At 56.7% G+C, this 57,671-nt stretch carries 47 protein-coding genes, 1 pseudogene and 1 riboswitch (1 of these 49 running past the window's edge); of the genes and pseudogenes, 39 read left to right on the plus strand and 9 right to left on the minus strand.

Annotated elements, in window-relative coordinates; genetic code table 11:
• Nucleotides 1-288 precede the first annotated feature (288 nt).
• From AQ1_RS04895 to AQ1_RS04965, 15 genes and pseudogenes are all read left to right on the plus strand, one after another.
• Entirely contained in the window at nucleotides 289-705 is a 417-nt protein-coding gene (locus tag AQ1_RS04895; protein ID WP_042084857.1) for a hypothetical protein, read from the plus strand.
• Nucleotides 706-889: 184 nt separating this feature from the next.
• Entirely contained in the window at nucleotides 890-2,533 is a 1,644-nt protein-coding gene (gene ccoN, locus AQ1_RS04900; protein ID WP_042084859.1) for a cytochrome-c oxidase, cbb3-type subunit I, read from the plus strand.
• Between the two features lie 11 nt (nucleotides 2,534-2,544).
• Nucleotides 2,545-3,282, plus strand: coding sequence for a cytochrome-c oxidase, cbb3-type subunit II (gene ccoO, locus AQ1_RS04905; RefSeq protein WP_081837090.1), 738 nt, complete (start codon nucleotides 2,545-2,547; stop codon nucleotides 3,280-3,282).
• A 5-nt stretch (nucleotides 3,283-3,287) separates the two neighbouring features.
• Nucleotides 3,288-3,503, plus strand: a complete 216-nt coding sequence (locus AQ1_RS04910; RefSeq protein ID WP_042084863.1) for a cbb3-type cytochrome c oxidase subunit 3 — start codon at nucleotides 3,288-3,290, stop codon at nucleotides 3,501-3,503.
• Complete coding sequence (ccoP, locus tag AQ1_RS04915) at nucleotides 3,500-4,393, plus strand: cytochrome-c oxidase, cbb3-type subunit III (protein ID WP_042084865.1); 894 nt, start codon at nucleotides 3,500-3,502, stop codon at nucleotides 4,391-4,393. The genes AQ1_RS04910 and ccoP overlap by 4 nt, the downstream gene beginning before the upstream one ends.
• Nucleotides 4,394-4,403: 10 nt before the next feature.
• Nucleotides 4,404-5,939: an RdxA/RdxB/FixG family protein gene (ccoG, locus tag AQ1_RS04920; RefSeq protein WP_462687066.1), complete on the plus strand. Its 1,536-nt coding sequence runs from the start codon at nucleotides 4,404-4,406 to the stop codon at nucleotides 5,937-5,939.
• 31 nt (nucleotides 5,940-5,970) lie between these two features.
• Nucleotides 5,971-6,477 carry a FixH family protein gene (locus AQ1_RS14415; RefSeq protein ID WP_052370970.1) on the plus strand — a complete coding sequence of 169 codons (507 nt, stop codon included), beginning with the start codon at nucleotides 5,971-5,973 and terminating at the stop codon, nucleotides 6,475-6,477.
• On the plus strand, nucleotides 6,474-8,786 hold the full coding sequence (locus tag AQ1_RS04930; RefSeq protein ID WP_052370972.1) for a heavy metal translocating P-type ATPase: 2,313 nt from the start codon (nucleotides 6,474-6,476) through the stop codon (nucleotides 8,784-8,786). The genes AQ1_RS14415 and AQ1_RS04930 overlap by 4 nt, the downstream gene beginning before the upstream one ends.
• Nucleotides 8,783-8,920, plus strand: a pseudogene (ccoS, locus tag AQ1_RS15420) (cbb3-type cytochrome oxidase assembly protein CcoS); the annotation flags it as partial. The gene AQ1_RS04930 and the pseudogene ccoS, both read left to right, overlap by 4 nt.
• Before the next feature lie 131 nt (nucleotides 8,921-9,051).
• Nucleotides 9,052-9,248, plus strand: a riboswitch (cobalamin riboswitch).
• Nucleotides 9,249-9,392: 144 nt separating this feature from the next.
• The gene (locus tag AQ1_RS04940) at nucleotides 9,393-11,345 is read left to right on the plus strand and encodes a TonB-dependent receptor plug domain-containing protein (RefSeq protein ID WP_152550389.1); all 1,953 of its coding nucleotides are present in this window, start codon (nucleotides 9,393-9,395) and stop codon (nucleotides 11,343-11,345) included.
• A gap of 9 nt (nucleotides 11,346-11,354) precedes the next feature.
• A complete protein-coding gene (locus tag AQ1_RS04945; RefSeq protein ID WP_161760427.1) occupies nucleotides 11,355-12,296 on the plus strand; it encodes an ABC transporter substrate-binding protein in 942 nt (313 codons plus the stop codon).
• Between the two features lie 2 nt (nucleotides 12,297-12,298).
• Complete coding sequence (locus AQ1_RS04950; RefSeq protein WP_042084870.1) at nucleotides 12,299-13,303, plus strand: FecCD family ABC transporter permease; 1,005 nt, start codon at nucleotides 12,299-12,301, stop codon at nucleotides 13,301-13,303.
• Nucleotides 13,300-14,061 (plus strand): ABC transporter ATP-binding protein, encoded by a 762-nt coding sequence (locus AQ1_RS04955; RefSeq protein WP_042084871.1) that lies wholly within the window; start codon nucleotides 13,300-13,302, stop codon nucleotides 14,059-14,061. The genes AQ1_RS04950 and AQ1_RS04955 overlap by 4 nt, the downstream gene beginning before the upstream one ends.
• A gap of 70 nt (nucleotides 14,062-14,131) precedes the next feature.
• The gene (locus tag AQ1_RS04960; protein WP_042084873.1) at nucleotides 14,132-14,575 is read left to right on the plus strand and encodes a VOC family protein; all 444 of its coding nucleotides are present in this window, start codon (nucleotides 14,132-14,134) and stop codon (nucleotides 14,573-14,575) included.
• Entirely contained in the window at nucleotides 14,559-15,317 is a 759-nt protein-coding gene (locus tag AQ1_RS04965; RefSeq protein WP_462687075.1) for an SDR family NAD(P)-dependent oxidoreductase, read from the plus strand. Before AQ1_RS04960 ends, AQ1_RS04965 begins: the two co-directional genes overlap by 17 nt.
• Before the next feature lie 6 nt (nucleotides 15,318-15,323).
• Here the strand turns inward: AQ1_RS04965 and serB are convergent, their stop codons facing one another.
• On the minus strand, nucleotides 15,324-16,259 hold the full coding sequence (gene serB / locus AQ1_RS04970; protein WP_042084877.1) for a phosphoserine phosphatase SerB: 936 nt from the start codon (nucleotides 16,257-16,259) through the stop codon (nucleotides 15,324-15,326).
• Nucleotides 16,260-16,277: 18 nt separating this feature from the next.
• Between serB and miaA the strand changes: the two genes are divergently transcribed.
• From miaA to AQ1_RS14420, 8 genes are all read left to right on the plus strand, one after another.
• Entirely contained in the window at nucleotides 16,278-17,249 is a 972-nt protein-coding gene (gene miaA / locus AQ1_RS04975) for a tRNA (adenosine(37)-N6)-dimethylallyltransferase MiaA (protein WP_042084878.1), read from the plus strand.
• A gap of 17 nt (nucleotides 17,250-17,266) precedes the next feature.
• Nucleotides 17,267-18,262 carry a ketol-acid reductoisomerase gene (gene ilvC / locus AQ1_RS04980; protein WP_042085034.1) on the plus strand — a complete coding sequence of 332 codons (996 nt, stop codon included), beginning with the start codon at nucleotides 17,267-17,269 and terminating at the stop codon, nucleotides 18,260-18,262.
• A gap of 239 nt (nucleotides 18,263-18,501) precedes the next feature.
• Nucleotides 18,502-19,536, plus strand: a complete 1,035-nt coding sequence (locus tag AQ1_RS04985) for a rod shape-determining protein (RefSeq protein ID WP_042084879.1) — start codon at nucleotides 18,502-18,504, stop codon at nucleotides 19,534-19,536.
• 75 nt (nucleotides 19,537-19,611) lie between these two features.
• Entirely contained in the window at nucleotides 19,612-20,484 is an 873-nt protein-coding gene (gene mreC, locus AQ1_RS04990) for a rod shape-determining protein MreC (protein ID WP_150007306.1), read from the plus strand.
• Nucleotides 20,481-20,996, plus strand: coding sequence for a rod shape-determining protein MreD (gene mreD, locus AQ1_RS04995; protein ID WP_042084881.1), 516 nt, complete (start codon nucleotides 20,481-20,483; stop codon nucleotides 20,994-20,996). Before mreC ends, mreD begins: the two co-directional genes overlap by 4 nt.
• A gap of 9 nt (nucleotides 20,997-21,005) precedes the next feature.
• Nucleotides 21,006-22,910 carry a penicillin-binding protein 2 gene (gene mrdA, locus AQ1_RS05000; protein WP_042084882.1) on the plus strand — a complete coding sequence of 635 codons (1,905 nt, stop codon included), beginning with the start codon at nucleotides 21,006-21,008 and terminating at the stop codon, nucleotides 22,908-22,910.
• Entirely contained in the window at nucleotides 22,911-24,053 is a 1,143-nt protein-coding gene (gene rodA, locus AQ1_RS05005) for a rod shape-determining protein RodA (protein WP_042084884.1), read from the plus strand.
• A gap of 166 nt (nucleotides 24,054-24,219) precedes the next feature.
• Entirely contained in the window at nucleotides 24,220-24,672 is a 453-nt protein-coding gene (locus tag AQ1_RS14420; protein ID WP_052370976.1) for a DUF2147 domain-containing protein, read from the plus strand.
• Between the two features lie 61 nt (nucleotides 24,673-24,733).
• Here the strand turns inward: AQ1_RS14420 and putA are convergent, their stop codons facing one another.
• The gene (gene putA, locus AQ1_RS05015) at nucleotides 24,734-27,892 is read right to left on the minus strand and encodes a bifunctional proline dehydrogenase/L-glutamate gamma-semialdehyde dehydrogenase PutA (protein ID WP_042085040.1); all 3,159 of its coding nucleotides are present in this window, start codon (nucleotides 27,890-27,892) and stop codon (nucleotides 24,734-24,736) included.
• A 237-nt stretch (nucleotides 27,893-28,129) separates the two neighbouring features.
• Here putA and AQ1_RS05020 point away from each other — a divergent pair, with 237 nt between their 5' ends.
• Nucleotides 28,130-30,700, plus strand: a complete 2,571-nt coding sequence (locus AQ1_RS05020) for a TonB-dependent receptor plug domain-containing protein (protein WP_052370979.1) — start codon at nucleotides 28,130-28,132, stop codon at nucleotides 30,698-30,700.
• Nucleotides 30,701-30,874: 174 nt separating this feature from the next.
• On the opposite strand, the gene AQ1_RS05025 is transcribed toward AQ1_RS05020, so the two are convergent.
• The 5 genes from AQ1_RS05025 to phoU all read right to left on the minus strand — a co-directional run bounded on the left by AQ1_RS05025 (nucleotide 30,875) and on the right by phoU (nucleotide 35,493).
• Entirely contained in the window at nucleotides 30,875-31,498 is a 624-nt protein-coding gene (locus AQ1_RS05025; RefSeq protein ID WP_161760429.1) for a VOC family protein, read from the minus strand.
• Nucleotides 31,499-31,544: 46 nt separating this feature from the next.
• On the minus strand, nucleotides 31,545-32,402 hold the full coding sequence (locus AQ1_RS05030) for a pirin family protein (protein ID WP_042084887.1): 858 nt from the start codon (nucleotides 32,400-32,402) through the stop codon (nucleotides 31,545-31,547).
• Between the two features lie 49 nt (nucleotides 32,403-32,451).
• The gene (locus AQ1_RS05035) at nucleotides 32,452-33,621 is read right to left on the minus strand and encodes a CaiB/BaiF CoA transferase family protein (RefSeq protein ID WP_042084888.1); all 1,170 of its coding nucleotides are present in this window, start codon (nucleotides 33,619-33,621) and stop codon (nucleotides 32,452-32,454) included.
• 10 nt (nucleotides 33,622-33,631) lie between these two features.
• Nucleotides 33,632-34,432 (minus strand): citryl-CoA lyase, encoded by an 801-nt coding sequence (locus AQ1_RS05040; protein WP_042084890.1) that lies wholly within the window; start codon nucleotides 34,430-34,432, stop codon nucleotides 33,632-33,634.
• A gap of 341 nt (nucleotides 34,433-34,773) precedes the next feature.
• Entirely contained in the window at nucleotides 34,774-35,493 is a 720-nt protein-coding gene (gene phoU, locus AQ1_RS05045) for a phosphate signaling complex protein PhoU (protein ID WP_152550390.1), read from the minus strand.
• Nucleotides 35,494-35,811: 318 nt separating this feature from the next.
• Between phoU and AQ1_RS05050 the strand changes: the two genes are divergently transcribed.
• From AQ1_RS05050 to AQ1_RS05075, 6 genes are all read left to right on the plus strand, one after another.
• Nucleotides 35,812-36,810: a PstS family phosphate ABC transporter substrate-binding protein gene (locus tag AQ1_RS05050; protein ID WP_042084892.1), complete on the plus strand. Its 999-nt coding sequence runs from the start codon at nucleotides 35,812-35,814 to the stop codon at nucleotides 36,808-36,810.
• A gap of 102 nt (nucleotides 36,811-36,912) precedes the next feature.
• Complete coding sequence (gene pstC, locus AQ1_RS05055; protein WP_081837094.1) at nucleotides 36,913-37,875, plus strand: phosphate ABC transporter permease subunit PstC; 963 nt, start codon at nucleotides 36,913-36,915, stop codon at nucleotides 37,873-37,875.
• An 84-nt stretch (nucleotides 37,876-37,959) separates the two neighbouring features.
• The gene (pstA, locus tag AQ1_RS05060) at nucleotides 37,960-38,862 is read left to right on the plus strand and encodes a phosphate ABC transporter permease PstA (RefSeq protein ID WP_042084893.1); all 903 of its coding nucleotides are present in this window, start codon (nucleotides 37,960-37,962) and stop codon (nucleotides 38,860-38,862) included.
• 99 nt (nucleotides 38,863-38,961) lie between these two features.
• The gene (gene pstB / locus AQ1_RS05065; RefSeq protein ID WP_462687103.1) at nucleotides 38,962-39,819 is read left to right on the plus strand and encodes a phosphate ABC transporter ATP-binding protein PstB; all 858 of its coding nucleotides are present in this window, start codon (nucleotides 38,962-38,964) and stop codon (nucleotides 39,817-39,819) included.
• 175 nt (nucleotides 39,820-39,994) lie between these two features.
• Nucleotides 39,995-42,682 carry a pyruvate, phosphate dikinase gene (gene ppdK, locus AQ1_RS05070; protein ID WP_042085057.1) on the plus strand — a complete coding sequence of 896 codons (2,688 nt, stop codon included), beginning with the start codon at nucleotides 39,995-39,997 and terminating at the stop codon, nucleotides 42,680-42,682.
• Between the two features lie 10 nt (nucleotides 42,683-42,692).
• Nucleotides 42,693-43,727, plus strand: coding sequence for an ArgK/MeaB family GTPase (locus tag AQ1_RS05075; protein ID WP_161760432.1), 1,035 nt, complete (start codon nucleotides 42,693-42,695; stop codon nucleotides 43,725-43,727).
• A 156-nt stretch (nucleotides 43,728-43,883) separates the two neighbouring features.
• On the opposite strand, the gene ygfZ is transcribed toward AQ1_RS05075, so the two are convergent.
• The gene (gene ygfZ / locus AQ1_RS05080) at nucleotides 43,884-44,792 is read right to left on the minus strand and encodes a CAF17-like 4Fe-4S cluster assembly/insertion protein YgfZ (protein ID WP_042084895.1); all 909 of its coding nucleotides are present in this window, start codon (nucleotides 44,790-44,792) and stop codon (nucleotides 43,884-43,886) included.
• Nucleotides 44,793-44,902: 110 nt separating this feature from the next.
• Between ygfZ and AQ1_RS05085 the strand changes: the two genes are divergently transcribed.
• Nucleotides 44,903-46,240, plus strand: coding sequence for a dihydroorotase (locus tag AQ1_RS05085; RefSeq protein ID WP_042084897.1), 1,338 nt, complete (start codon nucleotides 44,903-44,905; stop codon nucleotides 46,238-46,240).
• Nucleotides 46,241-46,255: 15 nt separating this feature from the next.
• On the opposite strand, the gene cysQ is transcribed toward AQ1_RS05085, so the two are convergent.
• Nucleotides 46,256-47,023, minus strand: coding sequence for a 3'(2'),5'-bisphosphate nucleotidase CysQ (gene cysQ / locus AQ1_RS05090; protein WP_042085063.1), 768 nt, complete (start codon nucleotides 47,021-47,023; stop codon nucleotides 46,256-46,258).
• A gap of 216 nt (nucleotides 47,024-47,239) precedes the next feature.
• Here cysQ and AQ1_RS05095 point away from each other — a divergent pair, with 216 nt between their 5' ends.
• From AQ1_RS05095 to AQ1_RS05130, 8 genes are all read left to right on the plus strand, one after another.
• A complete protein-coding gene (locus AQ1_RS05095) occupies nucleotides 47,240-47,866 on the plus strand; it encodes a histidine phosphotransferase family protein (RefSeq protein WP_042085067.1) in 627 nt (208 codons plus the stop codon).
• Nucleotides 47,867-48,091: 225 nt separating this feature from the next.
• Nucleotides 48,092-51,256 (plus strand): chemotaxis protein CheW, encoded by a 3,165-nt coding sequence (locus tag AQ1_RS05100; RefSeq protein ID WP_042084898.1) that lies wholly within the window; start codon nucleotides 48,092-48,094, stop codon nucleotides 51,254-51,256.
• A 30-nt stretch (nucleotides 51,257-51,286) separates the two neighbouring features.
• A complete protein-coding gene (locus AQ1_RS05105; RefSeq protein ID WP_042084899.1) occupies nucleotides 51,287-51,739 on the plus strand; it encodes a chemotaxis protein CheW in 453 nt (150 codons plus the stop codon).
• Between the two features lie 40 nt (nucleotides 51,740-51,779).
• Entirely contained in the window at nucleotides 51,780-52,145 is a 366-nt protein-coding gene (locus AQ1_RS05110; protein WP_042084901.1) for a response regulator, read from the plus strand.
• A gap of 87 nt (nucleotides 52,146-52,232) precedes the next feature.
• The gene (locus tag AQ1_RS05115) at nucleotides 52,233-53,456 is read left to right on the plus strand and encodes a protein-glutamate methylesterase/protein-glutamine glutaminase (protein WP_042085070.1); all 1,224 of its coding nucleotides are present in this window, start codon (nucleotides 52,233-52,235) and stop codon (nucleotides 53,454-53,456) included.
• A complete protein-coding gene (locus AQ1_RS05120; RefSeq protein ID WP_042084903.1) occupies nucleotides 53,453-54,298 on the plus strand; it encodes a CheR family methyltransferase in 846 nt (281 codons plus the stop codon). The genes AQ1_RS05115 and AQ1_RS05120 overlap by 4 nt, the downstream gene beginning before the upstream one ends.
• Before the next feature lie 335 nt (nucleotides 54,299-54,633).
• Nucleotides 54,634-57,513: a hypothetical protein gene (locus tag AQ1_RS05125; RefSeq protein WP_152550391.1), complete on the plus strand. Its 2,880-nt coding sequence runs from the start codon at nucleotides 54,634-54,636 to the stop codon at nucleotides 57,511-57,513.
• A gap of 107 nt (nucleotides 57,514-57,620) precedes the next feature.
• Nucleotides 57,621-57,671 carry the start of a TonB-dependent receptor domain-containing protein gene (locus tag AQ1_RS05130; protein ID WP_042084905.1) on the plus strand. 2,601 nt of this gene lie beyond the right edge of the window, so 51 of the gene's 2,652 nt are visible here — the first part of the coding sequence; its start codon is at nucleotides 57,621-57,623; the stop codon falls past the right edge of the window.

Here is a 57,671-nt window from a genome sequence, read left to right on the forward strand (position 1 = left end):
ACGATCTCCCGCCCGCACCCATCATATCACAGCTCCAACACACAGGGATCCATCTTTCCCAAGCTCCGCCCTTCACGAGTTGGACCCCGGCTCGGGGGCCGGGGTGACGCAATTTAAACAGCCCGGGTTGATGAAAGAGGGTGTCTGCGCCCGGCGCGATGAAAAGACCTGCGACATAGGGTCGGGGAGGGGGTTGGGGGATCAACTTTGATTTGCATCAAAGCGGAAAGGCTGCCAGCCTTCTAAGTGTCTTGCTTCATCGGGTGAGAGACTTGAGGAGGGCGGAGGATGGGGAGCGCTAAGGCCTATCCCAAGGGATGCCTGATCCGGATCAGGCAAGAGGGTGGCATGGCAGGGCTGGTGATTGCGGGCTGGTTCCTGCTTTCAGGCCTGGCCGTGATATTGGCCCCGGCTTTGGCGGCATCATCGGCACAAGACTCGGCACAAGCTAATGAACCCTCTTTCTTGGGCCTGCCCCAAAGCCTTTTGTGCCTGTCGGTCATCCCCGATGGCCGCGATCATCCGGCGTCCTTTTCCGGCCCGTGCCATGCTGCGATGGCGGTATCCGGTGTTCTTTCTTTTCATCGACAACCGCAAACATCCGCGCGGGCCTTAAAGCCGTTCATCAGGCTTGCGGTGGGGGCATATGGGGTGGGGCCAATCCCGGTTTTATCGGCTTTTGCCCATGATCCTGCCCCGCCATGAGGGGGCAGGCGATAGCGCGTGGCGAAATTTTCATTGGGTGCGGCTGATTTGATCTGGATCAAACCGCAGCCGAGCCGCTAAAGGCAAACAGAACCATAGATCAGGCGTGGTCATCAAAAAAACGATCCGCCGATTGCGATGGCCGGATCATCGGATTTAAGAAGCAGGGAAAGGAACAGGCCCCATGTCAGCCACGAAACCAGCTTTGCCGGGGGGGCTTCCCCTTCTTGCCTGGGGCGTGATCATCGCTTTGGGCGCGGGCGCGCTTTTGTGGATTTTCATTGCCATGTATGCCCTCGATACCCCGATGCGGGTGCATGCCCTGCTGTTTGCTGCGGCCTTTATTGCCGGGATCGCCCTTATTGGGGATCGGGCCGGGCGATCTGCCGGGCCGCCGGTGGGCTATAATGATGTGATCGTCAAATATGGCGTCGTGGCCTCGATCTTTTGGGGTGTTGTGGGCTTTCTGGTGGGGGTGGTGATCGCCTTTCAGCTTGCATTCCCGGCGCTCAATTTCGATACCAGCTTCCTCAATTTCGGGCGGATGCGGCCTTTGCACACATCGGCGGTGATTTTTGCCTTTGGCGGCAATGTGCTGATCGCCACAAGCTTTTGGGTGGTCCAGCGCACCAGCCGGGCGCGGCTGGCCGGGGATATTGCGCCCTGGTTCGTTTTCTGGGGCTATCAGCTTTTCATTGTGATCGCGGCCACCGGTTATCTGATGGGGGTGACCCAATCCAAGGAATATGCCGAGCCCGAATGGTATGCCGATATCTGGCTGACCATCGTTTGGGTGACCTATCTGCTGGTTTTCCTCGCAACTTTGGCCAAACGCCAGGAGCCGCATATCTATGTGGCCAATTGGTTTTATCTGGCCTTTATCGTGACCATTGCGATGCTGCATCTGGGCAATAATATCTCGATTCCCATATCGCTTTTCTCGTCGAAATCGGTGCAGCTTTTTTCCGGCACGCAAGATGCCCTGATCCAATGGTGGTATGGCCATAATGCCGTGGGCTTTTTCCTCACCGCCGGGTTTTTGGGGATCATGTATTATTTCATCCCCAAAAGGGCCGAACGTCCGGTTTTTTCCTATCGCTTGTCGATCATCCATTTCTGGGCGCTGATCTTTCTTTATATCTGGGCCGGGCCGCATCATCTGCACTACACCGCCTTGCCCTTATGGGCGCAAACCCTGGGGGCCACCTTTTCGATCATGTTGTGGATGCCAAGCTGGGGTGGGATGCTGAATGGCCTGCTCACCTTGAAAGGCGCATGGGATAAGCTGCGCACCGATCCGGTGATCCGGATGCTGGTGGTTTCCGTTGCCTTTTACGGGATGAGCACCTTTGAAGGGCCGGTGATGTCGATGCACTGGGTGAACGGTCTTTCGCACTATACCGATTGGACCATCGGCCATGTGCATTCCGGCGCTTTGGGCTGGGTGGGCTTTGTTTCCTTTGGGGCGATTTACTGCATGGCCCCTGCCGTGTTCGGGGTGCGGCAGCTTTATTCGCTGGTTTTGGTGGAATGGCATTTCTGGGTCGCCACCTTTGGCATCCTTTTATACATCACCGCCATGTGGGTTTCGGGGATCATGCAGGGTCTGATGTGGCGGGCTTATGATGATCTGGGCTTCTTGCAATTTTCCTTCGTCCAAACCGTTGAGGCCATGCACCCCTATTATATTATCCGCGGTATGGGGGGCGTGTTGTTCCTCATCGGTGCGCTGATCATGGCCTATAATGTGTATATGACGGCAAAAGGCCGGGTGCGCGGCAATGAAGCCATCGAGCCAGAGCGTGCTTTGGCGCAACCGGCGGAATGAGGACAGGGATCATGGCAAAATTCACACATAAAACCATCGAGAAGAATTCGATCCTGCTGCTGGTGCTGACCCTTGTCGTCGTGTCGATTGGCGGGCTGGTTGAAATCGTGCCGTTGTTCTGGATCAAAAGCACGATTGAAAAGGTCGAGGGCATCAGGCCCTATACCCCTTTGGAACTGGCGGGGCGGAATATCTATATCCGCGAAGGCTGCTATAATTGCCATAGCCAGATGATCCGGTCTTTGCGCTCGGAAGTGGATCGCTATGGCCATTATTCGCTGGCCGCCGAAAGCATGTATGATCATCCGTTTCAATGGGGATCCAAGCGCACCGGCCCCGATCTGGCTCGGCTGGGGAATAAATATTCTGATGAATGGCATCAATTGCACATGGCCGATCCGCGTTCGGTGGTGCCGGAATCGGTGATGCCCGGCTATCCCTTTCTCGCGCGCACGCCCCTTGATGTGGAGATTATCGAAGCCGTGCTCGAAACCCATGCTCTGGTGGGGGTGCCCTATGATGCTCAGATGATCGCCCATGCCAAGGCCGATCTGGTGGCACAATTGCAGCCCTTTGGCGATCTGGATGGGCTTTATGAACGTTATGGCGAAGGGATTGCGGTGCGCGATTTCGATGGCAATCCGCGCCTGATTTCCGAGCTTGATGCCCTCATTGCCTATATGCAGATGCTGGGAACATTGGTGGATTTCAATGTTTATAAGGCGCAAGAGGCTGATAATGAAAGATAAGTGCGATGTATGAAGCCTTATCGAATATTGCAGGCACCTGGGGGCTTTTGTTCCTGCTCGTGCTGTTCATTGCGGTGCTGGGCTATGCCTTATGGCCCCGCAACAAGGATAAATTCGATCATGCCAGCCGCCTGCCGCTTAGCGATGAGCCGCCCGAAGATTTTGGCACAGGCAAGAAGGCACCCGGCGCGCGCCCGACAGACAAGGATCAAAGATCATGAGCAAGGCACCGGACAAAGATGAACTCACCGGGATCGATACCACCGGCCATGATTGGGATGGGATCACCGAGCTTGATAATCCCCTGCCGCGCTGGTGGCTTTATATGTTTTATGCCTCGATCGTCATCGCCATTTTGGGCTGGATCTGGTATCCATCCTGGCCCATTTGGGTGGGAGAATGGACCTACAGCAAGGGCATTGCCGGCTTTTCCAAGCGTGCCGAGGTGACCGCCGAATTGCAAAGGGTGGCCGAGGGCCGCGAGGTTTATTATCAGCAGATCCGCGAACAGCCGCTTGAGGCGGTGATCAACGATCCCCAATTGCTGCGGATCAGCATGGCCGGGGGGGCGGCGGCCTTTGGCGATAATTGTGCGGCTTGTCATGGTTCGGGTGCGCAGGGCTTTGTGGGCTTTCCCAATCTGAATGATGATGCCTGGCTGTGGGGCGGCACTTTGTCCGATATCTATCAAACCCTGCAGCATGGTATCCGCTGGGAAGCCGATTATGAAACCCGCCTGTCGGTCATGCAGGGTTATCTGGCGGATCAGATCCTGACGCGGAACGAGGTGTCGGATGTGGTGGATTATGTTTTGTCATTTCATGATCAGGCCGAGGATGAAGCGGCGGTGGCGCGCGGGCAGGTGACGTTCGAGCAGATCTGTTCGGCCTGCCATGGCGCGGATGCCAAGGGGATGAAGGAATTGGGCGCGCCCAATTTAACCGATGCCATCTGGCTTTATGGCGGTGATCGGGCCACGATCTATGAAACCGTGGCCAATGGCCGGGCGGGGGTAATGCCCGCCTGGGCCGGGCGGCTTGACGATGCCACCATCAAACAGCTTGCGATTTATGTGCATAGCCTTGGCGGTGGTCAGGATGAGGCGAATTGAACCATAAGCGGTGATTAGATTGACTGATGAGGCAGGCGCGGCGCATCCCATGGCCGGGGCGGCGGGAACACCGCTCCCCCCACAGCCGAACAAGGCTGCGCCGCTTTATCAAAAAAGGATCAAGATTTACCCCAAAAGGGTGAGCGGCTTGTTTCGCAATGTGAAATGGGTGGTGATGCTGATCACTTTGGGGATTTATTATATCACCCCATGGCTTCGTTGGGATCGCGGGCCATCGGCACCTGATCAGGCGGTTCTGCTCGATCTGCCCAATCGGCGCTTTTATATCTTCTTCATCGAAATCTGGCCGCAGGAGATTTATTATCTCACCGGTCTTTTGATCCTGTCGGCGCTGGCTTTGTTTCTTGTCACGTCGCTTTTCGGGCGGGTCTGGTGCGGCTATGCCTGCCCGCAAACGGTATGGACCGATCTTTTCATCTGGGTTGAACGATTGGTACAAGGTGATCGCAATAAGCGGATGCGCCTTGATAAAGCCCCATGGCGGCTGGAGAAGATCGCCAAAAAATCCATCACCCATGGCATCTGGCTGGTGATTTCCGTGGCCACCGGCGGGGCATGGGTTTTTTATTTTGCCGATGCTCCCACCCTTTTAAGCGATTTATTGCAGGGCGATGCCCCGATGGCCGCATATATCGCCATTGCGGCCTTAAGCTTTACCACCTACAGCCTGGGCGGATTGATGCGCGAGCAGGTGTGCACCTATATGTGCCCCTGGCCGCGCATTCAGGGCGCGATGTTTGATGCCGATACCTATCTGGTTTCCTACAAGGCGGACCGGGGTGAGCCGCGCGGCCCGCATAAACAGGGCGAAAGCTGGGAGGGACGCGGCGATTGCATTGATTGCAAGGCCTGTGTGACCGTTTGCCCGGTGGGCATCGATATTCGCGATGGGCCGCAGCTTGAATGTATTCAGTGCGCGCTTTGTGTGGATGCCTGCAATGAAATCATGGATCGGGTGGACCGTCCGCGCGGGTTGATTGATTATGAAACACTGGCCATGCCCCAGGCCCGTGCGGAAGGGCGAGAAACGCGGCCAAAATTATTGCGGGGCCGGACCATCATCTATGGCCTGTCCATCCTGCTGACCATGGCGATCATGGCCTATGGATTGCTCACCCGCAGTGATCTTGATCTTTCGGTCCAGCAGGATCGCAATCCATTATATGTTTTGCTTTCGGATGGCGGCGTGCGCAATGGCTATCAGCTCAAAATCATCAATAAAGCCCATGAAGAACGCAATTTCATCATCGCTATCAAGGGGCTGGATGGCTATGAATTGAGCCGCCCCAATCATCAGGGACCTGTGGATGTGGTTTCGGTGGGGCCGGATGCCCAAAAAACCATCCGGCTTTATGTAGCTCTGCCTAAAGAAGGGCTGAACGCATCCCGCTTTCGGGATGGCGAGGCGCAGATCAGGATCATGCTGCGACAAGAGGATGATCAGGCTTCGGGAGATTTGGGAGATTCGGCGCGTCCCGTGCTGGCATCCCAAAATATTGGCTTTCGTACGCCGCCCCAAAGATGAAGGGCGCCAAAAGATGAAGGACAAGAGAATCATGGCTGTGGCAAGAGCATTTGAAAAGCCGCTCACCGGGCGCAAGGTTCTGCTGATATTTTGCGGGTTTTTCGGGCTCATCCTAGGCGCCAATATCATCATGATGGTGTTTGCCGCCATGAGCTATGATGGGGTGCAGGAAGAGGATGCCTATCGCAAGGGCCGGGATTATAATGATGTGCTGGCCGCTGCTGCAGCGCAAAATGCCTTAGGCTGGCAGGTTGAATTTGACCAGAAAATGGGCGGCATGGTTTTGCAAAGGCAGGTTTTTGCCCGCTTTTTGGATGATCGCGGCCAGCCTTTGGATGATCTTGATGTGAGGGCGACCTTCTTTTCCCCAATCGAGGAAGAACATGATACCGGCCTTGGCCTCGCCAATCTGGGGGCGGGCCGCTATGAGGGGATGATCACCGTGCCCCGCGCGGGGCGCTGGGAATTGCGGATCAGTGCTGTGCGCGGGGATGCGCAGATATTCCATCAGCGCAAAGAGGTGTTCATCGCCCCATGACCCTTTCATCAGCCAAAAACCCGATCGGGGATCAAGCCGTGTTCCCGCAGCCATCTGCCGAAAAGCAGGGTGGGGGGCAGGGGGGTGCGCGGCATCTGGAAAGCGGTGATCACGAGATGGATTTTCTGGTGCCCGGCATGCATTGCGCGGGCTGCATCCGCAAGCTGGAGCAGGGGCTTTCCAAGCTGGAGGGGGTAGAGGCGGCGCGCGCCAATCTCACCACCCGACGGGTGCGCTTGCGCTATCGGCCCGGCCTTCAGGATGCCGATCTTTTGCGCCAAAGCATTGAAGCACTGGGCTTTGATGCGGCGCCCTTTGATGCGCGTCTGGCAGGCGAAGAAGATGAAGCCCGCGCCCGGGGGCTTTTGCGGGCGATGGCGGTTTCGGGATTTGCGGCGGCCAATGTGATGCTGCTGTCGGTATCCGTTTGGGCGGGTTTGGTGTCGGATATGGATACCGAAACCCGCGCCCTGTTTCATTGGCTTTCGGCGCTCATTGCCTTGCCCGCCGTGGCCTATGCCGGGATGCCCTTTTATCGTTCGGCGGCAGCGGCCTTGCGCCATGGCCGGATGAATATGGATGTGCCCATTTCCCTTGGGGTCATTTTAGCGTCGGCGGCCAGCCTTGCCCAAACCCTTCGCGGTGCCGAGCATGTGTATTTTGATGCCAGCATCAGCCTTGTGTTTTTTTTGCTGATCGGTCGTACTCTTGATCATTCCATGCGCCACCGCGCGGGTGAGGCGGCGCGCAATCTGCTGGCCATCCGCGCCATTGCCGCCACTAAAATTGCCCCGGATGGCCAGCGTTATTCAGTTCCGGTGGAAAGCCTTGTGCCGGGGGATCGGGTATTTGTGGCGGCGGGGATGCGGGTGCCGGGGGATGGGAAGATCATCGAGGGGCGCAGCGATATCGATCTCAGCCTTCTGACCGGGGAAAGCCTGCCGCTGCCGGCGCAGGTGGGGATGGATGTGTTTGCCGGAACCCTGAATCAAACCGGGCCATTGATCATCGAAATCATGGCGGCGGGCGAAGATACGGTGCTGGCCGATATGGCCCGCCTGATGGAATGCGCTGAACAGGGGCGGGCCGGTTTTGTGCGGCTGGCGGATCGGATCGCCCGCTTTTATGCTCCCCTTGTGCATCTTCTGGCGGCGGGCAGCTTCATCGGCTGGATGCTGGCGGGGGCGGATTGGTATCAATCCCTGATGATTTCCGTGGCGGTGCTGATCATCACCTGCCCCTGTGCTTTGGGATTGGCGGTGCCGGTGGTGCAGGTGGTGGCATCGGGGATGCTGTTGCGTTTGGGGGTTTTGGTGAAATCCCCCGATGGGCTGGAACGCTTGGCGGGCATCGATCTGGTGGTTTTCGATAAAACCGGCACCCTAAGCCACGGCCATGCCGCGCTGATCGGGCCGCTTTCGGCAAAGGGCGATGATCGCTTTGCTGCCGCTTTGGCTCGGCAATCCCAGCATCCCCTTTCAAAAGCCCTGTTCGCGGCGTGGGGGGCGCAGCATCCTGATGTGCTCTTGCCCCGCCCCGATGATGTGCATGAAGAACCCGGCTGTGGGCTATCGGCCCGCTTTGGGGATGATCTGTGGCGGCTGGGCAGCCGCGATTGGGTTCAGGGCATCAGCCGCCAGCCCGACCATGATCCCAATGATGGCCCTGCTGATGACGCGATTGAGACGGCACCCGGTGGGCCGGTTTTATGGTGCGCCCGGGCGGGTGGGATGGCCCGGCCTTTTGCTTTTCATGATCGCCTGCGCCCCGATGCGGCGGCGGTGGTGGCCGGGCTGAAGGCGGCATCCATCAAGGTGCATCTGCTTTCGGGGGATCAGCCGGCGGCGGTGGCGGCGATGGCGGCCCGGCTGGGGATTGATCATTATAAAGCGGCGGCCAAACCGGCGGATAAAATCGCGATCCTCGCCGATCTGGCGGCGTCGGGGCATAAGGTTCTGATGGTGGGGGATGGGCTGAATGATGCCCCGGCCTTGCGGGCGGCCCATGTTTCGATGTCGCCCGCCAGCGCTGCCGATATCACCCAAACGGCGGCAGATTTCATTTTCCAAAGTGATAGCCTGCTGCCGCTTTTGCACGCCCTTCATATCGCCCGCCGTGCCCGTGCCCATGTGATTGAAAATTTTGCCATGGCTTTGGGCTATAATCTTTTGGCTGTGCCTTTGGCCGTGGCGGGCTATGTCACCCCTTTGATTGCCGCTTTGGCGATGTCGTCTTCCTCGCTGATCGTCACCCTCAATGCCCTGCGTCTGCGCCTGTCAAAAACCAGCCCTGGCCGGGACGCGCGATGAGCGTTCTTTTATTTTTGATCCCCATCGCGCTGTTTTTGGGGGGGCTGGGCCTTGCCGCCTTTTTATGGTCTTTGCGCTCGGGGCAATATGATGATCTCGATGGGGCGGCGGCGCGCATTCTGCTCGATGATGATGGCCCAGATTCCGACAGAGATTCCGACAGAGATTCCGCCAGAGATTCCGCCAGTGATTCCGCCAGAGAAACCGACCCTGATGAGGCAGCCAAAAAGCCTGATGATAGCCCTTGCTGATCGGATGCTTTGTGCTTATGGTCAGCTATGGTGGTGCCTTCGAGTGATCGGAGGCCAAAAGGGAACGCGGTTCAAAACCGCGGCTGTGCCCGCAACTGTAAGCGGAAAGGTCCGCGCATCATAAGCCACTGAAGCGTCATCGCTTCGGGAAGGCAGCGCATCAGACCAATGACCCGCAAGCCAGGAGACCTGCCACCCCGTCGTCTTCCTTGGGCCGGGACCAGCCATAAGGAGCGGACTTCCGCAGCGGCGACATCATGGGTGCTGGTGTGGATCAACGCGGGATGTTCCTTCTATTCCAATATTGATCTTGGCCGGTGGCCCGTTTTGCAATGACGTGAACGGGAGTTTCGCCGTGAGAAGACTGTTGAAGGGTGCCTTTGCATCCTGTGTTTTATGCTGTGTTCTGGCCTCTAAACCGCTTTTGGCTCAGGAATCCCTATCGATTGAGGGGCGTGATCCGATGATGGCCCAGCCTGATGAACCAAAGGCTGCTCTTGAGGAACTGATCATCACCGGCACCCGCGAGCCGGTTGCAAAAAATCTGCTTGGGGCTTCGGTTTCGGTGATTGATGGGGCGCGGATCGAGGCCCGACAGGTTCCATTATTGTCGGATATTTTGCGCGATGTGCCGGGGGTGTCTGTCAGCCCCACCGGGCCATTGGGCAGCCAGACCCAGATCCGCATCCGTGGGGCCGAGGGAAACCAGACCCTGGTGCTGATCGATGGGATCGAAGCCACCGATCCGGTGGGCAATTTCGAGCTTGATTTCGCCGATGTGCTGACCACGGGGATCGAGCGGATCGAAGTGATCAAGGGGGCGCAAAGCGCGCTTTATGGCTCGGAAGCCATTGGCGGGGTGATCAGCATCCTGACCAAAGAGCCGGTTGAAGGGTTCGATATGGAAGCCCTGGCCGAAGGGGGATCCTTTGGCACGGCGCGCCTTGGCACCACCTTTGCGGGGGGTACCAAGCGGCTGGGGGCCACGGTTTCGGTGGGCTATCTCAATACGGATGGTGTGTCGGCCAGCCCATCGGGGGATGAACGCGACGGCTATGAAAATCTCACCCTTTCGGCCAAGATCAAGGCTCAACCCACCGATCAGTTGCGCTTGGGGCTGGTTTTACGCCGGGTGTCGGCGGATAGTGAATTCGATCAGCAGGATTTTGCCACCGGCCAGATCGTCGATGCCGATCTCGACCGCTCGTTTGATGCTTTTTACGGGCAGGCGGATGCCCGGCTCGATCTGTTTGACGAGCGCTGGCGGCAAAGGGTTTGGGCGGCGCTCACCGATACCGACAGCGATAATTTTACCCAAAGCCAGTTCACCAATTCCTTTGAAGGCCAGCGGCTGAAATTTGGCTATCAAAGCAGCTTTGCCCTGCCTTCCACCGATGTCACCTTGGCGGTCGAGCATGAAGAGCTGGATTTCAAATCGATCAATGCCGATCTCGATGATCCATCCAATCAGGATCAGAAAGATGATCAAAGCTCGTTCATCGGGGAAATGCGCAGTGATGTTTGGCCGGGGCTTTATTTCACCCTTGGTGTGCGCCATGATCTGAATGGTGATTTCAAGGATGCGACCACCTGGCGCTCCACCGCTTCATGGCAATTGCCTGCCGCTATCCGGCTTCATGGCAGCTTTGGCACAGGGGTATCGGACCCCACATTTTTTGATCGCTTCGGCTTTTTTCCGGGGCAGTTTATCGGCAATGAAAATCTCAGCCCGGAAAAGGCGAAAGGCTGGGATCTGGGGCTGGAAAAATCATGGCTCGATGAAAAGCTGGTTTTCGATCTCACATGGTTTTCTTCCACCCTGCGCGATGAAATCGTCAGCGTTTTTGATGCCACCAGTTTTTTATCATCGGTGGAAAACCAGATCGGCAAAAGCGATCGCCGGGGCGTGGAGCTGAGCCTGCGCTATCAACCCCATGATAATCTGGAAATTTTTGGCAGCTATACATGGCTTGATGCCGAAGAACCCGATCAAAGCCGCGAGGTGCGGCGGGCCCGCCATCAGGCAAGCCTTTCAGGCACATGGCGGTTTTTATCCCAGCGCGGCAGCCTCACCGCTTCGGCACAATATAATGGCGATCAGGATGACCTTGATTTTTCAGTCTTTCCCGCACAGCGTGTAGTGCTCGATGATTTCGTGCTGATGACCTTGGCCGCGCGCTATCGTTTGTTTGATGGGGTGGATGCGGTGGCGCGCCTTGAAAATGCGCTGGATCAATCTTTCCAGACCGTTTTGGGCTTCAACACCCCCGGGCTAGGAGCCTTTGCCGGTATCAGGGCGGCGTTTTAGGGGATGGGGATGGCGCATAAAATAACCGCCCGGATGATGCTGATCTGGCTGATTTTGCTGGCTTCCTTGCCGCTCCGGGCGGAGCCTGTGCCATCCCGTATCATCAGCCTTGATTATTGTGCGGATGCCTATCTGCTGGCCTTGGCGGCGCCTGAGGATATTCTGGCGCTGAGCCCCGATGCCCGGGCCCCCTATGCCTGGGGACGGGATCGGATGGCGGGCATCCCCCAACATCGGGGCGAGGCCGAGGAAATTCTGGCACTTCGCCCTGATCTGGTGATCCATTCCGGACTTGGTCATCTAAAATCACTGGAAATGATTGAAAGTTTCGGTATCGAAACGATTGATATCGGCTATTCAGAAAGCCTGACCCATGGGCTTGAAGCTTTGAAAATCACGGCGGCGGCTTTGGGCCGCGAAGCCCGCGCGGAAACGCTTTTGGCGGAGATCGAACGGCGCCTTGATAGGGCATTGAAGCTCCGCGCCCGGCTCGATGGCCCGGGGCCACGGCCACAGGCGCTATATATCACCCCATCGGGCATCACCGCAGGCAAAGGCACCTATATCGATGAGGTTATGCGCCTTGCGGGATTGGATAATCACCTTGATCAACAAGGGGTTTCGGGCTGGTCGGATTTATCTATCGAGGCTTTGGCCCTGTCGCCGCCGGATGTGGTGATCAGCTCGTTTTTTAATGAACGTCGCGGCTGGCAAGCGGCCTGGCGCTTTTCCCATCATCCCCTGACCGAAAAGCTGATGCACGAGGCCCGGCATTATGAAGTGCCCGCACAGGATTGGGGCTGCGGCGGATTTTTTCTGGTGGATGCGGTGGAGCGCCTCCTGGATCTGCGCCAACAACAGGCCATCCAATCCGATCAGCTTGCGGCTGACCTTTCGGCGCAAAAGGACCAGCAGCCCCAGCAGCCCCAGCAGCCAATGGGGGGGCAATGATGATGAGAGCTGCCCCCGCTCGCCTGCATCATGGGGCTTTAGGGCTGTTTTTGAGCCTATTGGTTTTGGTGCTGTTCGTCCTTTCCTTGTTTTTGGGGCCTGCGGATCTGGGATTACCGGATCTGTTCAAAGCCATTGATGGGGATGACGGGATTTTGCAGGCGATTTTCTGGCAGATCCGTTTGCCGCGCGCTTTGCTGGCGGTTTTGGTGGGGGGATCGCTGGGCCTGTCGGGGGCGGCTTTGCAGGGTTTATTGCGCAATCCTCTGGCCGAACCGGGGGTGATCGGGGTTTCGGCCAGTGCCGGGTTCGGGGCGGTTTTGGCGCTGTATTTTTCGGCGGCGGGCTTGTCCTTGTCGGTGCCCTTGGCGGCGATGACCGGGGCTTTTCTCGCCACCGCTTTGCTTTTGGTTTTGGCGCGCCGGGATGCCAGTGTGCTGAGCCTGATTTTGGCGGGGGTGGCGATCAATGCCCTGGCCGGGGCGCTCACGGCGCTGGCGCTTAATCTGTCGCCCAATCCTTTTGCCCTGGCGGATATGGTGCATTGGTTGATGGGCAGCTTTGCCGATCGCAGCCATCGCGATGTGATGATGGCCGCACCGTTCATCATTATGGGCATGGCACTTTTGCTGCTGTCGGGTCGGGGCTTGCGCGGTCTTGTTCTGGGCGAGGAAACGGCGCAATCTTTGGGCATCAACCCTGCGCGCCTGCGCCTTCTGGTCACTTTGGGAGCGGCCTTGTGCGTGGGGGCGGGGGTGGCGGTGGCGGGGGCCATCGGCTTTGTGGGGCTGGTGGTGCCGCATATCCTGCGGCCCTGGGTGGGTTATGATCCGGCGCGGCTTTTATGGCCCAGTGCGCTGGGGGGGGCGGCCCTGCTTTTGGGGGCGGATAGCCTTGTGCGGCTGTTGCCCGGCGGGCAGGAATTAAAGCTGGGGGTGGTCACCGCCCTCATCGGGGCGCCGGTGTTCCTCCATCTCATCTGGTCCACCAGAAGGCTGATGCGATGACCCTGGCCGTGCGCGATATCAGCATCAGCCTCGATGGGCAAAAGATCGTTAAGGGGGCGTCTCTGGCCGTTTCATCGGGGGAACTGGTGGCCCTGATCGGCCCCAATGGGGCGGGGAAATCCACCTTGTTAAAGGCCCTGGCCGGGCTTTTGCCCTATCGTGAAGGGGCGCAAAATGTGCCGGTCAGCGCCTCAACAACATCGATCCGCAAAGCGGCGCGGCTGCGGGCGTGGCTGGGGCAGGATGCGGTGATCCATTGGCCGGTAACGGTGGAACGGCTGGTGGCTTTGGGCCGCTTGCCGCATCTGGATGCTTTTCAAGCCGCCCCCCATGCGGATCGGGAGGCCATTCATCAGGCGTTATCCAGAACCGGCTGCCTCCATCTGGCGGATCGCCCGGCCACGCATTTATCGGCGGGCGAACGCGCCCGGGTTTTGCTGGCGCGGGCCCTGGCCACGGGGGCACCTTTTCTGCTTGCCGATGAGCCGGTGGCGGCCCTTGATCCGGCCCATGCCTTTCACATGATGGATTTATTGGCCGAAGAAGCCAAAGCCGGTTGCGGGGTTCTGGTGGTTTTGCATGATCTCAATCTGGCAGCGCGCTATGCGGATCGGCTGGTTTTGATGCACGAGGGGCAAATTATTGCCGAAGGTGCGGCGGATCATGTGCTTGATGATCATAATCTGGCGCGCAGCTATGGGATCAGGGTGGCGCGCGGCCCGCATTGGCTGGTGCCGGTGGGGCGCAGCGAGCCCTGAAGATCGGCCCTTTTGGGGCTGCTCTTTGTGTGGATTGCACTGGATGAAAAGGTCTGGCACATTGCAGCGCATGACACAGCACATCCCCTTTCATCTGGCCTTTCCAGTGCATGATCTGGCACAGGCCGAAGACTTTTATGCCGGCCTTTTGGGCTGCCTCATTGGCAGGCGATCATCCCATTGGATCGATTTCGATTTTTTTGGCCATCAGATCACCGCCCATCTGCGACCAGAAGAGTGTGGCGAGGTTCGGAGCAATGGCGTGGATGGCGATGCCGTGCCGGTGCGCCATTTCGGGGCCGTTTTGCCATGGGATGATTGGCAGGCTTTGGGCCGCAGGTTGGGCGATGCGGGGGTGGATTTTCTGCTGGCACCGCGCATCCGTTTTCAGGGGAAGCCCGGCGAGCAGGGCACGTTCTTTTTGCGCGATCCATCGGGCAATGCCCTTGAATTCAAAAGCTTTGCCGATCCATCCCGGCTTTTTGCCAAAGGGGCTGATGATGATCACGCTTGAGGGAAAAACCTATCTCATCACCGGGGCATCGAAAGGGATCGGGGCGGCTTCGGCGCGGGTTTTGCTGGAAGCCGGGGCAAGGCTGGTTTTGCACTATCATCATGATAAGGCAAAAGCCGCCGATCTTTTGGCGGATTATGGCCCTGAGCGGGTGCATATGCTGGGGGCCGATCTGGGCGATCAGGATGCCGTGCGGGCCTTGTTTGCCGATGCGGTGGCATGGGCGGGGGCGCTGGATGGGATCGTGAATAATGCCGCCGCCATGCCCTATAGCGGGCCCGAAGATGCGATAGCGGCATGGGATGCCGATTGGGATCTGGTGTGGCGGGTGAATGTGCGGGCGGTGGCCGATCTGTGCCGCGCGGCGGTTTTGCATTTCAAGTCGGAAGGGCGGCCGGGGATGATCATCAATATCGCCAGCCGGGCGGCCTTTCGCGGCGATCTGCCCGATGCCATGCATTATGCCGCATCGAAAGGTGCTGTGGTGGCGCTCACCCGTTCTTTGGCCAAGGGCTATGCGAAGGATGGCATCCGCGCTTATTGCATCGCGCCGGGCTGGGTTCTCACCGAACGGGTGGCCCCGCGCATTGAAAGCACCCCCACGGCTTTGGCGGAAATCCCCATGGGCGAAGCGGCACCGCCTGCTGAAATCGGCAATATCATTGCTTTTTTATTCGCGGGGCTGGCCCATCATGCCACCGGGGCGACCATTGATATCAATGGGGCCAGCTATTTCCATTAAGGGCTTTTAGGCGCGATAAAAATCGCTGTCGCGATAGCCCTGAATATAAAGCAGGGCGCTCAGATCATTATGATGGATGGCCAGATCAGCGGCGGCAGCGGTTTTGGGCTTGGCATGATAGGCAATGCCCAATCCGGCGGCCTTGATCATGGGAATATCATTGGCCCCATCCCCCACCGCCATGATCTGGGATGGGTGCAGCTTGCGGTTTTTGGCCGTTTCTTCTAAAGCGGTTAATTTGCTGTTGGCATCGATGATCGGTTGGCGCACCCGCCCGGTCAGCCGTCCGCCTTCAATGTCCAGCACATTGGCGCGATGGTCGTCAAAGCCCAGATGCTGGGCGATCCGGCTGGTGAAAAAAGTAAAGCCGCCGGATACCAGCAGGCAATAGGCCCCATGGGCGCGCATGGTTTTCACCAGTGTTTCGGCACCACTCATGGGGGTTACCCGCTCTTCATAGCAGCGCAAAAGGGTGGCTTCATCAAGGCCCGACAGCAAAGCCACCCGTTCATGAAGGGCGGCTTCAAAATCAAGCTCGCCGCGCATCGCCGCTTCGGTGATCAGGGCGATTTTGTCTTTGATGCCGGCGAAATCCGCCAGTTCATCGATACATTCTACGGTGATCATGGTGGAATCCATATCGGCGATTAAAAGCGATTTGCGCCGATTATGGGCGTCTTGCACGGCGATATCGGTGGCGAGATCAGGATGATCGGCAAAGGCCTGATCAAGGTTTTTGCGGATGGCTGCCAGAGCCTGATGCCGGGGATCATAGCGAAAGGCGATATCAAGGGCCCTATGTTCGGCCAGCAGGCTTTCATCAAGGGGGGTGGCCAGATCAGAAAGGCAGCTTCGGGCCAGATCGCGAGCCATTGCAAGCTTGCCTTGGCGGGGCTTTGCGATCAGGGTAAGAATAGCGGCGTTCGCTTTCGTTTCGGGCATCAAAAGGGGACTCCATCGGTGAGCGTGACGGCGATCCTTATCGCAGGGCCAACGGCCAGCGGCAAGTCGGCTTTGGCCGCCGCTTTGGCACAGCGCCATGGCGGCGTGGTGATCAATGCCGATTCCATGCAGATTTATCGCGATCTGCCGGTGCTGAGCGCGCAGCCTCATCTGGATGCCGATGGTTATGATCCGGCCCATGTTCCCCATCGTTTATATGGCGTGCTGGATGGGGCCGAGCTTTGCTCGGCGGCGCGCTGGCATGCCTTGGCGGCATTGGAAGTCACCCGGGCCCGGGATTTGGGTTTGCTGCCTATTTTTGTTGGCGGCACCGGGCTTTATCTGCGGACATTGATCGAAGGGCTGGCCCCGGTGCCGGATATTCCCCAGGCCATCAGGGATGAGGTGCGGGCGGAAATGGCCGCCTGTGGCCCCGAAGCCATGCATCGCGCCCTTGATGCGATTGATCCGGCGATGGCGCAAAAGCTGGAAACGGCGGATAGCCAGCGGATTGCCCGGGCTTTTGAGGTGATCAGGGCCACCGGGCAATCCCTGCTCGCCTTTCAATCGCGGCGGTTGCCGGGATGCCTTAGCGCAGATCATGAACAGCAGACTTTGGCTTTGGCAGCACTGGATTTGCCGCGCGATGTGCTTTATGCGCGCTGCGATATGCGCTTTCACGACATGCTGGATCAGGGGGCTTTGGATGAGGTGCAGGCCCTGATGGCCCGGCGCCTTGATCCCGCCTTGCCGGTGATGAAAGCTTTGGGCGTGCCCCCTTTGGGCGATTATCTTGCGGAAACAATCGATCTACCCGAGGCCATCGCCCTTGCCCAGAAACAAACGCGCCATTATGCCAAACGCCAGCAAACATGGATCAGAACACAATTTTCCCATTGGCCGATGATTGATGCCGGCCAGCCCGAAGCCGCCCTAGAAAGCCTTGAGGCCCGGATGGCCCAAATGGCGAAAACCCCTTTGAATGAGTGACGAGACGCCCTATGCCGATGACTGTTTATACCGACATGGATTGCGATCCGGCGGCCCTTCAAGGCAAGAAGATTGCCATATTGGGCTATGGCAATCAGGGCCATGCCCATGCCCTTAATCTGCGCGATAGCGGCTTTGATGTGATCATCGGCGCGCGCGATCCCGGGCAATCGAGCGGGGCCAAAGCCCGGGATGCGGGCTTTATGGTGCTGCCCTTTGCCGAGGCCGTGACAATCGCCGATATTGTGATGATGACCCTGCCCGATGAGGTGATCCCCGCCATTTATGAAAGCGCTGTGGCGCCTTTTTTGCGGCCCGGATCGGCTTTGGGCTTTGCCCATGGTTTGGCCGTTCATTTTGGCGCGATCAGGCCTGCTGAGGATGTGGATCTGTTTTTGATTGGGCCCAAGGGGGCGGGGCGCTGGTTGCGCGCTGAATATCTGGCAGGCCGTGGCCTTGCCTGTTTGATCGCGGTGGGCCACGATGCCACCGGCGCGACCATGCAGATCGCCCTTGGCTATGCCTCAGGCCTTGGTTGCGGCCGGGCGGGCATGGTGGAAACCAGCTTTCGCGAAGAATGTGAAACCGATCTTTTTGGTGAACAGGCGGTTTTATGTGGGGGCATTCCGGCTTTGATCGCCGCCGGCTATGATACCCTGATTGAAGCGGGCTATGCGCCGGAGGTGGCCTATTTTGAATGTGTGCATGAAGCCAAGCTGGTGGTTGATCTGATGTTTGAGGCCGGGCCGGAAAAAATGCGGCAGGCCATTTCCAATACCGCAGAATATGGTGGCTATCTGGCGGGCGAGGCGCTGGTGGATGATCGCATGCGCCAGACAATGAAGACTATTTTGACGGAGATTCAATCTGGCGCATTTGCACAGCGGCTTTTTGACGATACAAGAAAAGGAAGCCCTGATCTCATGCGGTTTCGGGCGCATCGTCATGATGGACTCGAAGCCGCCGGAGAACGGGTGCGTGCCTTGATGCCATGGCTGGTCGAAAAAGGCTGAAAGCCAAGCCAAGCCAATAAAAATAAAAGGGATGCCATAATCGTGCATGATCTTCATTTCGCCAGCGAAATTTTAACGAATGCACGGCAATATGGCTTTCGCGATCGGGATCGGCGCCTGTGCTCTTGCGGTGCTGTCTTAACTATGCTCAAACGCCAATAATCCTGCATGTTGATGACTGGCCCCTATTCCGGGAGCCAAAAAAATGCGGGCGATCAATCGAAAAGGTTCGGGTCAGAATGTTCTCAAAAATTCTTGGTATGTTTTCATCGGATATGGCCATCGATCTGGGAACCGCGAATACGCTGGTTTATGTGAAGGGTCGGGGCATCGTTTTAAATGAACCTTCGGTTGTGGCGATGAAAATGACATCGGGACGGCGGCAGGTGCTGGCGGTGGGCAATGAAGCCAAGATGATGCTGGGGCGCACGCCCGGTAATATCGAAGCGATCCGCCCCTTGCGCGATGGGGTGATCGCCGATTTTGAAATCGCCCAGCATATGATCCGGCATTTCATCAAAAAAGTGCATAATCGTTCTTTTGCCAGCCCACAGGTTGTGATCTGCGTGCCATCGGGCTCCACTGCCGTTGAACGGCGGGCGATCCGCGAAGCGGCGGAAGAAGCGGGGGCATCGAAGGTTTATCTGATCGAGGAACCCATGGCGGCGGCCATCGGAGCGGGCCTGCCTGTCACCGAGCCGCAGGGCTCGATGGTGGTGGATATCGGCGGCGGCACCACGGAAGTTGCGGTGCTCTCCTTAGGCGGAATCGTTTTCGCCACCAGTGTGCGGGTGGGCGGCGACAAAATGGATGAGGCGATCATCGCCTATATCCGCCGCAATCATAATCTGCTGATTGGCGAAAGCACTGCCGAGCGCATTAAAAAAGAGATCGGCACCGCCATGGAACCTCAGGATGGGGTGGGTTTGTCCCTTGAAATCAAGGGCCGTGATCTGATGAATGGCGTGCCAAAGGAAATCACCATCAATCAGCTTCAAATTGCCGAAGCTTTGGCCGAGCCGGTGGGATCGATCATTGAAGGGGTGAAGGTGGCCCTGGAGCAAACGGCCCCGGAATTGGCCGCCGATATCGTTGATCAGGGGATCGTTCTGACCGGGGGTGGGGCGCTGCTTGCCGATCTGGAAAAGGTTCTGCGCGAAGCCACTGGGTTGCCGGTTTCCGTTGCCGATGAACCTTTGACCTGTGTGGCGCTGGGCACTGGCCGCTCTTTGGAAGAAGAGGTTCTCAAGCATGTTCTTCTTACCGACGATTGAAAGCGTTCTTTGCCGTCATGATGGCGGGGGACTTTGCCCTTGAAAGCGCCCCTTGCCAAAACATCAAGGGGCCTTTTGGCCAGCCGGACGGGTCGGCGGTTGTTTGCGGGCTTGTTGTTTGTGGCGTTTACCCTGCTTTTGCTGGGCCGGATCGATCATCCGCTGATCGATAGAATGCGCGGGGTGGCAGGGGATTTTGCCCGGCCTTTGCTGCAGGTTTTGTCGCGGCCGGTGGAGCGGGCTGATGCGGCCATCGAATGGGCCGGATCGCTGACCTCTTTGCTGGCGGAAAACCGGCGCTTGAAAGCCGAAAATGAGCGGCTGTTGCAATGGCAGGCGGCGGCCCGGGCGCTGGAGCGGGAAAATGCCCGCCTGCGGGTTTTTCTTAATGCCCCTCAATTGCACAATACCCCTATCGCGACCCCACGGATCGTGGGGGTGGCCGGCGGGCCCTTTGTCCGCAGCGTGATCATCAATGCCGGGCGGGCTGATGGGGTGAGGGATAATCAGCCCGTGGTCGATGAATTGGGGCTTGTGGGGCGGGTTTTTGCCGCCGGTGAGCAGGCGGCGCGGGTTTTGCTGATTACCGATCTGAACAGCCGGGTGCCGGTGCGGCTGCAAAGAACCGGCGATCCGGCCATTGCCCGGGGCCGCAATGGGCTGCTTTTGGAATTGGTCTTTTTGCCCCCCGGTGTGGATCCCATGCCCGGTGATGCGGTGGTCACGACCGGCGATGGCGGCATTTTCCCCCCCGATATTTTGTTGGGCCATGTGGTGGCCGATGCCTCGAAAGAGGTGCTGATCAAACCGGTGGCTTTGCTCGATAGATTGGAATTCGTGCAGGTTTTAAAGCCGGTTTTGCGCGATCTGGATATGGAGCCGACGCCTCAGGATACCCCCGTTGATGCGCCAAATCATGAGGGCACGGCCAGGGCGATCGAGCCATGAGCGAGCGGGCAGGCAGTTTTGGCTTATCGCTGCTGCGGGCTTTTGGGCCTGCGGTGATCGCGGTGGTTTTGATCATCATCATGCATCTGCCCTATGGCGATGCCAGCGGCGGGGTGCCCTTGCCGCATATGGCTTTGATCGTTGTTTATTACTGGTCGATCCATCGGCCCGATCTTTTGCCCATCGGGCTGGTGGCGGCCATCGGATTTTTTCTCGATATGCTGTCGGGCGGGCCGCCGGGGCTGAATATGCTGGTTCTGATGATTGCCCAGATCGTGCTATCCAATCAACAGGCGCTGTTTGTGCGCCAGTCTTTTGCCGTGGGATGGCTGGGTTTTGTTCCGGTCACGTTTCTGGCCATGCTCTTGTCGTGGATCATTGCCAGCCTTTATTATGGGGATAATCTATCGGCCATGCCGGTGATTGCCCAAGGTCTTGTCACCCTTGCGGCTTATCCGCTTTTTGGCTGGATTTTCGGCTGGTTCGATAAGATGATGAAAGCGGATTTTTGAAAGAGGATCATGGCATCTGATACCTCACGCTTTAAGACATTTTCCCGCCGGGCGGCCTTGCTGGCCGGGGCGCAGGGGCTTTTAACCGCGGTTCTGGCCGGGCGGCTTTATTATCTTGGGGTGGTGGAAGCCGATCAATATGAAATGCTGGCCGAAGAAAACCGCATTTCCATTCGGATGCTGGCCCCGCACAGGGGCGATATCGTTGATCGTTTTGGCGAAACCATTGCCAGCAATCGTCAGGATTATCGCGTTTTCCTGATCCCCGAACAAAGCCTTGATGTGCGCTTGTCGCTGCAAAGGCTGGGGCAGATCATTCATCTGACCGAACGCGATCTGCGCCGGGTTGAAACCCAGATCGCCCGGCAGCGCAAATTTTTGCCGGTGACGGTAGCGCAGGGGCTTTCCTGGGAGGATTTTGCTAAAATCAATGTCTCGGCCCCCGATCTGGCCGGGATTCAGCCCGATAGCGGTTTGAGCCGATGGTATCCCGATGGTCCGGTGGCCAGCCAGATCGTGGGCTATGTGGGATCGGCCAGTGAGGAAGAGATGGATGGCGATCCTCTGCTGACCTTGCCCGGTTTCAAGATCGGCAAGCGCGGGGTGGAGCGCAGCTATGATCGGATTTTGCGCGGGCGGGCAGGATCAAGCCGGGTTGAGGTGAATGCTTATGGCCGCACCATTCGCGAATTGGGGCGCACCGAAGGTATTCCCGGCGATCAGGTGGCGTTGACCATCGATATGGGATTGCAGCGGGCGATTGCAAAGCGCTTGGGCGAAGAAGCCGCCGGCGTGGTTGTGATGGATATTGATACCGGCGATATCTATGCCCATGTCTCGACCCCATCCTATGATCCCAATAGCTTCAATCTGGGGATCAGCCGGGAAAATTGGGCGGCACTGTTGCGCGATCCGCGCAAGCCCTTGGTTGATAAATGCATTTCCGGGCAATATCCGCCCGGATCTGTATTTAAAATGGTGGTGGCACTGGCCGCTTTACATCATAAGATCATCACCCCTGAAAAAACGATTTATTGCAATGGTCGCCATCGCTTAGGCGATAATGTGTGGCATTGCTGGCGTCGGGAAGGCCATGGCGCCATGAATATGGAAGATGCTCTGGCCCGATCTTGTGATGTGTATTTTTATACGATTGCCCATGAATTGGGGATTGAAAGACTGGCGCAATGGGCACAGAATTTCGGCCTTGGTCAGGTTTTCGATCTTGAGGTGGGCGGAGAATCGAGCGGGCTGGTGCCCACGCCGGGCTGGAAAATCGCCACCACCGGCGAACCCTGGATGGGTGGCGAAACCCTGAATGTGGGGATCGGGCAGGGGGCTTTACTTGCCACCCCCGTGCAATTGGCGGTGATGACCGCAAGGCTGGCCAATGGCGGCTATATGGTGCGGCCAAGGCTGGTGCGGGCCATTGGGCCTGATGCCCGGGCCCTGCCCGCAGCCCCCAATGGCGGCTGGCCAAAGCTTGATTTTGCGGGCGATCATCTGGCCGTGGTGCGGCGCGGTATGGAAAAGGTTCTGGAATATCGCGGCACCGCCTATCGATCGCGCTTGTCGTGGAATGGCATGACCATGGCGGGAAAAACCGGCACGGCCCAAGTGCGTCGCATTACCCGAGAAATGCGCGATAATAATGTAAAGCAGGAAGATCTGCCATGGCAGGCCCGTCACCATGCCTGGTTTGTTGCCTATGCCCCTGCTGATAAGCCGCGCTATGCCTGTTGTGTTTTGATCGAACATGGGGGCGGCGGGGCCAGTGCGGCGGCACCGGTGGCCCGGGATGTGATGGCCCAGGCTTTAGAGCGCGATCCGGCGGGCCGCCCGGCCCTTGATCAGATGCGCCGGGCCTTGGGGGCGGCGCAGATGCCCCCGGGCAGCAGTTTTGTGGATGATTGAATGAGTGAGGGTTATCTTTTCGCACCGCGCAAGGTGAAGCGCAGCCTGCCGCAAAAGCTTTTGGATCTGAATTGGCTGGTGATTGCGGTTTTGATCCTGATCGCCGGGGTGGGTGTGGCCATGCTTTATTCCGTGGGGGGCGGGCATTTCGATCCTTGGGCGCGGCAACAGGCCATTCGCTTTGGCGCTCTTTTTCTCTTGATGATCGCTATTGCTCTTGTGGATCTGCGTTTCTGGTTTCAATTGGCTTATCCCGCCTTTTTTGGGGCTTTGGCTTTGCTCATCGCCGTTGAATTCATTGGGGTTGTGGGTATGGGGGGGCAGCGCTGGCTTGATCTTGGCTTCATGCGCTTGCAGCCATCGGAAATTATGAAAATCGCCCTCGTCATGGCGATGGCCCGCTATTATCACGGCCTGAATGCTACCCAATCGGGCCAATATGTGCGGCTGATCCCGCCTTTTTTGATGGTTCTTTTGCCCATGGCCCTGATCGTGCGCCAACCCGATCTGGGAACGGCTTTGATGCTGGCCGCCGGGGGGATGGCGGTGCTGTTTTTAGCGGGGGCACCGAAATGGCTGTTTTTGGGGGGTGTGCTGGCAGCGGCGGCTGCGGTGCCTGTGGCTTGGGGTTTTTTGCATGATTATCAGCAGCAGCGGATCCTGACCTTCGTCAATCCCGAAAGCGATCCTTTGGGGGCGGGCTATCAGATTATGCAATCAAAAATTGCTTTGGGATCGGGCGGGCTCACCGGCAAGGGCTTTTTGATGGGCACCCAAAGCCATCTTAATTTTTTGCCCGAAATGAAAACCGATTTTATCTTTACGGCTTTGGCCGAAGAATTTGGCCTTGTTGGCGGGATGGGGGTGATTGCCCTTTATCTTTTCATCTTGGCTTATGGATTTTATGTGGCAGCCACCTGCCGCAATCAATTCGGCCGATTGCTGGCTTCCGGTCTTTCCCTGACCATGTTTTTATATGTGTTCATCAATGTGGGGATGGTGATGGGTATTTTGCCGGTGGTTGGGGTGCCCTTACCCATGATTTCTTATGGCGGCTCGGCCATGCTCACGATGCTGACCGCTTTCGGCCTGATTTTTTCGGTATCGCTCAATCGCAAATTGGTGATCCCGAAAGGGCTTTGAGGGGCATCACAAGGTCATCATCGCGCATCACAGCTCGGTGAAAGCGGCTTTCAGCATCATTTTTGCCTTTATTTCGTCTTAATGCCTTTCTAAATAAGCCTCCGTTTTCTGGGCCTGTCATCTCTTTGATGATCATGCATAATCCGTCATTCCGCAGAGTATTTCCATGGTCCGTTCTTCCACCAAAGCACTGGCTTTCATTTCTGGCGTCATCATTGCCTTGTTTTTTGCCATATCGCAGGGATTGGCCGATCCGCAGGCTTCGTCGGTTTTGGGGGTGTGGAAAACCGATGGGGATCGCTCGGCCGTTGTTGTGCAGCCCTGTGATGATACGATCAGCGACCAGAAGATTTGCGGCAATATCATCTGGACAGAAAGCGGGAAACGCTTAGGCGCGCTGATCCTCAGCGATTTTCTGCTGGATGATGATGGCCTGCAGGATGGCTGGATCCATGATCCCCGTTCCGGCAAATCCTATCGCGCACAATTGCACCTGAAAGATGAAAACAGCCTTGAGGTAAAAGGCTGCTGGCTGGTTTTTTGCCAGTCACAGGTCTGGACCCGCGCCTCATCCCTGAGCTTTGATCCCGCCGATATGTGGAAAAAGTCTGGGGGCTGATCAAAAGATCGCCCCCCTTTGCATTTCATTTGGTCTCTCTTTTTTTATGGCACGCCGCCCTTCAGCCGATGAGGCGGAAAAGATCGGTATTGCCGCCAATCGCTGCGGTATTGATGGTGCGCACCCGTTCGCTGGCAAAGCGCAGCAGATAATGCGGCCCCCCGGCTTTAAAGCCGGTGCCGGATAGCCCGCGTCCGCCAAAGGGCTGCACGCCCACCACGGCTCCCACCATATTGCGATTGATATAGACATTGCCCGCAATGGATTTTTCAAAAAGGCCCAGATAGCGGCCTTCAAGGCGGGAATGGACCCCGCAGGTCAGCCCATAGCCGGTGGCGGCCAGATTGTGCATCAGTTGATCAAGCTGGTCGGCTTTATAGCGCAGAATATGCAAAACCGGACCGAATACCTCGCGCTGCAATTGCGCCAAAGACGAAATTTCATAGATCGACGGGGCAAAAAAGCACCCATGTTGAAGGCTTTGATCAAGAGGCGCGCGGGCGATGAAGTGGGCTTCCTTGTCCATCCGCTCGATATGCTTTTGCAAAACGGCGCGGGCATCCTCATCAATGATTGGGCCGATATCGGTTTCCGGCTTCACCGGATCGCCCAGCTTGCGCAAAGCCAGGGCCCCCTTGATCATTTGAATGACTTCATCGGCCACATCGGATTGCACACACAAGATGCGCAAGGCCGAACAGCGCTGCCCGGCCGAGCCGAAAGCGCTTTCCATCACCGCATCGCAGACCTGTTCGGGCAAAGCGGTGCTATCAACGATCATGGCATTCTGCCCGCCGGTTTCAGCGATCAGCGGCACGATCGCCCCTTCGCGGGCGGCCAGATTACGGTTGATCAACCGCGCCACTTCGGTGGAGCCGGTAAAGACGACGCCGGCAATGCCTTCATCCTCAACCAGGGGCCCGGCCACTTCGGGGCCATCGCCAGCCAAAAGATGCAGGGCATCGGCAGGCACCCCGGCGCGATGAAACAGTTCGGTGGCAAAAGCTGCAATCAGCGATGTTTGCTCGGCAGGCTTGGCGAGCACCGTATTGCCTGCGGCCAGGGCCGCCATCACCTGCCCTGTGAAAATGGCGAGGGGGAAATTCCATGGCGAAATCGAAAGAAACACCCCGCGCCCTTCCAACATCAGCTCATTGCGCTCGCCCGTGGGGCCGGGCAGGGGCGTGGGGGCACCGAATTGCTTTTCCGCCATCATCGCGTAATAGCGGCAGAAATCAACGGCTTCCCGCACTTCGGCAATGCCATCGGATAAAGTTTTCCCGGCTTCGCGCACCATCAGGCTGATCAGGATTGCGGTGTTGTCCTCCAAAAGGTCGGCGGCCTTGCGTAGAATATCGGCCCGCGCTGTGGCCTTGGTGCGGTTCCATGCCGGAAAGGCGGTTTGGGCCGCCTTCAGGGCCTTCATGGCATCGTCTTTTCCGGCCATGCGGATGCTGCCCACCTTTTCCCGCCGATCAATGGGCGACAGCACATCTTGCGGGGCGCCACCGGCGGCCTTGCCACTGATGAGGCTGGCCAGATCAAAGCGGCGATCATGATGTTCGGCAATCGCGGTTCTGAGCGAGGAAAGCTGCGGCTGATCCTGCAGATTATGCCCTTTGGAATTGCTCCGATCCTCGCCATAAAGATCGCGGGGCAGGGGGATATTGGCATGGCGCCCCCGTTCATCGGCTTCGATGATGGAGATGGGATCGCGCACGACCTCTTCCACCGGCACTTTCTGATCCATGAAGCGATTGACGAAGCTGGAATTGGCCCCATTTTCCAAAAGCCGCCGCACCAGATAGGGCAAAAGATCGCGATGCGCCCCCACCGGGGCATATATGCGCGCCTTCACCGGGCGCAGAATTTCCTGACGCACCGCCAGATAAAGCACATCGCCCATGCCATGCAAACGCTGGAATTCATATTCGGCATCGCGGCCCATTTCCTCGATGGCCGCAATGCTATGGGCATTATGGGTGGCAAACATGGGATAAAAGGCATCGCCCCCATCAATCAGCTTTTTCGCGCACGCAAGATAAGACAGATCGGTGGCGGCCTTGCGGGTCCAAACCGGATAATCAGGCATCCCCAGTTCCTGGGCGTGCTTGATTTCGGTATCCCAATAGGCTCCTTTCACCAGCCGCACAGGGATGCGGCGATGGGTTTCATGGGCCAGAGCATAAAGCCAATCCACTACATGATGGGCGCGTTTTTGATAAGCCTGCAAAGCCAGCCCCAGCCCCGGCCAGCCCAAAAGCTCGGGCGAGCGGGCGAGCGCTTCAAACAGATCGAGCGACAGATCAAGGCGATCTGCTTCTTCGGCATCGATGGTCAATTGGATATCATAGTTTTTGGCCCGCAAGGCCAGATCATGCAGCCGATCATAGACATCGGCCATCACCTGATCGCCATTCGTCAGTTCATAGCGGGGATGCAGGGCGGAAATTTTGATGGAAACCGACGAGCGTGTATTGGGGCCGCCGAGTTTCGCGCTTTCATGCTTGCCCACCGCATCGATGGCGTCTTTATAAAGCTTGAAATAGCGATCCGCAGTCTCTTGGGTCCGGGCCCCTTCGCCCAGCATGTCAAAGCTCATGAGTTGCTTTTGATCGGGCATTTTGCTCATGCGTTTCAGGCCTTCGCCAATAGAGCGGCCAAAAACGAATTGTCGCCCCATGATCCGCATCGCCTGATTGACCGCCTGCCGGATCACCGGCTCGCCGGTGCGCTTTACCAGCTTATCCATGAAATCGGCGGGGTCTTTGCTGATGGCGGGATCAACCTTGATGATGCGTCCGGTAAGCATCAAAGCCCACACCCCCGCATTCACAAAGGGGCTGTGGGATTTGCCCAGATGGCTCGACCAATCGCCGGTGCGGATTTTTTCGGAAATCAACGCATCCTGGGTTTCGGAATCGGGAATGCGCAGCAGGGCTTCTGCTAAACACATCAAGGCCACCCCTTCCTGATTGGAGAGCCCGAATTCCTGCAAAAAAGCATCGAGGGTGCCCTGTTCAGAGCTTAAATCCCGTGAACGCTGAACGATCGAGCGGGCCCGTTCCACCACCGCCTTGCGCTGGGTATCATCAAAAGGAAGGGCATCGAGCAGGTGACGTGTTTCCTGGGCTTCATCCCCATAGCCTGCGGCTCTCAGGGCCTTGCGGGTGGTGGCTAACGGATCGACTGAGGGCGCAGACTTGATCGCATGGGTCATAAACACATCCTTGTCATAGAGCTTATACACATCACCCCAAGCATGTAGTGATAAGGGAAGCAAATGAAAAGGATAGTGAGCATGAAGCAACACTGCTTCATAAAATGCGTGTTTAAAGTGTTTTTTATCGCGCTTTTAAGTCTCAATATATAACCTTGTTTCGCAGAGCCGACCTGTGAGGAAAAACAGGCGGACAAATATGTGATGATTTGAAACAAGTTTGATCGGGAGGATCATGTGAAAAAACAAAATGCTGCGAGCAGGCGCGGTTATCATAAGGCTTTGCTGGGATCGGTCGCGGTTTTGCCCTTGCTGAGCCTGATGGCATCGGGGGCCTACGCGCAAAGCAATGAAGATGGCGAAAGCGGCGCCATCACGCAGATTGAAGAAATCATCACGCTGGGCACCCGGGTGAAGGGGCGCACCTCTGTTGATACGGCGGTGCCGGTGGATGTTATCAATATCGAAACGATCCGCCAGAATGGCTTTACCGAATTTGGCCCCATGTTGCAGGCTTTAGCACCTTCGTTCAATTTTTCCCGCACACAGATTTCCGATGGCAATGATCTGTTCCGCCCGGCCACTTTGCGCGGCCTGGGGCCTGATCAGGTGCTGGTTTTAGTGAATGGTAAGCGCCGCCATCAGCGGTCTTTGCTGGGCTTGTCGGGCACCATTGGCGAAGGTGCCACGGGAACCGATTTCAACGCTATTCCCACGGCGGCCATTCAAAGGGTTGAAATTCTGCGCGATGGTGCAGCGGCCCAATATGGCTCTGATGCCATTGCCGGGGTGGTGAATATCGAATTGCAAGAAAGCGTCAATGAATTTTATGTTGCCGCCCAGCTTGGCCAAACCTATGAAGGCGATGGGGAAAGCTATCAAATCCAGGGCAATGGCGGCTTTTCCCTGGGCGAAAGCGGGTTCATCAATTTCACCGCTGAATATCGCAATGCTGAAGAGACCAATCGCGCGGATATCAGCCCCTTTTTCGGGGATCGGCGTTTTCAGGTGGGGGATGCGGATTCCGAAGGCTATATGCTGTGGTATAATATGGCCGCACCCATATCGGATAGCGTCGAGCTCTACAGCTTTGGCGGCTATTCCTATAATGAAGCTTTGGGGGCCGGTTTTTTCCGCTTTACCAATAATCCGGCGCGCACAGTGCCACAGGCCTTCCCCGAAGGCTTTTTGCCCCGCGATCTCAATGAATCCGAAGATATTTCCTTTGCCGGGGGTTTTCGCGGCGATCTGGGGGCCTTCTGGACATGGGATGTTTCGGCGGTTTATGGCAAGAATGATTATGATCTCAGAACCCGCGATACACCCAATGTTTCGATTGCGGCCGATTTTTTGAATAACAATCCCGGTGCCACGGATGCCGAGGTTGTGGCCAATCTGGGGCCTACGTCGGGCTTTTCCGGTAGCCTGGAATTTGAACAGGCCACCTTCAATGCTGATATCGCAGGCCAGATCGATGATCTGTTGCCCAGCACGCTTTATATGGCCTTCGGGGCGGAATATCGCGATGAAACCTTTCGCATCACGCCCGGTCAGCTTGAAAGCTTTTCCTGCGGCTTGAGCCCGGAAAATCGTTTCATCCCCTCGATCACCGATCCTGCAACTGCGGCGACCTGCGGCTTTCAGGCTTTTCCCGGGTTCCGCCCGGAAACGGCGGGCACTTCGGGTCGCGATAATTATGCCGTATATGCCGATTTTGAAACGACCTTTGGCGATATCTGGACTTTGGGCGTCGCCGGGCGTTTTGAAGATTATGGCGATATCGGCGATAAATTCACCTGGAAGGTCAGTTCCCGGGTTGAAATCACCGATCAGCTGGCCCTGCGTGGGGCTGTGGCCACAGGCTTTCGCGCACCTTCTCTGCAACAGATCGGCTTTACTCAGGTGGCGACCACAGCCAGCGCTGCGGGCCTGACGGAAACCCTGCTGGCCTCGGTCGGGTCGGAATTTCCGGGCTTTTTTGGCATCGATAGTCTTCAATTGGAGGAATCCGACAGCTATAGCGCAGGCTTTGTCTGGCAGCCTTTGGATAATCTCACCATCACCGTGGATGGTTTTTTGATTCAAATCGATGATCGGATCGTTTTGGGAAATCCCCTGCGCCCCGGCGATCTGGATGATGCGCCTGCAGCCCAGCAGTTTCTGATTGATAATGCCATTGGTCAGGCGAATTTCTTCTCCAATGCCATCGATACCGAAACCAAAGGGGTGGATGTGGTGATCAATCACAATACCACCCTTGCCGGAGGGGCGCTGACCTCGACCTTCGCGCTCAATCTCAATAAAACCACCGTGGAAAATGTCAGAGCACCCGATGGGGTGGATCCCGCTTTTCTATTCCCCGAGCCATCAGAAGTGTTTTTGGAGCGCGGCCAGCCACGGGTGCGGGGGAATGCCAGCTTCGATTATGAGCGCGATGAATGGGGCGGCGTGTTGCGGTTCAATTATTTCGGCAGCACGGAAACCAGCTTTTTCACCGCGCGGGGGCTGGGCTTTCCGCCTGAAGCCATCGCCGGATTGGGGCTGGCGGATGAAGACCGCCTGCGCCCCGGTGCGGCGGTGCTGATCGATCTCGAATTGCGCTATAAGCTCACCGATTGGGCGCAGATCGCGGTGGGGGCGAATAATCTGCTGGATCAAAAGCCCAATAAACTGGCCGATAATTCGCCTCTGCGCTTTATCACCAGCGATCCCAGCGGAGAATTTGGCAATATCAAATTTCCCTTGCGGGGTCTCGCTTATGGCTTGAATGGCGGCTTCTACTATGCACGGCTCTCTTTGGATTTCTAAAGCCTTCAGGGCGCTTTAACAGGAAAATGAGGGGCAGGTGAGAAAAAGCACTTGCCCCTCATAGCGCCGCCGTCAGGGCCATTCGGTCAGCCCATCGCTTTGCTTCAGTTGCCGGGTCCACTCTTTCGAATGCACGCGCCCTTCACGCGATGGACCCGGCATAACACCCCGCCCTTAATGCTTTTTGTTATCGGGATCGACGAAATTATGGCCTTCGCGGAATTGCGTTTTATAGTCTGAAAGCTTATCGCCCAAGGCCTTGACGGCTTCATCAAGCGGCTCTGGATCTTCCAGAAAGGGCTTATCTTCATGATATTCGATCGTGGAGGATGAATATTCCAGATAAAGGCCATTGGGATCGCGGAAATAGATCGATTTGCAAAAGAAATGATCAATCACTTTGGTGACGGAAATCCCATGGGCTTCGAGCTTTTCTTTCAAGGCATAAAGCTCGTCCACCGTTTCGACATTGAGCGAAATATGATGCATCACCCCCAGATCGGGATCGATATCCCCAAAGCTTTCATTCCATGAGAAAAAGGCGAGGCTTGCCCCCTGGCCGCAATCAAAGAAATAATGCCGGGTGCCTGCCACATCGCCGCGCACCGGAATTTCTCCGGCAAAAGGATCGGGTTCGGGTAGGGCCAGGGTAACCACCAAGGGCATATTGAGCAGATTGTGATAGAAATCGATGGTTTTATCCATGTCCTTGGTCAGATAGGCCGCATGGTGCAGGCCACGGGTTTTCAGCTTGAAATCTTTGGGATTCGTCGCTGTTTCTAAGGGTGCGGACATCATCTCTCTCCTCATTCACGCTGGTTATGGCAAAAGGCCTGTCGCAAAATCAAAAGCGGCCCGCCTGAAAATCGGCAACGGCCTGTCTCAATTGATCAGCCGTGTTCATAACAAAAGGCCCATAGCGGGCCACGGGTTCATGAAGGGGCTGGCCAGCCACCAGAATAAACCGGCTAAGCGGGGATTTGCCGATGATCTCGACCTGATCACCGGGGCTGAGAACGGCCAATTGCTGATGCGGTAAAAGCTGGGCTTCATCCCCTGAACCAATGGCGATATCGCCATCATAGGGATAGACGAAACAATTATGGGTGCTGGGCAGATCATGGCTGAAGGATAAATCCTGAGGCAGGGCAATATCCAAAAAGACCGGATGGGTGGCAATGCCATCCACCGCGCCCTTGACGCCATCCACTTCACCGGCGATCAGCTTGATCCGAATGCCATCCTCGCGTTCGATCTGCGGAATATCTTCGGGCTGAATATCCTGATAGCGCGGGGCGATCATTTTTTTATCGGCTGGCAGATTGACCCAAAGCTGAAAGCCCCACATCAGGCCATTTTCCTGCTCGGGCATTTCGGAATGAATGATGCCGCGACCGGCGGTCATCCATTGGACGGAACCAGGCCGCAAAAGCCCCTGATTGCCTTTATTATCGCCATGGCGCATCCGGCCCGCCAGCATATAGGTAACGGTTTCAAAGCCGCGATGGGGATGATCGGGAAAGCCGCCGATATAATCTCCGGGGCGATCGGTGCGAAATTCATCGAGCAGCAAAAAAGGATCCACATAATCGAGCAGGGGCGAGGCGATGAGGCGGCGCATCTTGACCCCGGCACCATCCGATGAGGGCACGCCCGCAACCTTTTTGCTGATCTGTCGGCCGCTTTTATTCATGGATGCCATAGGGCCGATCTTTCCTTCTTCTTGCAGCCTTTAGGCCACGGTTCACGATTTATTCTGCCGCGCCCTGATTGCGCACAGAGGCGTTCCGATCTGCTAATTCGGCACGGATTTCAGCGCCATGCTCATCCAGCATCGGGGGCGCCAGCACATCAAGGCTGGCGGCGCCATCATAAGACAAAGGCGAGCGCACCGTGGTGAATTCGCCCATCACCGGATGGTGGGTGCTGACCTTGATCTTGAGATGCTTGGCTTGCGGGTCTTCCAGCGCTTCATCGCTATCATAGGCGGCGGAATAGGGCACGCCTTCGGCTTCCAGCCGATCGCACCAATAGGCGCGATCATGGCGGCGAAAGATCGGGGCCATCAGATCAATCAGATCATCCTGATGTTTGATCCGGGCGGCGCGATCGGCAAAGCGGGGATCATCGAACAGATCGGGCTTTTCAATGGCGGCGGCCAGCCCATCCCAGAATTTGGGGGGCGATGACAAATGAAGCGCAACCCATTTTCCATCAGCACATTCAAAAACATAGGATTGCGAGACGCTGGGCCGGCTATAGGGGTCCATCACTTCATTCATGGAGAAATAATGGGTGAAGCTATCCAGATTGAAATGACACATGGCTTCGAGCATCGACACATCCACCCGCCGCCCTTTGCCGGTGGTGCCGCGCTCCACCAAAGCCGCCAAAATGCCATAGGATGCATAAAAACCGGTGACGGCATCGGCAATGGCCGGGCCCAGCACGCGCGGCTTATCATGGGGTACCAGCAGGCGTAAATAGCCGCTGGCGGCCTGCGCTACCGTGTCGAATGCCGGGCGATCCATGGCCGGGCCGCTGGTTCCAAAACCTGAAATCGAGCAATAGATCAGCCGGGGATTGATGGCCCGCAAAGTTTCCTCGCCGGCACCAAGCTTTTCTGCCACGCCGGGGCGGAAATTCTGAATGAACACATCCGCCGTTTTGATCAGTTCATGCAAAACCGCCTGATCTTCGGGTTGGCGGGTATCGAGGGCGATACTGCGTTTATTGCGGTTATAGGTTTGGAAATGGGGGCTATAAAGCCCGCCTTTAAAGGCGCGAAAGGGATCACCCGTTTCGGGGCGCTCAACCTTGATCACATCGGCCCCCTGATCGGCCATATACATGGCAGCCGCCGGGCCGGTGATGAAGGTGCCCATCTCAACGACCCGAATATCCTTCAAAATCTTGGTCATATGTGTGTCCTCACGCCTTTTCTTTGGGAGCAGGGCCGTCATAATCAATGGCCTGACTGGCGCCATAAGAAAGAACAAAGCCGATGGGCCTTTGCGTTTCCTCGTAAAGATGGCCCACAAGGCTGGCGGTGCGCGCCAGAAGGGGCACGCCCTTCAAGGCGCTGAGGGGAAAGCCCACATCCAGCATCACCGCCGGAATGGCCCCGCTCACATTCACCGGCAGATCCCGATTGGTGATCAATTTCGCCTGTTTCGAGATGGCCCGCAAAGCCGCGATATGATCCCCCGAAACCCCTTTTTCATCGGCTAATTTGAGCAGGAGATTGGCCCGAGGATCGCCGGTGGAATGATGGGAATGGCCAATGCCGGGAATTTTACGCTTTTCTGAAACCGCCATTTCGATGGTTTGTTTCGCTGCCGTATCAAGATCGCTATCGTCTGATTTTTGCCGCGCAAGCACGCGGGTCAGGAATTGTCCGGCCACTTCCGAACTGCCCAGAACCACCGAACCGCAGCCCAGAAGGCCAGCCGAAACCGCGCCTTGCCAGGCTTCGGGGGCGGCGGCCAAGGTCATCCGGGCGGCCTGAACGCTTGGCACCAGCCCATGTTCGGCGATGGCCACCAGAACGGCATTGAGAAAAAACCGCTGATTGTCATTCGGCATCTGGCCGGTCACCAGAAAATAGAAATAATCGGCAAAATTGATCTTGCCGATCAGATCTTCGCATAAATCCAGACCCCGCACGGTGATCACATCGGCGGTGGATGTGGAGATGGCCGAATAAGGCTGATCTTGTTTCCCGATACGCATAGGGTTCCCTTGATTTTTTGTCTGTCAGTCTGGCTCAAGACGATCTGGCATTGTTGATCGCGCGGAATCGATGACAATTAATTTCGTATATCGAAAATAAATCCGATTTACGAAAAATAAACTGGATAAGACAAATTTGTCAAGATTGAACGGGTCTGCACCGGCCCTGTATTGTGGCTCGCCCCGGCTCTTTATTTGGGCTTCACGCGCCTTTTAGGGTCAGGAGCGCTTATCTTTCGCCGCTCTCCATCGTGATCATCACATAAAGGTGATCGTCTCCGGCCGCTCAGCCACAAAAGAAGGCCGTGCACCAGATCAGCGGAGACATATCAACCGGTTCTTCAGGTCCGGGGGGGCGCGATCTGATCGGGCCGGGCAAAAGATGTGGTATCGCTTTTGGGGCGATCATCTTCCAAAGGCTCGCCTTCGATGGCGAAATAAATCACCTCGGCGATATTGGTGGCCTGATCGCCAATGCGTTCGATATTTTTGGCGATGAACAGCAAATGGGTGCTTTGGGTGATCGAAGAGGGCGATTCCATCATATAGGTCAGCAATTCACGAAACAGGCTATTATAAAGAGCATCCACCCGATCATCGCTGCGCCAGACCATCACCGCCTTGGCGCTATCGCGCTCCACATAGGCTTCCAGCACATTGGAAATCATCATATGCGCTTCCTGGGCCATTTGCGGGATGGTGGCGGCTGGCCGCACGGGCGCCGATTGGGAAATTACCGTCACCCGCTTGGCGATGTTTTTGGCAAAATCGCCCACCCGTTCCAACATTCCGGTGATTTTCAGGGCGGAAATGATCTCGCGTAGATCGTCCGCCACAGGGCTGCGCCGGGCGATCATCTGAACGACAAGGGCATCGGCCTCGAATTCCAAAGCATCAAGCCGTTTATCCATGGCAATGACCTTGGCAGCGGCTTCCGGATCCCGGGCGGTAAGGGCGGCGACAGCCTCGGCAAGTTCCTGTTCGGCAAGGCCCCCCATTTGCGTTACGATAGAGCGTAAGGCATTGAGTTCCTCATCATAGGCGCTGACCGTATGCTGCATGATCGATGACCCTTTATCCATTATGGTTTATGAAGGCGTGCGCGTTTTGCCGGGCTTTGTCAAATTGGATGGCTGGTGGCTAGGAATTCAAAGCATAACACAAAAGCGATGACAATTTTACGCAGCCATCATCCGCATAACAAGGGCATGTGTCATATAACTGAAACAAAAATGTAGTCATTGCGTCATTGGGGGTCTTCAGCTTGGGCCCCATAGGCTCGCGATGATCATAGTGCCCAGATGAATGGCCTACTAGGATAAGGCCGGATGAAAGCGAGAGGAAGGCCCGGAATAGGGCCAGAAATAAGGAATATTCAGATGAAAGCAGTGTCCATCCTCATGTCGGCAGCCCTTGGCGTGACGGCTTCTTGGTCAGCCATGGCGCAGCAGATGGTCAGGATCGATGGGTCCAGCACGGTTTTCCCGATTATCGAGGCGGTCGCCGAAGAATTCCAGATTGAATATCGGGGCAACTATCGGGTGACGGTTGGGGTTTCGGGGACCGGTGGCGGCTTTAAGAAATTCTGCCGGGGCGAGGTTGATCTGACCAATGCTTCGCGCCCCATCCGCAATGAGGAAATGGCGCTGTGTGTGGAAAATGGCATTGACTTCATCGAGATGCCGGTGGCGCTGGATGCCTTGGCCATTGCCGTCAATCCCCGCAATGATTGGGTGGATTACCTCACCATTGCGGAATTGAAAAAGATGTGGGAACCAGAAGCGCAGGGCCGGATCAATAATTGGAATCAGATTCGCGAGAGCTTTCCTGATCGCGCTCTCGAACTCTTTGGTGCGGGCGCCGATTCGGGCACTTATGATTATTTCACGCAGGCTGTTGTGGGCCGGGAACATGCCAGCCGGGGCGATTTCACCGCCAGCGAAGATGATAATGTTCTGGTGATGGGGGTGGCCAATACCACCTCCGCATTGGGATTTTTCGGCTTTGCCTATCTCGATGAAAACCGGAATAAATTGAAGCCCATTCCTATCAGCTATCAGGGTGGCGCGCCGGTTTTGCCAAGCATTGAAACAGCCAAGAACGGGACCTATCAGCCCTTGTCCCGGCCTTTGTTCGTTTATGTCAATGCGGCTGCTGCCGATGAAAAAGAAGCAGTGAGAAAATTCGTCGATTATATGCTCGATCCTGAATTGGCTGCGGAACTGGTGAAGGAGGTGGGCTATGTCCCCCTGCCGCTCGAAGCCTATGAAATGGCGCAGGCGATTTTTAAAAACCGCCGCCTTGGAACCGTATTTGAAGATGGCTCGCAGATTGGGGTATCGATTGAAGACTTGCTTCAGATGGAAGGGGGCCGTTAGAAGGGGCGGCGCATAAGAAAACAGCCGATACAATAAAACTGTCATCGAAAGCGGTCATATCCTTGATATGTCTTCAGGCGGATTTTTCAGCGGGATGAAAATATGTCGGATCAAGCAGCCCTGATCGGGGGCGCAGCAGATGGTCAGGGGGCCGGGGGTTCGGTTCTTGTTGACCCGAGCTTCCTGTGGCGTCGCAAGCTGAAAGATCGTATCGCCCGCGTGGTGTTGTTTTTATCGGCCAGCCTTTCGGTCTTTGTGACGGCGGCTATCGTTTATATCCTGATCACCGAATCGATGAGCTTTTTCGAGGTCGTCTCGATTTGGGATTTTCTCACCGATACCCAATGGACCCCGCTTTTCACCGATGCCCATTATGGCATTTTGCCGCTTTTAAGCGCGACCTTGATGGTTTCGGGGATTGCCCTTTTGGTGGCGGTTCCGGCGGGTACGGTGCTGGCGGTTTATTTGAGCGAATATGCCCCAGCCAAATTGCGCGAGGCGATCAAGCCGATTTTGGAGCTTCTGGGTGGCGTTCCCACCGTTGTTTATGGCTATTTCGCTTTGCTTTTCGTCACGCCTTTGCTGCAGAAATTCATGCCCGGTCTTAATGGCTTCAATATGCTGGCACCGGGCCTGGTGATGGGCATCATGATCTTGCCCTATGTTGTTTCGGTGAGCGAGGATGCCATGCGGGCGGTGCCCGATACCCTGCGCGAGGGGGCTTATGCCCTTGGTTTTTCGCGCTTTCACACAGCATTGCGGGTGGTGATTCCCGGGGCATTTTCCGGGATTACCGCAGCTTATATTCTGGGTATGTCGCGGGCCGTAGGGGAAACCATGGTGGTGGCCATTGCAGCGGGACAAAACCCCAATCTTACCCTCAATCCTTCTGAGGGTGCGGCGACCATGACCGCCTATATCGTGCAGGTGAGTTTAGGCGATCTGCCCCATGGATCGATTGGCTATCAAACCATTTTTGCCGTGGGGCTGACCTTGTTTGTCATCACCTTGCTGTTCAATATCATTGGCTTCTGGCTGCGCCGCCGCTACCGCGAAGTTTATTGATCTTTGAAAAAAATATGGCTGCCGCCGCCCGATGTAACTACCCGATAAAGTCGCCGGATAAAGTCGAGAGATGGAAAGACGATCATGAAAAGCTACCAACAGATCATTTCCGGGAATAAGCGAACCGACCGCACATTCGTGGTCATCGGTCTGCTGGTTTTGCTGATTGCCATGCTCACTTTGGTGGCCCTGATCCTTGATCTGGCGATACAGGGGCTGCCCCGGCTGGATTGGGATTTCATGACCAATTTCCCCTCGCGCCGGGCGGCCCGCGCCGGGATCATGTCGGCTTGGGTTGGGACCACTCTGGTCATGATTGTCACGGCGGCTCTGGCCATTCCCCTTGGGGTGGCGGCCGGCGTTTATCTTGAGGAATATGCGCCCAAAAACTGGATCACCGATATCATCGAAATCAATGTCACCAATCTTGCCGGGGTGCCTTCGATCATCTACGGGCTTTTGGCTTTGGGGCTTTTTGTTTATGGGCTGGGCTTGGGTCAAACCATTCAGGTGGCGGGGCTGGTACTGGCTTTGCTGATCCTGCCCATCGTGATCGTTTCCACCCGCGAAGGCATTCGCAGCCTGCCGCAATCGATGCGCGAGGGGTCTTATGCTTTGGGGGCGGATCAGTGGCAAACCACGGTCCGCTATATTTTGCCGAGCGCCCGTCCCGCCATTCTCACGGGATCAATCATGGGGCTATCGCGGGCCATTGGTGAAACCGCACCGGTGATCACCATCGGGGCGCTGACCTTCATCGCCTTTCTGCCGCCTTCGCCGGTGCAGGAAAGCGTGCCCTTCATCAATTTTGATTGGCTTGAAAGCCCCTTTTCTTTGTTGCCCATTCAGATGTTCAATTGGATTTCCCGGCCACAGGCGGATTTTCATGTGAATGCGGCGGCGGCGGGGGTTGTTTTGCTCGCCATGACCTTGCTGATGAATTCTTTTGCCATTTATATTCGCTATCGCCTGCGCAAGGTGTTGTGATGATGGGCTGCTGAAACGGTCGTTTTCCTACCGGTGCACACTGAAATGACAGCATCGCAGCCCGCTCGAAGCCAAAAAGATCACCAGAAAGATCAACGGATGACGGATCAGACAGAAGGCGAGAAAAAGATCATGAAAGATCTGGATTTAAGTGCGCTGATCGAGGCGCGGGACGGCCAAAAACCGGAAACCGAGCCGACCTTGCGGGCCAATGTCGATCAGTTGAATTTCTGGTATGGCGATTTTCAGGCCCTGAAAAATATCAATCTGCCGATTCATGATAAAAAGGTCACGGCTCTGATCGGGGCTTCGGGCTGCGGTAAAAGCACCTTGCTCCGTTGTTTCAACCGGATGCACGATCTTTATCACAATAATCGTTATGAAGGGGCGATCACCCTTTATCCCGAAGGTGATAATATCGTGGGGGCAAAAACCGATCCCATGCTGATCAGATTGCGGGTGGGCATGGTGTTTCAAAAGCCCAATCCCTTTCCCAAATCGATTTACGAGAATGTGGCCGCAGGCCTGCGGATTCGCGGTATCAATAAACGCACCATCTTGGATGATAAGGTGGAAGCAGCGCTGACCGGGGCAGCTTTGTGGGATGAGGTAAAGGATCGTTTGAACGAAGGGGCCTATAGCCTGTCGGGTGGCCAGCAGCAGCGCCTGTGCATCGCCCGGGCCCTTGCCCCGGAGCCTGAGCTTTTGCTTCTTGATGAGCCGACATCGGCGCTCGATCCTATTGCCACCGCCAAGGTGGAAGATCTGATCGAAAAGCTGGCGGATAATATCACCATTTTGATCGTCACCCATAATATGCAGCAGGCCGCCCGCATTTCCGATCATGTGGGCTATATGCATCTGGGCGAAATGGTGGAATTCGATCTGGCCAGCCGGATTTTCGTGAAGCCCAGCAAAGAGCAGACCCGGGCCTATGTTACCGGCCGTTTTGGCTGATTGGCCGCTCTTTCTTTCATGATCTTGCGCAGATGAAACCGGATTTTTCCGGTTTTTTCTGTATTTGGCAAAAAAACCTGCCCATAGGGCGCGACAGAGCGTTCTGAACACGCTATTGAAGTTTCGCATTGAAACGCACGAACCAGATTTCGGTAACAACGGGAATATGGCCGCCATGTCGAAATGGGTCTATAGCTTCGGAGACGGCGCTGCGGAAGGCACGCGCCAGATGAAAGAACTGTTGGGGGGCAAAGGGGCCAATCTGGCTGAAATGTCGTCCATTGGCCTGCCGGTGCCGCCGGGTTTCACCATCTCAACAGAGATGTGCGCCTGGTATGATCGCCATCAGCAAAGCTATCCCGATGCCCTGACCGGCCAGATCGAGGCCGCCATGCAAAAGATGGAACAAAGCGTGGGGGCCATCTTTGGCGATTCCCAAAATCCCTTGCTTGTTTCTGTCCGATCCGGGGCCCGGGTCTCGATGCCCGGCATGATGGATACTGTGCTCAATCTGGGGTTGAATGATCTGACGGTCGAGGGGCTGGCCCGACGATCGGGGGATGCCCGCTTTGCGTGGGATAGCTATCGCCGCTTCATCCAGATGTATGGCGATGTGGTGATGGGCGTGGCGCACCATCTGTTTGAAGAAGCTTTGGAAAATCTAAAGCTCGATAAAGGGGTCGATCTCGATACCGAATTGGACGAAAAAGATCTGCGCGATCTGGTGGAGATGTATAAGGAAGAAGTAGAAAGAACCCTTGGCAAGCCCTTCCCCCAGGATCCCCAGAAACAGCTGTGGGGGGCGATTTCCGCCGTTTTCAAATCCTGGAAAACCGATCGCGCCCGGGTTTATCGTCGGCTGAATGGGATTCCCGAAGATTGGGGCACGGCGGTGAATGTGCAGGCCATGGTCTTTGGCAATATGGGGGAAAGTTCGGCCACGGGGGTGGCCTTTACCCGCGATCCATCCACCGGCGAACGGGCCTATTATGGCGAATTTCTGATCAATGCTCAGGGCGAGGATGTAGTGGCCGGGATCCGCACCCCCCAGCATCTGACCATCAAGGCCCGGGAAGCAGGCAAAAGCAACAAGCCTTCGATGGAAGAAGCGATGCCCAAGGTGTTTGGGCAGTTGGTCGGCATTTTTGAAACCCTTGAAGGCCATTATCGGGATATGCAGGATATCGAATTCACGGTGCAGGATAACAAGCTGTGGATGCTGCAAACCCGATCAGGCAAGCGCACGGCAAAGGCCGCGCTCAAAATCGCCGTGGATATGGCCTCGGAAGGGCTGATCAGCGAGGATGAAGCGGTGATGCGGGTCGATCCTGCGGCTTTGGATCAGCTTTTGCATCCCACCCTTGATCCCGCCGCATCGCGCGATGTGCTGACCATCGGCCTGCCCGCCTCACCGGGGGCGGCTTCGGGCCATGTGGCCTTTACCGCCGATGAAGCGGAAGCCCGGGCGAAGGAAGGCGAGGCGGTGATTCTGGTGCGGGTTGAAACCAGCCCCGAAGATATTCATGGGATGCATGCCGCACGCGGCATCCTCACTGCGCGTGGCGGGATGACCAGCCATGCTGCCGTGGTGGCGCGGGGCATGGGGCGGCCCTGTGTTTCGGGCGCGGGGGCCTTGCGCGTTGATGTTAAAACCGGCGAAATGACGGTGGGGGGGCGCACCATCAGGCGGGGTGAGATGATCACCATCGATGGCAGCACCGGCGAAGTGATGGCGGGCCATGTGCCCACCTTGAAGGCTGAATTGAGCGGCGATTTCGCCCAGCTTATGGCCTGGGCGGATCGCGCCCGCACGATGGCCGTGCGCACCAATGCCGATACCCCCCATGATACCGAAACGGCGCGCGGCTTCGGGGCCGAAGGGATTGGCCTGTGTCGCACGGAACATATGTTTTTCGATGGCGATCGGATCATTGCCGTGCGTCAGATGATTTTGGCCGAAGACGAAGCCGGGCGGCGGCGGGCGCTGGAAACTTTGCTGCCCCATCAACGGCAGGATTTTGCCGAGATTTTCCACATCATGCGCGGCCTGCCGGTGACCATTCGCCTGCTTGATCCGCCCTTGCATGAATTTTTGCCCCGCGAGGAAAAGGAATTCGCCGAAGTGGCGGCGGTGATGCAGGTCAATCCCGAACATTTGCGCCGCCGGGCTTTGGAACTGACCGAAGCCAATCCGATGCTGGGCCATCGGGGCTGCCGTTTGGGCATTGCCTATCCGGAAATCTATGAAATGCAGGCCCGGGCGATTTTTGAAGCCGCCCTTCATGTGGGCGAACAATCGGGGGAAACGATCATCCCCGAAATCATGATCCCGCTGGTGAGCACGGTGGCCGAACTGGCTTTTTTGAAAGAGCGGATCGACGCCGTGGCAGAGATTGTTTTTGAGGAAAAAGAAACCCGTCTCACATATCTGGTGGGGACGATGATCGAATTGCCACGGGCGGCGATCACCGCCAATGAAATTGCCGGAAAGGCCGATTTCTTCAGCTTTGGCACCAATGATCTGACCCAAACCACCTTTGGCATCAGCCGCGATGATGCCGGCGGGTTCATGCCCCTTTATATCGATTATGGCATCCTGAGCCGCGATCCTTTCGTCAGCATCGATCAAACCGGCGTGGGAGAATTGGTGCGGATGGGGGCAGAGCGGGGCCGATCCACCAAAGCCGAGATTAAGCTGGGCATTTGTGGCGAGCATGGGGGCGATCCCGCATCGATCCATTTCTGCCATGGCGTGGGGCTGGATTATGTATCCTGTTCGCCTTATCGGGTGCCCATTGCCCGTCTGGCCGCCGCTCAGGCTGCTTTGGAGGCGAAAGCGGCTTTGGAGGGCGGCAAAGCCTGAAGGATCGATGATGGCCCGATCAAAGGCCCCTGATGGTCTGTGCCTTGATGATCTGCGCCTTGATGATTTGCGCCTGGATGGTTTGCGCGAAGGGGGCAAGGCTTCTTTGGCGCGGGCTTTGGCCCTGATCGAAGAACGGCCCGAAGCGCCGGAGGTTATGGCCTTGCTCGATCACGCGTTCAATGCACCCAAAGGCCATGTGATCGGGCTGACCGGTCCGCCCGGTGTGGGGAAATCGACCCTGGCCGCAAGCCTTGTGCAGCAGTGGCGAAAAGCTGATCCCGCCTTGTCGGTGGGGGTGATTGCGGTCGATCCTTCATCGGCAGATAGCGGCGGGGCGCTTTTGGGGGACCGGATGCGCATGGCATCCGATCCGGATGATCAGGGGCTGTTTATCCGGTCGATGGCGGCGCGCCTTGCTTTGGGGGGGGTGGCCGATCTCAGCTTTCCAGCGATGATCCTGATGCGCGCGCTGTTTGATCGGGTGCTGATTGAAACCGTGGGGGTGGGCCAAAGCGAAACCGATATTGCCGATATGGCTGATCATATTCTGTTTTGCATCCAGCCCGGATCGGGCGACAGCATCCAGTTCATGAAATCCGGCATTATGGAAATACCCGATCTGTTTATCGTTACCAAAGCGGATATGGGGCCGCTGGCTGAGAAGGCGCGGGCCGATCTTGAGGGGGCCCTCTCCTTGCGTTTGGCCAAAAAGGGGGACCCGCACGATCCGGCAGAGCGGATATTGATGATCTCTGCCCTGAAGGGCATGGAGGGCTGCGCGCCTTTATTTGCCGCCCTTGATGATCTCAGAAAGACGATGCCCGATGCCGATCTGCTGGCACGACGCCAGCTTCAGGCCCGCATCTGGTGCTATCGCCATCTGCGGCAAAAGCTGGGGCTTGATGGATTGGCGGCTTTGGGAGCGGAAAACCCGGCAGCGGCGCTTTATGATGGCTGCGGGAAGGCCCCGTTTGCAACCGCTTATCGCCTGCGCCAAGCCCTGCGCCAGACCCTGGGCATGGAGCGCGTGGCTGATCTTTAGGGTCCTGAGCCTAATCCATCCACACAAAGAGGGCGGTGATGATCAGCCCCGCCAGCCCGGCCATGATTAAAACACGCTTATCGCCCTTTTTAAGGGGGCCACTATTGCTTTTTCTGCGGGCCATAATCGTTCCTTCCCTAGATGTGGGGCCCGATTCTATGATGATCGGGGCTTTTCGTCCAGCCAATCAGGATGGATGATCTGCACAGGGCGACCATCGGCCAGCAGATCGGGGTTATCCAGATCCTCGATACGGATAAGGGCGATGGCCCGATCCCCTTCATGGCTGCGGATTTCCCCCACGGCCTTGCCGTTTTTCTCGATTGGGGTGCCTGTGGCGGGGGCGCCGCCCTTGATGATCGCGGGCAGCAGGCGCTTGCGGATTTTGCCGCGATGCTTGGTGCGGGCGGTGAGCTCCTGACCGATATAGCAGCCCTTGGTGAAATCAACGCCATTGAGCAGGTCCAGATTGGCTTCCAGCGCCAATGTTTTATCGGCCAGATAATCGCGGCTGCCATCCAGAAGGCCCAGATCCAGACGCCGGATTTCATAGCTTTGCCCGGATGGATCCATGGGGGCTGGGGTCTCGGCATTTTTAGCAAGGATCGCCCGCAGGCCGATCCCCTGATGGCGGGGATCGCGATAGATCACCCCTTGGGGGAAAGCCGCCGCCGCCCCCGCAGCTTCGCCCACAGCAGGCCATTGCAGGTTATTTTTCGCAAAAAGATCGGCCATCACATCAGATGACAAAACCCAGATATCGAAATCTTCGCTGCGGTCGGTGATCTCGGCCTTGCTGCGCAAGCGGTAAAGCATCAGGCGGCGGAGCAGATCGGCTTTTTGCCCGGCTTCGCAATCAAGGTAAATGCTGCCATCCTCGGCTTCGCTCAAAAAGAAATCGAACTGCATCTTGCCCTGCGGGGTGAGCAGGGCGGCATAAAGCGCTTTATCGGGCGAAAGGGCCCGCATATTCTGGGTGAGGATGGCCTGCAGGAAATCCCGCGCTTCCGGCCCTTTGATCGACAACAGGGCGCGATCGGGGAGGCGATGGGCAAAGCTGTTCATGAGTGCGATCCTGTTCCGGTTTGATCTTTATGGCGAGGCTTGCATGATCTATGGATGATGGAGGCTTCATTCAAGTTTGAACATCATCAGATGAAGAGGAAGACAACATTATGGGCCGTCAGATTGATCTGGTCATCCGCAATGCCACACTGGTTTCCCATGCCGGGCGCGCGGTGGGCGACGTGGCCATCGATCAGGGCCGCATCACAGGGCTGGGGCAAATTGGTGCCGTTACTGCGGCCGAGGAGATCGATGCAAAGGGGCTGCATCTGCTGCCCGGGGTGATCGATAGCCAGGTGCATTTCCGCGAGCCGGGGAATGAACATAAGGAAGATCTGGAAAGCGGCAGCCGCGCCGCTGTGATGGGCGGGGTGACGGCGGTTTTTGAAATGCCCAATACCAAACCATCCACCTCCACCCCGGCGGCTTTGGCCGATAAAATTGCCCGGGCCAAAGATCGGATGTGGTGTGATTTTGCCTTTTATGTGGGGGCCACGGGCGATAATGCCGAAAGTCTGGCTGATCTTGAGGGGCATGAGGGATGCTGCGGGGTGAAGGTATTCATGGGGTCTTCCACCGGCGATCTTCTGGTCAGCGATGATGAAGCCTTGTTGCGGGTTTTGCAATCGGGGCGGCGGCGGGTGGCCATTCATGCCGAAGACGAAGAGCGCCTGTTGGCCCGCCAAGGCCATCGGGTGACGGGCGACCCGTCCAGCCATCCCATCTGGCGTGATGAGGAAACCGCGATCAAGGCAACCCGGCGGATCGTGGCGCTGGCGCGGCGGGCGGGGCGGCGCATCCATGTTTTGCATATCACCACGGGCGAGGAAATGGCCTTCCTTGCCGCCAATAAGGATATTGCCAGCGTGGAAGCCACGCCCCAGCATCTGACATTGGATGCGGAAACCGCCTATGCCCGGCTTGGCACCTTTGCCCAGATGAACCCGCCCATCCGGGGATCGGCGCACAGGGACGCTTTATGGGCGGCGGTTCTGGATGGCACGGTGGATGTGATCGGCTCTGATCATGCGCCCCATAGCCTTGAGGAAAAAAACCAGCCCTATCCCCAATCGCCTTCCGGCATGCCGGGGGTGCAGACCCTGCTGCCCCTGCTGCTCACCCATGCAGCCAAAGGCAGGCTGAGCCTTGAACGGGTGGTGGATCTGACCAGCACATCAGTGAATCGATTATTCAATCTGCGCAGCAAGGGGCGGCTGGCTATGGGCTATGATGCCGATTTCAGCCTTGTGGACCTGAAGCGCCAGTGGACCATCGAAGACAACTGGCTGGCCGCCCGCTGCGGGTGGAGCCCCTTCACCGGTATGGAGATGATCGGCAAGCCCGTGGCGACGATTGTGCGCGGGCGGGTGGTGATGCGCGATGATGAATTGATCGGCACGGCCCATGGCCAGCCCATCGCCTTTCAGGAAACCATCCGCCCGGCTTGAAAATAGACGCCGGTTTCAAAGGAGGGGTCGGGGGGTGAAGTTGCGATCCCCCCAGGCCAGAAAATGGCCGTTTTTAAAGCCAGGCTTATAATAGCGGAAATCCGCGCCCTGATCATCGACCATGGCCCCGCCTGCTGCCAAAAGCACGGCATGGCCTGCTGCCGTATCCCATTCCATGGTTGGGCCAAGGCGGGGATAGATATCCGCTTCGCCGGTGGCCACCAGGCAGAATTTCAAAGAACTGCCGATGGAGGTGAGTGGGGCATCGGGATAATGCGCCAGATAAGCATCGGTTTCGGCATTGCGATGGGATTTGCTGGCCACAAGGGTGGGGGGCGTGGCGCAGGGGCGGCAGGTGATGGCGTGTTTGGGGCCTATTTCATTGTTATTTGAAATATCGGCCTGCCACGCGCCGGTGCGAACATCACCCACGAAAAGGCGGCGCTTTGCCGGGCAATAAACCAGCCCAAGCTGGGGTTTGCCGTCTTTGATCAGGGCGATATTGACGGTGTAATCATCGCCGCCTTTTAAAAATTCCTTGGTGCCATCCAGCGGGTCCACAAGCCAGAAAGGGCCGCTCACCCGATCAGGCAGGCCACCGGCGGCGGCGCTTTCCTCAGCGATCACCATCCATGAGGGGGTGAGCTTTGAAAGGCAGGCCAAAATCACCCGTTCGGCACGTTCATCGGCTTCGGTCACCGGAGAATGATCATCCTTTTTGCGCACGCTGATCGCGCTTTTGGCAACATCGAGGATTTCTTCGCCAGCCTCGATGGCAGCCATGATCAGGGCGGGAAGATCGCCCGCCAAATCAGGGGCAGGCGATGGGGGATGGGGATGATGGGTTGAAAATGTCACGGGCAGGGGGCTTTCTGATGGTTTTGAGACGACTCTTCTTGCTGAATATGGTGGAGTGTTGAAGCGACTTGCCCCAATATGCAATGGCAAGTTCCGGGGTGCGCGAAAAAAATCACCCATGTCGAAAGGGAAGGGGGGCTGATGTCGTCTGTGAGTTTTGCCGCATTGTTATGTTCGCGTTTGTGCCATGATCTTGTCAGCCCGGTGGGGGCTTTGTCGAACGGGCTTGAGGTTCTGGCCGATGAGCATGATGATGATATGCGCCTGCAGGTGCTGAGCCTTTTGGATCAAAGTGCGCGGCAAACCGCCAATCGCCTGCAATTTTTCCGCTTGGCCTTTGGGGCCGGTGGCGGCTTTGGCAAGATGGTCGATCCGCGCGATGGGGAAAAGGCCTTGAGGGCTTTTTTGCAGGATTCCAAAACAACGCTGGAATGGCAGATCCAAAGCCCCAGCCTGCCCAAGGATGCGCTGAAATTAATTCTTAATCTGGCTTTATTGGCCGGAGAAGGGCTGGTGCGCGGCGGTGTTTTGCGGATTGAAAGCACCGGAACCGAGGCGGGCCAGGTCATCGAAGTGTCTGCATCCGGGCCGCGTGTTCTGTTTTCCTCCGCCGCCCGCGATGCCCTGGAAGGCACGCTTTCTGAAGCAGATCTGGAGCCGCGCACGGCACCGGCTTATCTGGCGGGGATCGTCGCACGAGATATTCCGGCTCGGTTGCAAATCGATTCGTCGCAAGAAGACCGGATCCTCTTTCGCATCTCCCTTTGAAATCAGCCCAAATAATTGAGATGAAGTGCCCTTTTGCGCAGATGGGGCGCTTTGTTTTACGGCTGTGTTTTACAGCTTTTTAATTGTTTCGCGCGATCTTGTCAGCCTGCGCTCATGCAGCGTCTGATTTTTCCCGCCCTTGTTTTTCAAGCAAAAGCGAAAGGCTGGCAGTGAAAAATCCGGCCCTGTCCTGACTTTTCTGCTGGCTTCATAAGGATATACCACATGGACGACCTTCTGAATGAGTTCCTGACCGAAACCGCGGAAAGCATCGATGTGGTCGATGTGGAACTTGTGAAGCTGGAACAAGACCCCAATAATAAAGGCGTTCTGGATAATATTTTCCGCCTTGTGCACACCATCAAGGGCACCTGCGGCTTTCTGGGCCTGCCACGGTTGGAATCGGTAGCCCATGCATCAGAAAATGTGCTGGGCAAATTCCGGGATGGCGAATTGCTGGTCACCCCCGAAGCGGTGACCGTGGTTCTGGAAAGCCTTGATCGAATCAAGGAAATCCTCAGTGGTCTTGAACAAACAGAAACCGAGCCCGAAGGCGACGATGGGCCGCTGATCGGCCGTCTTGATGCCATTGCCGAAGGAAAGGGCGCCGCGGCCAAGCCTCCCTCTCAGCCTGCTACAGCGCCGGAAATCGTTGCTTCAACCGAGCCGGATGCGTCGCTGGCGGATGCCGGCCTTGATCCTGATGCTGGCCTTGGGCGTCCGCTCAAACCCGGCGAGGTGGCCCTCGATGAGCTTGAGCGTGCCTTCATGGAGGCCCCCGGCCCCGATGATGAGCCTGATCAGCCATCCGCGCCCCAAGCAACGCCCAAGCCGATGGCCGGGGCGCGCCTGTTCGAGCGCGCAGGGGGCGAGGATGCGATTGCGGTGATGGCGCATTTACTGGCCAATCGCCTGCCGCGTCATGCGAAAATCGGCAGTTTTTTCAGCGTTATCCCCGATGATTTGCGGAAAGCCAAATTTCTTGGCCTGCTCACCGCGCTTTTCAAGGAAGATGAAAGCTCATCCAATAATGTGATGGCATCGATCATCGGGCAGCCGGGCTTTGGCAATGATCAATTCGATGTGCTGGCCGCTGAGATGAAGGCCGTTTTCAAAGAGGTGAAGCTGGCGGCGGATGTGTGTGATGATGCCGTTATGAGCCTTGAACTGGTGCGCGATGCGGCGCTGGCGGCCTCGGAAAAGCATGTGACCAAGGTGAAGGCCAGTGCTGGCGCCGCCAATGATGATCATGATCATGGTGGGGGTGGATCGGTTGAAAAACGCACATCCCAATCCATTCGGGTTTCCGTGGATCTGCTTGAAGATCTGATGAATATGGTCAGCGAACTGGTGCTGACCCGCAATCAGCTTTTGCAGATGGTGCGCGAAAAAGAAGACAGCGAATTCACTGTGCCGATCCAAAGGCTTTCGCAAACCACCACGGAATTGCAAGAAGGGGTGATGAAAACCCGGATGCAGCCGATTGGCAATGCCTGGGCCAAGCTGCCAAGGATCGTGCGCGATCTGTCGATGGATCTTGATAAGAAGATCGAATTGGATATGCGCGGCTCGGAAACCGAGCTGGATCGGCAGGTTCTGGAATTGATCAAGGACCCGCTGACCCATATGGTCCGCAATTCGGCCGATCATGGCATTGAAACCCCGCCCGAACGGGTGGCGATGGGCAAGACCGAGCATGGCACCATCGTTTTGAACGCCTATCATGAAGGCGGCCATATCATCATCGAAATCCGCGATGATGGACGCGGTATCGCCGCCGATAAAATCCGCCAGAAGGCGCTGGAAAAAGGGCTGGCATCGGAAGCCGAGCTTGCCAATATGTCGGAAGCTCAGATCCAGAAATTCGTTTTCCACGCAGGCTTTTCAACAGCTGCGGCGGTGACCAGCGTATCCGGGCGTGGTGTGGGCATGGATGTGGTGCGCACCAATATCGAAAAAATTGGCGGTACCATCGATATGGTATCGGTGGAAGGCAAGGGCACGACCTTCCAGATCAAGATCCCCCTCACCCTGGCCATCGTTTCGGCCCTGATCGTTTCTGCTGCTGGCGAGCGTTTCGCCGTTCCCCAGATCAGTGTTCTGGAATTGGTGCGGGCTGCTGATGGCAGCGATCATCGTATCGAGCGGATCAAGAACACCCCGGTTTTGCGGCTGCGTAATCGATTGCTGCCGCTGGTTTATCTCAATGATATTCTGGGCTTTAAAAAATCTGCTGATGGCGCATCGGATCAGAAGGCCCAAGATGCTGATAAGAAAGTAGCGGATAAGGATGCCCCTTCGGATGATTTCATCATCGTCAGCCAGGTGGGGGCGTTCACCTTCGGTATCGTTGTTGATCAGGTTTATGATACCGAAGAAATCGTAGTGAAGCCGGTGGCCCCGATCCTCAAGGATCTGTCGATTTATTCGGGCAATACCATTCTGGGTGATGGCAGCGTGATCATGATTCTCGATCCCAATGGCATTGCCGAGCGGACCAATTCCGGCGTGGTTCAGGAAAGCGGTGCTGTAGACGAAAAGGCGGCTGCCAATCAATTGACCATCAAGGATGAATCGGAATCACTGCTGCTCTTTGGGGCGGGGGCGAAAAGCCGCAAAGCCGTGCCTTTGCCCCTAGTGGCGCGCCTTGAAGATATCGAAGTGGAGAAGATCGAACTCTCGGATGGCCGCCATGTGGTGCAATATCGTGGGGCTTTGATGCCGATCGTACTGGCGGAGGGGCTTTCGGGCCTCAAAACCGAGGGGCGGCAGGCTGTTTTGGTGTTCACCGATGGCGATTATACCATGGGCTTGGCGGTGGATGAAATTCTCGACATCGTAGAGGATCATGCCGATATCAAGATCGTTTCCGGCAAGCCGGGGATGGTGGGTTCGGCGATCATCGGCGGCAAGGCGACCGAGGTGATCGATGTCGCCTATTATTTAAGTCAGGCTTTTGACGATTGGTTGAAATCCCGCGATCAGAATAGCGGTGTTGCCCCCGAACGCGGCACCCGCATTCTGCTGATTGATGACAGTGCTTTCTTCAGAAACATGCTGAAACCGCTTTTGAAGGTGGCTGGCTATGATCTCACCTGTGTTGATCATGCGCAGGCCGCCATCGATCTGCGCGACAAGGGTGAGCATTTCAATCTGATCATTTCCGATATCGATATGCCCGGCATGGATGGCTTTGAATTGGCGGGTATTTTGAAAAAGGATGGTCACTGGGCGCACACCCCGATGGTGGCCCTGTCGAGCTTTTCCAGCCCCAAACATCTGGAACGCGGGCGGGCTGTGGGCTTTGATGACTATATCGCCAAATTCGACCGCAAGGCGCTTTTGGAATGTTTGTCTCAGCAATTAAAGCTGCAAGGCGATGCTGCCTAAGCGTGAACATAAGATCAGGAAGGGTTGAAAATGGCATCTTCATTAGGACATGAATTCGTGACCATGCGGCTCGAGGGCCAGCTTTTGGGCATCCCCGTACTTTCGGTGCAGGATGTTTTGAGCGCACAGAAAATCACCAGCATTCCCTTGGCCCCGGCCTGGGTTTCGGGTGTTCTTAATCTGCGTGGGCGGATTGTTACGGCGATCAATATGCGGGAACGTATGGGCTTTGGGAAACGCACTGATGGTGGTAAAGATATGAGCATCGTCGTTGAATTTCGTGGCGAGCCTTATAGCTTGCAGATTGATCGCGTGGGTGACGTTCTCAATCTTGAGAAAGAGGTTATGGAAAAAAATCCAGTGACCATGGATCAGCGTTGGCGGGAGGTGAGCCGAGGGATTTATCGGCTTGATGGCGAATTGCTGGCGATCCTCGATGTTGAAACGGTGCTGGGCAGCGCAGAATCTTCGGCTGCCGCTTGAGGGCGTAAGGCGTGATCGCAACAGGGAACGGAGCCGAACTATGAAATCCTGCCTCGTGGTAGATGATTCAAAAGTCATTCGACGGGTGGCGCGTCGCATTCTTGAGGAAATGGATTTCTCAATTGAAGAAGCGGTTGACGGGAAAGACGCTCTGGAAGCCTGCGAACGGATGCTGCCTGATGTGGTGTTGTTGGATTGGAACATGCCGGTGATGGATGGCCTCGAATTTCTCAAGGCCATTCGGGGGCGCGCCAATCTCAAACAGCCCATTGTGGTTTTTTGCACCACGGAAAACGACATGAACCATATTCGTTTGGCCATGGAAGCCGGGGCCGATGAATATATCATGAAGCCTTTTGATCGTGAAATTATTGAAGCCAAATTTGCTCAAGTCGGATTGATGTAGATTAACCGGATTGTGAATGTGTCCAGTATTTTGAATGGCTCTGATCGAACACAGGAAAACGCGAAAGTGAAAGATCCCTTCCGTGTGATGGTTGTTGATGACAGCGCTGTCATTCGCGGTTTTCTTGTGCGTTATCTTGAGCAGGATGGAGCCATCAAGGTTGTTGCCACGGCATCGAATGGCATCATGGCCTTGCGCACGATGAACACGGCCAAGCCCGAAGTCGTTGTTTTGGATATCGAAATGCCGGAAATGGATGGCATGACCGCCTTGCCGAAAATCCTTGAGGCCGATCCCGATGTGCGGGTGGTGATGGCTTCAACCCTGACCCGGAAAAATGCGGAAATCTCCCTGCGCGCCCTGCAGCTTGGGGCTTCTGATTATGTGCCAAAGCCGGAAACCACCCGGGCGGTGAATGCCAATATCGATTTCCGCCAGGAATTGGTGGAAAAGGTCAAGGTTTATGGGGCAGCGCGGCGACGGGCGCTGCGTCAGGAAATGCCCGGCGGTCAAACCCCCGGGGGCGTGCCCAGCCTGCGTGAAGGGGCGGCAACAACCGCGCCGGTAAGGGCACGGTCAAGCTATCAGGTGGTGGCGCGCCGGGGCGATGAGCCAGCATCCCGGCCCGCTATGGCGCGGCCCGGGCGTGGGGCCGAGCCATCGGCCGGAGCGCTGCGAACCCTGCGGGTTGGCGAGCGCGAGATCACCTTGCGCGCGCCATCCAAATCACGGCCCGAAATTCTGGTGATCGGCTCGTCCACAGGGGGGCCACAGGCCTTGATTCAGGTGTTTACCGGGATCAAGGATGCGGTGAAGCATCTGCCCGTTCTGGTGGTTCAGCATATGCCCGCCACCTTCACCGCTATTCTGGCCGATCATTTGGGGCGGGCTTCGGGCCTGCCGTCTTCTGAGGCCAAAGATGGCGAAAAGCTGTTGCCCGGGCATATCTATGTCGCCCCCGGTAATCATCATATGACCATGCGTCGTGGTGAAGCGGGGATTGTTTTGGGGCTTGATCAAAACGAACCGGAAAATTTCTGTCGGCCGTCTGTGGATCCCATGTTCCGCAGTGTGGCCGGTCTTTATGGCGCACGGACATTGGCTGTGATCTTGACCGGAATGGGACATGATGGCTTGCGCGGCGCGCGAGACCTCGTGGGAACCGGTGCCACGCTGATTGCCCAGGATGAGGCTTCGAGTGTCGTATGGGGGATGCCAGGGGCGGTGGCCACGGCGGGATTATGCAGCGCGGTGACTCCGCTGTCCGAAATCCCGGATATCATCATAAAAAGCCTGAGAGGCAACCCATGAAGCCCCAGGATTTTGATTTCCTCAGCAGCCTTTTGAAGCGGCGTTCGGGTTTGACCCTCAATCCCGATAAGGTTTATCTGCTTGAATCGCGATTGACACCGCTGGCGCGGCGCTCGGGCATGGATAGTCTCGATGCCTTGATCGCGGAATTACGGCGCTCGGGCTCGGAAACCCTGTTGCGGGATGTGACCGAGGCGATGACCACGAATGAATCCTTTTTCTTTCGTGATCGCACCCCATTCGATCTGTTTCGTGATCAGGTTCTGCCGATGTTGTATCAACGTCGGTCCACGACCAAAAAAATCCGCATCTGGTGCGCGGCCTGTTCTACGGGGCAGGAGCCTTATTCCCTTGCCTTTGAATTAAAAAAGCAGGAAGCCAAATGGCGGGATTGGAGCATCGAGATTGTGGGCACCGATATATCGCGGCCTGTTTTGCAAAAGGCACGGGATGGTGTTTATTCGCAATTCGAGGTGCAAAGAGGCCTGCCCATCCAGCTTTTGATGAAACATTTCACCCAAGAGGGCGATATCTGGCGTCTGTCAGAAGATATCCGCAAGATGGTCACCTTCAGGGAATTCAATCTGCTCGATAATTTTGCCGCCCTTGGCAAATTTGATGTGATCTATTGCCGCAATGTTCTGATTTATTTCGATCAACCCACAAAATCGAATGTGCTGGATCGGATGCGCGGCCTTTTGCCAACAGATGGCACCCTGTTTTTGGGGGCGGCTGAAACGGTTTTGGGGATCACCGATCGCTTTCGCCCGGTGCGTGGCCAGCGCGGCATGTATCTGCCTTCGGATGCAGAGCCTAATCTGATGGCCGCCGTTGGGGGCTAGTCGGCATTTCCAGCCCTTTTTTCGACATTCCGTAATATTTTTTCGTCACCCCGGCCCTCCGCCCGGGGTGGTGCTCTTTGAAGCAGTGCCGCAAAAAATTCATCTTCATAATCCCATGAGACTCCACGCTTCCATTCCCCAAAGAAGATGTGTCCACGGCTTGTGACAGAATGGTCACGACCGTGAAACAGAACTGTCACCAAACAACATTAGTTTTTCGCGAGCCACAGTCACGTTCCCGTTGAAGGGGCGATGCGGCATCCGTTCAGCATGGCCGTTTGGCCGGGTTGATCCAGTTTTGTTTGTTTGCACACACAACCTCTTGTGGGGAAAGCATGTTTAATCATCATCAAAGACGCCAAACTCTTTTGGCCCTGGTTTCGTCGCTGGCCATCGCTGCGTGCAGTGACAGCACCAGCGAATTGATATCTGAAGGCGGCACCGGTGACGGCACACCACCGCCAACGACCACGCCCCCCCCCACGAATGGCGGTGGTGATGGCGGCGATCCGCCCCCCAGCGAGGGTGCGTGCCCCGCGGGTACCAGCGAACTGACGATTGCCGGACAAACCCAATGCGAAATCCAAGGCACCTTGACCGGGGATGTGACCCTGACAGCCAATAATATCTATAGCCTGAATGGCGGGGTCTTTGTGGGTGAAGATCTGGGGCCCGATGCGGCAAATCCCATTGCCGGGCGCAGCGCGGCCAGCCTCACCATCGAACCGGGCACAGTGATTTATGGCCAGACAACGGATGCGATTCTTGTTGTATCCCGCGGTTCAGAAATTTTCGTGAATGGCACGGCCACCGAACCCGTGGTGATGACCAGCGCCGAAGATCTGGGGCTGGCAGCCGAATTTGGCCGCACCCAGAGGTCGATTTTTACCGGCAACGCCACCAATGATCCCAATACCGGGGAATGGGGCGGGTTCATCGTCAATGGTCGGGCACCGATCAATGTGTGCGGTGATAGCGGCGAGATTTGCGTGAAGCTGGGCGAAGGCGATAGTGGCGAATTTGGCGGCAATGATCCCGATGATGATAGCGGCCAGATCAATTTCTTGCAGATCAAATATACCGGTTTTGAAATCACCCCGGGCAATGAGCTGAACGGCTTGGCGCTGCAGGGCGTGGGCCGGGGCACCGAAGTTGATTTCGTGCAGGTGCATAATAATGCCGATGATGGTGTTGAATTCTTTGGCGGCACGGTGGATGCGAAGCATATCGTGGTCACCGGCTCGGATGATGATGCCATTGATTGGACCGATGGCTGGCAGGGTCGCTTGCAATTCGGTCTGGTTTTGCAAAATCCCAATCAGCCGAATTCTGATCGCGGGATCGAAGCGGATAATTTTGAAGAAAATAACGACTTCACCCCGCGTTCGCAGCCGATCCTTTCCAATCTGACCCTGATTGGTGCTGCTGATAGCGGCATCGGTGATACCGGGATCGTTTTGCGGCGCGGCACCGGGGTGCAGCTTTATAATGCTGTAGCCAGCAATTTTGCGGATGCCTGCCTCGATCTGGATGATCCCGCAACCTTTGCTCAGGCTGATCCGCAAAACGCCACGGCAGCGGGGGCGGGCCTGCGCATTGGTCATACTCTGCTGGATTGCGCGGCCCCTATTGAGAACGAAACCGATGATACGACTTTCGGCCTGCAGGCCTGGTTCGAAGCCGGGGCTGGCAATGCCATCGGTGCCTCATCGCTTTCAGGCTTTATCAATGGCCCGGTCGAATCATCAGCGGCTGCCTTTGATATTGCCAGCGCCGATTCATTCTTTGATGCGGTCGATTTCATCGGGGCCATCCCGAATGGAGAGGCCCGTACAGCGCAGCAGGAAGGCAATTGGACCCTGGGCTGGAGCTTTGGGCTCAATCCCGATCCATCCTGCCCGAATGTGGTGGGCGTGACCCCAACCGCCGATGGGGATAGCTGCATCCTGGAAGGCACCTTGACCGGAACCGTGCGGCTGGTTGCCGGGCTGGATTACTTCCTGCGCGGGGGTGTGTTTGTGGGCGAAGATCTGGGCCCCGATCCGGCCAATCCCATTGCCGGGCGCACGCCGGGCGAATTGATCATCGATGCGGGTGTCACCTTGCAGGGCGAGAATACCTCATCGATCCTCGTGGTGTCTCGTGGCTCGAAAATCTTTGCCAATGGTACGGCGAGCGCGCCGGTGGTGATGACGGCAACCAATCCTGAAACCCGCAATGTGGATCTGGATACCGGCCTTTGGGGCGGTTTCATTGTCAATGGCCGGGCACCGATCAATGTGTGCGGTGATAGCGGCGAGATTTGCGTGAAGCTGGGCGAAGGCGATAGTGGCGAATTTGGCGGCAATGATCCCGATGATGATAGCGGCCAGATCAATTTCTTGCAGATCAAATATACCGGTTTTGAAATCACCCCGGGCAATGAGCTGAACGGCTTGGCGCTGCAGGGCGTGGGCCGGGGCACCGAAGTTGATTTCGTGCAGGTGCATAATAATGCCGATGATGGTGTTGAATTCTTTGGCGGCACGGTGGATGCGAAGCATATCGTGGTCACCGGCTCGGATGATGATGCCATTGATTGGACCGATGGCTGGCAGGGTCGCTTGCAATTCGGTCTGGTTTTGCAAAATCCCAATCAGCCGAATTCTGATCGCGGGATCGAAGCGGATAATTTTGAAGAAAATAACGACTTCACCCCGCGTTCGCAGCCGATCCTTTCCAATCTGACCCTGATTGGTGCTGCTGATAGCGGCATCGGTGATACCGGGATCGTTTTGCGGCGCGGCACCGGGGTGCAGCTTTATAATGCTGTAGCCAGCAATTTTGCGGATGCCTGCCTCGATCTGGATGATCCCGCAACCTTTGCTCAGGCTGATCCGCAAAACGCCACGGCAGCGGGGGCGGGCCTGCGCATTGGTCATACTCTGCTGGATTGCGCGGCCCCTATTGAGAACGAAACCGATGATACGACTTTCGGCCTGCAGGCCTGGTTCGAAGCCGGGGCTGGCAATGCCATCGGTGCCTCATCGCTTCAGGTGCCCCAAGGCGGGGGCAAGGCTTTCGTGAATGGTGCGAATGAAGCCCAACGCCCGGCTGAAGACCCATCTGCCATCGATCCTTTCTTTGACAGTGTCGATTTCATCGGTGCCATCGAAAGCCCCGAGGCGGATTGGACAGCAGGCTGGACCATCTGGCTCGATCGTCCTGCCAATTAAGCCAAACCTGCGGATGCTGCGGCGGGGTGATCTCTGCCGCGGCATCTCGCCCCTCGTCACCTTATGTTGCAGCCTCAATAAAGGCCCAAAAGGCTTAGGGGAATTTCATGTCAGCCGCCCATATCAATCGCCTGCAGCTTTTGCTTGGCACTGCTTTT

Origin of the sequence: Iodidimonas nitroreducens, assembly GCA_000710935.1 — a bacterium.
In the GTDB taxonomy this organism is placed as follows: Bacteria; Pseudomonadota; Alphaproteobacteria; order Sphingomonadales; family Rhodothalassiaceae; genus Iodidimonas; species Iodidimonas nitroreducens.

Bases quoted from the DNA above. Each gene is read 5' to 3' on its own strand.
- AQ1_RS04950 (WP_042084870.1), top strand. From the start codon at position 12,299: ATGAGAGCTGCCCCCGCTCGCCTGCATCATGGGGCTTTAGGGCTGTTT.
- AQ1_RS05025 (WP_161760429.1), bottom strand. From the start codon at position 31,498: ATGATGTCCGCACCCTTAGAAACAGCGACGAATCCCAAAGATTTCAAG.
- AQ1_RS04945 (WP_161760427.1), top strand. From the start codon at position 11,355: ATGGCGCATAAAATAACCGCCCGGATGATGCTGATCTGGCTGATTTTG.
- AQ1_RS04960 (WP_042084873.1), top strand. From the start codon at position 14,132: ATGACACAGCACATCCCCTTTCATCTGGCCTTTCCAGTGCATGATCTG.
- pstC (WP_081837094.1), top strand. From the start codon at position 36,913: ATGTCGGATCAAGCAGCCCTGATCGGGGGCGCAGCAGATGGTCAGGGG.
- AQ1_RS05125 (WP_152550391.1), top strand. From the start codon at position 54,634: ATGTTTAATCATCATCAAAGACGCCAAACTCTTTTGGCCCTGGTTTCG.
- AQ1_RS04985 (WP_042084879.1), top strand. From the start codon at position 18,502: ATGTTCTCAAAAATTCTTGGTATGTTTTCATCGGATATGGCCATCGAT.
- AQ1_RS14415 (WP_052370970.1), top strand. From the start codon at position 5,971: ATGGCTGTGGCAAGAGCATTTGAAAAGCCGCTCACCGGGCGCAAGGTT.
- AQ1_RS04910 (WP_042084863.1), top strand. From the start codon at position 3,288: ATGTATGAAGCCTTATCGAATATTGCAGGCACCTGGGGGCTTTTGTTC.
- ilvC (WP_042085034.1), top strand. From the start codon at position 17,267: ATGACTGTTTATACCGACATGGATTGCGATCCGGCGGCCCTTCAAGGC.
- ppdK (WP_042085057.1), top strand. From the start codon at position 39,995: ATGTCGAAATGGGTCTATAGCTTCGGAGACGGCGCTGCGGAAGGCACG.
- AQ1_RS05040 (WP_042084890.1), bottom strand. From the start codon at position 34,432: ATGCGTATCGGGAAACAAGATCAGCCTTATTCGGCCATCTCCACATCC.
- phoU (WP_152550390.1), bottom strand. From the start codon at position 35,493: ATGCAGCATACGGTCAGCGCCTATGATGAGGAACTCAATGCCTTACGC.
- serB (WP_042084877.1), bottom strand. From the start codon at position 16,259: ATGCCCGAAACGAAAGCGAACGCCGCTATTCTTACCCTGATCGCAAAG.
- AQ1_RS05100 (WP_042084898.1), top strand. From the start codon at position 48,092: ATGGACGACCTTCTGAATGAGTTCCTGACCGAAACCGCGGAAAGCATC.
- ccoO (WP_081837090.1), top strand. From the start codon at position 2,545: ATGGCAAAATTCACACATAAAACCATCGAGAAGAATTCGATCCTGCTG.
- AQ1_RS05035 (WP_042084888.1), bottom strand. From the start codon at position 33,621: ATGACCAAGATTTTGAAGGATATTCGGGTCGTTGAGATGGGCACCTTC.
- AQ1_RS05030 (WP_042084887.1), bottom strand. From the start codon at position 32,402: ATGGCATCCATGAATAAAAGCGGCCGACAGATCAGCAAAAAGGTTGCG.
- ccoN (WP_042084859.1), top strand. From the start codon at position 890: ATGTCAGCCACGAAACCAGCTTTGCCGGGGGGGCTTCCCCTTCTTGCC.
- rodA (WP_042084884.1), top strand. From the start codon at position 22,911: ATGAGTGAGGGTTATCTTTTCGCACCGCGCAAGGTGAAGCGCAGCCTG.
- ccoP (WP_042084865.1), top strand. From the start codon at position 3,500: ATGAGCAAGGCACCGGACAAAGATGAACTCACCGGGATCGATACCACC.
- AQ1_RS05110 (WP_042084901.1), top strand. From the start codon at position 51,780: ATGAAATCCTGCCTCGTGGTAGATGATTCAAAAGTCATTCGACGGGTG.
- ygfZ (WP_042084895.1), bottom strand. From the start codon at position 44,792: ATGAACAGCTTTGCCCATCGCCTCCCCGATCGCGCCCTGTTGTCGATC.
- pstA (WP_042084893.1), top strand. From the start codon at position 37,960: ATGAAAAGCTACCAACAGATCATTTCCGGGAATAAGCGAACCGACCGC.
- AQ1_RS05095 (WP_042085067.1), top strand. From the start codon at position 47,240: ATGTCGTCTGTGAGTTTTGCCGCATTGTTATGTTCGCGTTTGTGCCAT.
- mrdA (WP_042084882.1), top strand. From the start codon at position 21,006: ATGGCATCTGATACCTCACGCTTTAAGACATTTTCCCGCCGGGCGGCC.
- AQ1_RS05105 (WP_042084899.1), top strand. From the start codon at position 51,287: ATGGCATCTTCATTAGGACATGAATTCGTGACCATGCGGCTCGAGGGC.
- AQ1_RS04965 (WP_462687075.1), top strand. From the start codon at position 14,559: ATGATGATCACGCTTGAGGGAAAAACCTATCTCATCACCGGGGCATCG.
- pstB (WP_462687103.1), top strand. From the start codon at position 38,962: ATGACGGATCAGACAGAAGGCGAGAAAAAGATCATGAAAGATCTGGAT.
- AQ1_RS05075 (WP_161760432.1), top strand. From the start codon at position 42,693: ATGGCCCGATCAAAGGCCCCTGATGGTCTGTGCCTTGATGATCTGCGC.
- AQ1_RS05115 (WP_042085070.1), top strand. From the start codon at position 52,233: ATGGTTGTTGATGACAGCGCTGTCATTCGCGGTTTTCTTGTGCGTTAT.
- AQ1_RS05085 (WP_042084897.1), top strand. From the start codon at position 44,903: ATGGGCCGTCAGATTGATCTGGTCATCCGCAATGCCACACTGGTTTCC.
- putA (WP_042085040.1), bottom strand. From the start codon at position 27,892: ATGACCCATGCGATCAAGTCTGCGCCCTCAGTCGATCCGTTAGCCACC.
- AQ1_RS04895 (WP_042084857.1), top strand. From the start codon at position 289: ATGGGGAGCGCTAAGGCCTATCCCAAGGGATGCCTGATCCGGATCAGG.
- AQ1_RS05120 (WP_042084903.1), top strand. From the start codon at position 53,453: ATGAAGCCCCAGGATTTTGATTTCCTCAGCAGCCTTTTGAAGCGGCGT.
- AQ1_RS05050 (WP_042084892.1), top strand. From the start codon at position 35,812: ATGAAAGCAGTGTCCATCCTCATGTCGGCAGCCCTTGGCGTGACGGCT.
- AQ1_RS14420 (WP_052370976.1), top strand. From the start codon at position 24,220: ATGGTCCGTTCTTCCACCAAAGCACTGGCTTTCATTTCTGGCGTCATC.
- cysQ (WP_042085063.1), bottom strand. From the start codon at position 47,023: ATGGCTGCCATCGAGGCTGGCGAAGAAATCCTCGATGTTGCCAAAAGC.
- AQ1_RS04955 (WP_042084871.1), top strand. From the start codon at position 13,300: ATGACCCTGGCCGTGCGCGATATCAGCATCAGCCTCGATGGGCAAAAG.
- AQ1_RS04930 (WP_052370972.1), top strand. From the start codon at position 6,474: ATGACCCTTTCATCAGCCAAAAACCCGATCGGGGATCAAGCCGTGTTC.
- mreD (WP_042084881.1), top strand. From the start codon at position 20,481: ATGAGCGAGCGGGCAGGCAGTTTTGGCTTATCGCTGCTGCGGGCTTTT.